The following is a 56688-nucleotide window of genomic DNA, read 5'->3' on the forward strand; positions in this document are numbered from 1 at the left end:
ATGCCCGTCGCCACAGTGAACCCGACCACCGGCAAGACAGAGATGATCATCGAGTCGCACTCCGCGGCCGAGGTCGAGTCGCGAATCGCAGACGCTGCCGAGGCCGCGCTCGCCCTCCGCGCGACGACCTTCGCCCAGCGCGCAGAGTGGATGCTGGCCGCCGCTGAGATTCTCGACGATCAGGCCCTCGGCCTCGGCGAGCTGATCACGGTGGAGATGGGCAAGCCGATCGCCCAGTCGGTCGCCGAGGTCGAGAAGTCCGCCAAGGCGATGCGCTACTACGCTTCGCACTCCGAGGAGTTCCTGGCGGATGCCCCTCTCGATGATCCGTCGACGGTCGGCGCGTCGCAGGCCTGGACGCGCTACGAGCCACTGGGTGTGGTTCTCGCTGTGATGCCGTGGAACTACCCGCTGTGGCAGGTCATCCGCTTCGCGGCCCCGGCGCTCATGGCGGGCAACGCAGGGCTGCTCAAGCACGCATCGAACGTGCCGCAGGCCGCGCTCTTCCTCGACACGCTCTTCGAGCGTGCCGGGTTCCCGAAGGGGTCGTTCCGCACGCTGCTGATCGGCGGAGGCGACGTCGCCGGTGTGATCGCCGACGATCGAGTCAAGGCCGTGACGCTCACTGGGTCGGAGCCGGCGGGTCGGTCGGTCGCTCAGATCGCCGCCGATCATGTGAAGAAGGCCGTGCTCGAGCTCGGAGGATCCGATCCGTTCATCGTGCTGCCGTCGGCAGATGTGAAGGCTGCCGCGGCGACGGCGGTGCGCGCGCGGATCAACAACAACGGGCAGTCCTGCATCGCAGGCAAGCGGTTCATCGTGCATGACGCCGTCTACGACGAGTTCGCTGCGGAGTTCGCGGCGCAGATGGCAGCGCTCGTGGTCGGCGATCCGCTGCTGCCCGAGACCCAGGTCGGCCCGCTGGCGACGGAGTCGGGGCGTCAGGAGCTGCTCGAACTCGTCGAGGATGCTCGTGCAGCGGGCGCCACGATCCTCACCGGGGGCACCGTGCCCGATCTGCCCGGATGGTTCTACGCGCCGACCGTGATCGCCGACCTGCCCGATGACGCGCGGCTCGTGCAAGAAGAGGCTTTCGGGCCGGTCGCCTCGCTCTATCGCGCCCGCGACGCGGCCGATGCGCTGCGCATCGCGAATCAGACGACCTTCGGGCTCTCCAGTGCGGTCTGGACGAACGACCCCGACGAAGAGCGGTATTTCATCGCCGGCCTCGACGCCGGCGCCGTCTTCGTGAACGGCATGACCGTCTCGTATCAGGAGCTCCCGTTCGGCGGTATCAAGCGATCGGGGTTCGGCCGCGAACTCGCGGCGGTCGGGCAGCGCGAGTTCTGTAATCTGAAGACGGTCTGGAAGGCGTAGTCGCCGTCCGACCGACAGCGGTCGGACTCGGGCGAAGGGCTCATGATGGCGATCGACTACAACCTGCTTCGACCACTGCGTGCGCTGCTCGAAGAGCGCGCCGTCACACGTGCTGCCGAGCGGATGCACATGTCGCAGCCGGCGATGTCGACGGCCCTGTCGCGGCTGCGGGCGCACTATGAGGATGAACTTCTGCTGAGGCAGGGCAACAGTCACGTGCTGACGCCGCTCGGCGAGCGGCTGCTTGCGGCGCTGCCGCAAGTGCTGGCCGAGACGGAGAATCTGTTCCGGCTGCAGTCCCGCTTCGATCCGACGACGAGCACCCGAACGTTCTCCATCGCGGCCGTGGATTACATGGCGGCACGGATCGCCCCTGAGCTGTCGCGCATCCTCGAGCGCGAGGCGCCGAACGTGAGGATCGAGCTGCCTGCGGCGGACGGGCGACTGGTCGACGGCATGCCTGACACGCTGCGCACGATCGACGGGGCGATCCTGCCGCACGGGTATGTGACCGAGCAGCCGCACATCGACTTCGCGCCCGAGCAGTGGGTGTGCCTCGTCGACGCGGGCGCCGGGGTCTCTGAGCATCCGACCAGCGACGAGCTGCTCACCCGTCCGTGGGTGCAGACGCTGCCCGCCAGAGAGGGGATGAGTCCGGCCAGGCAGCAGCTGCGCTTTCGAGGGATCGACCCGGCGGTCGTCGCGGCCACGCCGCACTTCTTCGTCGTGCCATCGCTGATTCTCGGCACGGACCGTGTCGGGATCGTGCCTGAGCCGTTCGCGCGGATGGCGGCTCGCATGTACCCCCGACTGCGCGTGGTCATCCCGCCGCTCGATCTCGACCCGGTGCGTGATGCGTTCTGGTGGCATCACGACCGTGAGCACGATGCCGAGCACCTCTGGTTGCGTGATGTGATGCGTCGAGTCCGCGACGCGGTCATCCGGAATCCGGATGGTGGGGATATCTGAGTCCGCCTTCCCCGGATAGCGGAGCGCGGGCAGGATCGATCTCGACGCGGCGCTGCATCAGCCCGTTTCGATACGCAACGTCTTGTACACGAAGGAGTGGCTGTGAGCATCGATGCTGATGTCATCGTCATCGGGGGAGGCCCCGTAGGAAGCACTGCCCTGGCCATGCTGGGACGGGCAGGGCTCAGCGCGATCGGTCTGGAACGCGACCGCGAGATGTGGCCCACCGCGCGCGCCGTGCACTTCGACGGCGAGACAATGCGCACGCTGCAGTCGCTGGGAGTCGCCGACGACTTCGTGCGCGTCACCGTACCGATGCGGCACGTGGACGTCGTCAACGAAGCCGACGAGGTGCTGGTGCACGCGCCCACGGATCGGCTCGGAGACCAGGGGTGGAACGACCACATTAGCTTCCACCAGCCCGACATCGAACGGTTGCTGCGACAGGTGATCGCCGACACCCCCGGTGTCGAGCTGCGCTGCGGTGTCACCGTGACGGACATCGCGAACACGGCGGACGGCGTGCAGGTGACGACCCTCGACGTCGACGGCCGTCCGCAGGTGCTCCGGTCGCGCTGGGTCATCGCCGCCGATGGCGCACGTTCCGACATCCGCAGGATGCTCGGGATCGAAGGAGACAAGTACGGCGAGGACGCCCAGTGGCTCGTCGTCGACGGTCAGCTGGTCGGCGCTCCGGGGTACGAGACCGACATGGTGCAGCTCGCCCGGTACAGCCGCCCGGCGCTGTGGCTGCGCCTGCCCGGCGACCGCGTCCGCATGGAGTTCATGCTCGTTCCCGGCGACGATCCTGAGGAGATCGTCACGCCGGCGGCCGTCGAACGGCTCAGCCGCGGCATCCTGCCTGCGGCCCGATTCACCCCCGACCGTCAGGCCATCTACACGTTCCGCGGGCGCATCGCTCAGCAGTGGCGCGTGGGCGGCATCTTCCTCGCCGGGGACGCCGCCCACCAGGCGCCTCCGCTGTTCGGGCAGGGCCTGTGCGCCGGCATCCGCGACGTCGCGAACCTGGTGTGGAAGCTCGACCTCGTGGCCCGCGGGGTCGCCGACCCGGAGCTGCTCGACACGTACGAAAGCGAGCGCAAGCCGCACGCCACGTTCTGGGTCGAAGCCGCGGCGAACCAGGCGGTGATCGTCCAGACGCTGGACCCGCAGGTCGCCGAGGGGCGCGACCAGTACATCCGCGACAATCCCGGCGCCTCTGCCGTGCCCACCTCTCCCGCACTCGGGCCGGGGTTCCACGAGGGCGCTGACGACGAGCGGGCCGGAAAGCTCGGCGTTCAGCCGATCCTCGCCGACGGCATCCGACTCGACGACATGGTCGGCGCGCACTTCCTCGTGGCAGCCGACCGTGCGGTGCACTCGGCCCTGCCCACCGCCGTCAAGGCGGCACTGGATGCGGACGCGGAGACGATCACGCTGACCGACCCGCTCAAGATCGATCAGATCCTCGGCGCTGCCGGTGCGACCTCGGTCGTGATGCGTCCGGATCACTACGTGCTCGGTGTCGGTGACACCGCAGAAGACCTCGAACGGCTGGTGCTTCGGATCCCGTCCATCGCCCGCACCATGACCCTCGCCGCCGACAACCGCTAGGAGCCCGCCATGACCTTCAGCCCGATCACCCACATCCGTCACTTCGACATCGCGGTTCCCGACTTCGAGAAGCAGATCGAGTTCTACAAGAACCACTGGGGCCTGACCGTGCAGCACGACGACGGCGATGTCGTCTACTTCGCAGCCGAGGGCTCGCCCGAGCAGTACGTCACCCGTGTCCGTCGCTCTGACGACAAGCGCCTCGATCTCGTCGCGTTCGGCGCCGCCGACCGCGCCTCGGTCGACAAGCTCGCGCAGGATCTCGGCACCGCCGGCGTGCAGCTCGTCAGCGAGCCCGACGTACTGCAGACCCTGGGAGGGGGCTACGGCTTCCGCTTCTTCGATCTGGAGGGACGCACGGTCGAGGTGTCGACCAACGTCGACGTGCGCACGCACCGCAAGATCGAGAAGCGAGAGGCCATCCCGGTGCGCCTGTCGCACGTCGTGCTCAACTCCAACCAGCCCGAGGCGATGCGCGCCTGGTACGAGAAGCACCTCGGCTTCCGTCTCTCCGACACCCTCAACCACCCGCACGTCGGCGACCTGTTCTACTTCATGCGCTGCAGCACCCAGCACCACTCGATGGCGATCGCGCGAGGCCCGCACGCGTCTCTGCAGCATGCCTCCTTCGAGATGCGGGGCATCGACGAGTACATGTACGGCAGCGGGCGCGTCATCCGCGCCGGGTACCGCAAGATCTGGGGTCCGGGGCGGCACCGGGCGGGTGACAACACGTTCACCTACTTCGTCGACCCGAACGGCAACACGATGGAGCTGACGACCGAGCTCGAGGAGCTCGACGAAGACACCTGGCACCCGCACATCTACGACGTGCAGGAGCCGGAGACCTCCGACCAGTGGGGCACCGGCGGTGACATGGACGAGTTCATCACCAAGGAGATGTTCAACGACTCCGACAACCGCCACCTGTTCATCGCGCCCCCGGTGTGAGCCGGCGATGCTGATCCTCTCGAGTTTCATCACTCCGGCAGTACTGACCGCCGCCCGAGGAAGCGGCCTTCTCACCGGCATCCACCTGGAGGAGGTGCGCGCGACCGGCAGCCCGGCGCAGCGCGACGGGCTGCGCAGCGGCGACCTCGACCTGGCCGTGACCGCCATCGACAACCTGTTCGAGTGGACCCGAGCGGGCGTCGACGTCTGTCTTGTCGGACAGGTCGAGCGCACCACTCCGCTGAGCGTGCATGCGGCGCCGGAGATCACCACCCTCGCCGACCTCGCGGGCGCGCGCTTCGCGGTCGACGCGCCCGACAGCGGATTCGCCGTGGTCGCGCGGCATATGCTGCGCACGGCCGGGACCGACGTCGAATGGGTCGAGGTCGGCGGTGTCGTCGAGAGATTCGAGGCGCTCGTCGCCGGGACCGTGGATGCCACGCTTCTCGGCCCGCCGCTCGACGACCGGGCGCTCGCCGCAGGCCTTCCCCGGGTCGCCAGCGTGCAGGAAGCGTTCCCGGCCTTCCCGGGTCAGGGTCTCATCGTCCGCGGCGACCTGATCGGCACGCCCGAGCTCGACGACCTGCTCGCCGCCCTGCGAGCCGCAGGCATGAGCCCGGTCGATCCGGCCGGACTCGACCTGCTCACGGCGATGCGCGAGGACCTCGGCGTCCTGCCGCGAGGCTCCGACCTGCACGCGCTCGTGCATCCCTTTCCTGCCACCGCCACTCGATGAGGAGTCCCATGTCTGCCGCCACGACTGCCGAGGTCCTCGGCGCCCCGCTCACGATCAACAAGCTGACGCTGAAGAACCGCATCATCCTCGGTCCGATGGCCGTGCTGCAGCCGACCGAAGACGGCAGGCCAAGTGAGCAGTCGATCGCGTTCCTGCGGCGCAGGGCCGAAGGAGGCGCCGGCGCGATCTTCGTCGGCGGGTCGGTCGCCACGGCCCGCGCGTTCCGCGAGTCGCCGTTCTCGCCCAACCTCCGCTACGACGATGACGAGTTCATCCCCGACCTCAAGCGCCTGGTGGATGCCGTGCACGCGACCGGCACCGGAGTCGCCGTGTTCGCGCAACTGTTCCCGGCCTTCGGGCGGATGGGCGTGCCGCGGGATGGGCACTGGATCACCTCCGCCTCGCCGCGTCACGTCGACATGGGCGCGCACGGCCTGCCCGACAACGTGTACATCCCGGGCGGGCGGGTGCTTCCCGAACCGCATGAGGCCACGGTCTCGGAGATCAAGGAACTCGAGCAGGCCGTCGTCGATTCTGCTCGACGCGCCAAGGCCGCGGGCTTCGACGGCATCGAGATCGCCGCCCACATGTGCTATTTCTACTCGTCGTTCCTCTCGCCGCTGTCGAACTTCCGCAGCGACGAGTACGGCGGCTCGGTCGAGAACCGCGCCCGCGCGCTGAAGGACGTCGTCGCCGCGGTTCGGCAGGAGGTCGGACCAGACATCGCCCTCGGCCTGCGGCTGAGCGCAAACGACCACGTCCCCGGTGGGCAGGGGCCCGAGGGGTTCGCGGCGGTCACCGCCGAGATCGCGAAGGCAGGCCTCGACTTCGTCGTGCTCACCGACGGCAATTACGAGTCCATGGGCGACAACGTCACGAGCGAGTCGGGCAAGATGCTCCGCGAGGGCGAGCCGCAGATCTTCCGTGAGGCGCTCGGACCGGACGTCGTCCTCATGCTGAGCAGCACGCCCGCACCCGCGCAGGCCGCAGCGGCGATCGCCGACGGCACGGTCGACGCCACGATGCTCGCGCGACAGCTACTGGCGGATCCCGACTACCCGAACAAGGTGCTCGAGGGCCGCGAGTCCGAGATCGTGTGGTGCGACCACGCCAACTCCTGCATGCGGCGCCTCATCCTGCAGGTGCCGGTGGCGTGCCACAAGAACCCCGAGATGGGCAAGGAGCACGAGAGCAGCCGCCGTTCGAACATCCTGCAGGATGCGTTCATCTGGGCCGCCGGCAATCGCACCCTGATGACGATCGCTGACAAGGCGGCGCGCGCCCGCCCGGCGAAGGCGCACTGATGGCCTCGGCATACAAGCTCACGCTGCTGTTCACGCGGCGCGCCGATCTCGAGCCCGACGACTTCGCCACGGCGTGGCTCGCCCTCGAGCGCGCCCGGCCGCTGGCTGCGGACGGTCTGTCGCGCAGTGCGATCCACATCGCGCTGCCTGGGGTCGCGGCTGTGCGGGGCGCGGCGTCGGCACCATACGACGCCGTGTTAGAAACCTGGTGGGAACGCAAGAACGACGCGGCGAACTGGGTGGTCTCGCGGCAGTTCGACGACGAGTGGATGCCGCCGCGCCTCGAGTTGCTCGCCGGGCGACCGGCGGCGGTGGGCGGTGCTCCGGTGCTGGCCTGGGAGCGCGACGGCGAGTCCGCGGGAGCCGATGACAGGGCCGCCGCGGCGATCACTGTGATCACGCTTCCGGTGGCGCGACGGGGCCTGCGCTTCGATGAGTTCGCGAAGCACTGGAACGATGTCCACACCGAGCTCGCTCTCTCGGGCGCGGGCGCGAAGGATCGTCTGCTGCGCCTCGAGAACACCCCGGCACCGGTCCCAGCGCCCACCCGGTTCGCTCGCACGAACTTCAACGGGGTGGGATCGATCACCTTCCGATCGATCGCGGCGCTCGAGGAGGAGTTCTCCAGTGAGCACTACCTCGATCGGCTCGCCGCCGACGAAGAGCGGTTCACCAACACCGAGGCATCCGCCGTGTTCGTCGGGCGTCCGGTCACCTGAACCCGTCGCTGCACACCAGAACGGCGGGTCGACCAGCGATGGTCGACCCGCCGTTCTCGTGTGGGTTCAGAACCGGTCGCGCACGTGCCGGTCGCGCCCGTACAGGGCGACGACCCCGAGGATGATCAGGCCGTACACGATCCGGGTCTGCGCCTCGGTGAGGCCCTGGCTCACGATGATGGTCGACAGCACGGTGAGGATCATCGCGCCGATCGCGGTGCGGGTGAAACCGCCGCGCACCGATCCGAAGGTGGTGCCGCCGACGAGCACGGCGGCGAGACCCGAGAACAGGTACGGGTCGCCGATGGACTGCGACCAGCCGGCCCCGAAGGCGGCGATGAACATGCCCGCGGTTCCCGCCAGGGCCCCGGATGCCGCGAACACGGCCGACCACACGAGGGTGGTGTTGATGCGGGTGAGGCGCGCGGCGCGAGGATTCACGCCCGTGGCGTACAGCCGTCGTCCGGCCGGCGTCTTCGCCAGGGACACCCACAGCAGCACCCCCAGGATCAGCACGATCAGGATGACCGGCGGCACCGGAAGCCCGAAGGTGGTGCCGTTGAGCTGTGCGAACGAGCGCAGCTCCTGCGGCGGCTGTCCGTTGTAGTCGCCGTTCGCGATGAACATCGATCCACCGGTGAGCATGGTGCCGACGCCCAGCGTGATGACGAGGGGCTCGATGCGGAACCGATGGCACAGCCACCCGACCCCGGCCCCGACACTCGCGCAGACCACCAGCACGACGAGCAGCGCGACGGGCACCGGCCAGCCCAGACGGCTCGTCGCGTTGGACGCGATCATCGCCCCGAACGTCACGTAGCCGGCGATCGCGAGGTCGAGGCCGCCTAGGATCACGACGAGCGTCTGGCCCATCGCGGCGAGGGCCAGCAGAGCCGCGAGCGTGAGCACCGCCAGGCCCGCCTGCGGCCGCGCGATGAAAGCCGGGATGAGGGTGACGAGCACCGCGACGAGCGCGATGAGGATCACCAGCTGGATGAGAGGCGTCTCGACAGCCCAGCGGCGGAACCGCATCGCGCCCGACGGTGGAGGCGGCGGCTGCGTGAGCGAGCGGGTGACGTCGGTGAGCGTGTCGGTCATGCCAGACTCCCTGTGCGGCGCGGGCTGAGGATGGTGGCGCCGAGCACGACGCCGAGGACGAGGACGAATCCGAAGGTGAACTGCACCAGGCTGGGCTGCACGCCCGTCGCGGTCAGCAGCTGCTGCATCAGGAAGAGCACCAGGGCGCCGAAGAAGGTGCCGAGCAGCCCGCCCTTGCCACCGCCCAGTGCCGTGCCGCCCAAGACGGCAGCGGCGAGTCCGAGAAGCGCGTAGGTGCTGGCGAGCGATGACTGCGATGACTGCAGCAGCGCCGACAGGGCGACACCGCCGACGCCTGCGAACAGCCCGCCGAGCGTGTATGCGAGGGTGCGCACGAGGGTGATGTTCACGCCAGAGCCGTACGCGGAGACGTCGCTCTCGCCGGTGGCGAGAAGATTGCTGACGTACGACGTGCGTCGCAGCAGGAACCATGCGACGGCGACGATGCCGATCGTGATGGCGGCGCCAGGCACCCATCCGACGGATCGGGCGAGCGACGTCGACCAGTTCGCGCTCGCCGACACCGGGTTCTTCGAGACCGTGATCGACAGGCCGATCAGGATGAACAGCATGCCGGTCGATGCGACCACCGGATGCAGCCGCACCACCGTCACCAGCAGTCCGGTCGCCGTGCCGATCAGAGCAGAGCTGATCAGCAGCAGAGGTATGGCGGTGTACCAGTCGCCGAGGCCCGCAGGAAGCAGCACCGCGACGAACAGGCAGTTCACGAAGGTGGCGAGTGGGCCGACGGAGATATCGATCCCGCCGGACAGGATCGCCGGAGTCGAGGCGAAGCCGACCAGCACGAAAGGGGCGAGCGTCGCGAGCGTCGCCGGCAGCCGATCCGGTGCAAGGAAGGCGGGGCTCACGGCGAGATTCGCCGCGAGCAGGACGATCGCGAGCACACCGGCGAACGCCCAGGAGTGCCGCTGCAGCATCCGCAGCATCCCGCTCATGCCGCCATCCCCATCCGCTGGCCGAAGTACGCGGCGACGACGGTCTCGGTGGTGAGGTCCGCACGGGGGATCTCGGCGAACAGATCCTGGTCGCGGAACACGATGACGCGGTCGACGAGCTCGACGAGCTCGTCGACCTCGCTCGAGAGCATGACGACGCTCATGCCGTCGGCGCAGAGTCGTTCCAGAGTCGCGTAGATCTCGCGTTTGGTCATGATGTCGACTCCGCGGGTGGGATCGTTCAGCACAAGCACCTTTGGGTCGGTGGCGAGCCAGCGTGCCAGCATCACCTTCTGCTGGCTGCCGCCGGACAGGCTCGAGATCGGATCTCTCGCCGAACCCAGCCGGATGCTCATGGATCGCACGAACTCCGCGAAGCGCGCCGACATCCGTCCGGTGCTCAGCAGCGCACCGCGGCGGTCCTGAGCGAACGTCGGGAGAGCGAAGTTCTCGACGATCGACATCGGTTCGAACAGCGATTCCCCGCGCCGCTCACGCGGCAGGTAGGCGACACCCAGTTTGCCGCCGTTGCCTGACCTCACGTCGATGTCAGGGCTGAGTACGCGGGTCACGGTGCCATCCCCCGCGGTGACGCCCGCGAGGCGCTTGAGGAACGCGTCCTGACCGTGGCCTTCGAGCCCGGCCACGCCGACGAGCTCGCCGGCGCGCAGGGCGAAGTCGATGGGGGCGGAGTGCGCCGACAGCCGAACACCCTCTGTGCGCAGCGTGACGTCGCCGAGCTCGCGGTGCCGATCCGTGCGCTCGAACTGTCCCGACGCACCGGTCATGTCGGCGACGAGGCGCTCGACGCTGACTTCGTCGCGGTTCACCGTCGACACGGTGCGACCCGAACGCAGCACGCTCACGCGGTCGGACACCTCGAGGACTTCATCCATCCGGTGCGAGATGAACAGGATGCTGACGCTCTCGTCGGCCAGGCGGCGCATCTCGGCGAACAATCGGTCGCGGGTGAGCACATCCAGAGCCGCAGTGGACTCGTCGAGAACCAGCGCCCGAGGGTCGCGCACGAGTGCGCGCGCGATGCAGACCGCCTGGCGCTCGGAGAGGGAGAGCAGGCCGGCGGGCATGTCGAGGTCGATGCCGTCGACGAGCCTGCCGAGGGTCTCGGCGGCGATCCGGCGCTGCGCGGCGGCGCTGCGACGTCGGCGGAAGACCCCGTCGGAGCCGAGCCAGATGTTCTGCAGAACGGACTGGCTGGCGGCGGTCAGCACTTCCTGGAACACCACGGCGATCCCATGGCGGGCGGCGTGGCGCGGGCTCGCCAGCGCGAGCTCGGTGCCGTCCAGCGTGAACACGCCGCCGTCGGGACGGTGCGCCCCGCCGATGATCTTGACCAGGGTGGATTTGCCGGAGCCGTTCTCGCCGAGAAGCGTATGGATTTCGCCGGGCGCGACGTCCAGCCTGGCCTCGACAAGGGCGCGGGTGGCCCCGAATCTCTTGCTCACGTCGGCCAGATGAAGGCCGTCGCGGGTATGGGGCATCTCGGATCTCCTCGGTGAGCGTGGGAACGCAGCATCGCGTGCCACATTCAAAACTAGACGAACCGTATCGAATGTGTCTAGTCTGGCCCTGCGCAACGATGCGCTTACCCGATGAGGAGCTTGAAAAATGGTGAAGCCCACTCGCTTCCGCCGCTACGGGGCCACAGCTGTGGCCTTCGTCGCTCTCGGAGTGCTGACCCTCGCAGGATGCTCGGCCCCGGCCGACGGTGACCAGAACGCCGGGAACGGCACGAGTCCTGCCGCCGGCAGCTGCGGTGCTGTGCCGCAGGTCGGTGCAAACGACCCCGACGGCCTGCTCGACGACTTCTCCGCCGAGATCAAGGACGGGTACAACGGTTACCCGTTCGAACTCCAGAAGTCGGCGTGGGCCGACTGGAAGTCCGAGAAGACCGGCGGCTTCACGGCCGCTATCGTGGGGCAGGCTCCTGCAGCCCCGTTCATCGCCGTGTACCAGGAGACCCTCGCGAAGGCACTGGAGGACGCCGGCGTCGACGTGATCCTGAACGTCGCGCCCAATGACCCGACCGACGTGCCCGGGCAGCTCCAGCAGTTCGGCCAGGCGATCTCACTCAAGCCAGACATCATCTTCTTCAATCCGGGCGCGCCGGAGCCCGCGATCGATCTCGTCGACGAGGCCCACGACGCCGGCATCCCGGTCGTCTCGGTTGTCGTGCCGATCGACAGCCCCAACGCGATCTCGGTGACATATAACGCCGTGCTGCAGTCGATGACCACGGCATCGGGCGTGTTCGAGTCGATCGGCGGCTCTGGATCAGTACTCGAGGTGACCGGAGTGCCCGGCATCCCGGTCCAGGCCTTCTGGGACGCCGGTAGGGACTACGCGCTCGCCGAATGCCCGGACATCGACGTCGTCGGCTCGGTGCAGGGGCTCTTCCAGCCGCCGCTCGCGCAACAGGCGGTCGTGCAGTACCTCGCCTCGAACCCGGCGGGGGTGGATGCCGTCATCCAGGCGGGCACCATGGGCTGGGCGATCCGCGATGCGTTCGCCCAGGCCGGGCAGCCGGTACCGCCGATCCAGGACGTCGGTGCGTCGCAGGGCATGGCCGCGTATGCCGCTGCCAACCCCGATTACCCGTACTTCGGCACGGCGACCCCGCCCATCGCGATGGCGAAGATGGCCGCGCAGGTCGGTGTGAAGGTGCTCGCGGGGGCGGGGCCCAAGCTCAACCACGTCGTGTGGGCGCCGTACGTCGTGAATGACGACAACCTTGCGGACGTCGTCGATGGCTCGTGGGCCGAGGGTGACGGCACGGACCTCGCTCCGGACGGGGTGTACTTCACCGACGAGCAGACCGCCGAATTCTTCACGAACCCGGCGAACGGGCCGCAGAGCGCGAACTGACGCGCGGGGGTGGGTCGCCGTGCGGCCCGCCCCCGACGCTCGTGCTTGGCGAGTGGCAGTCGAAGGGACTCGACGATGTCGATGATGCTCGACACCAGAGCGGTGTCGCCGACGGAGCGGACCGATTACTGGGCGGCCGGCATCGCGGAGCACTATTTCCCGATGCGCGTCGAGTCATTCGGCTCGGCGACTTTCGATGCCCGACTGGCGGGTGGGGCAATCGGGCCCCTTTTCGTGCGTTCGATCAGCGGCCCGCCGCATCGTGTCGCGCGTACGCGCGGCATGATCGCTTCGGCCGACCCCGAGAACATCCTGCTCTACCTGCTGCGCCGCGGATGCTGCATCGTCGAGCAGGATGGACGGTCGTGCGAATTGCGTGCCGGTGATCTCGCGGTGCAGGACACCTCGCGACCATCGTCGTTCGAGGCGCCGGTGGACTTCGACGTGATGGTCGTGAGCTTCCCCCGCTGGATGCTGGGCGGCCGCGCCGACGCCATCGCCGCGCGTGCCGCGGAGCGTGTGCACGGCGGTCGCGATCCTGTGCTCAGGCTCGCGGCTTCGCTGTTCTCTGGCGCAGGCATATTGGCCGAGGGTCCGGGGCTGAACGACGGCGACGGCGACGTCGTCGCCGACATGCTGCTCCCGGCGATGCTGAACTTGTTTCGGCGTAGTGACGACGCGGCCTCAGCATCCGATGCTCTTGCGGCCCGGATGCGGCGTTACGCACTCGAGCACCTGAGGGACGCCGATCTCGGTCCGGCGCGCATCGCCGGCGCGCACCATGTGTCGACCCGACTCGTGCACAAGCAGTTCGCAACCGCCGGCGGCGTGTCTGCGTGGATCCGGCAGCAGCGGTTGGAAGCGGCTGCGGAGGAACTGCGCAGCACCGACCACCCGGTCTCCGAGGTCGCATCGCGATGGGGTTACCGCGATCCGGCGAGCTTCGCACGCGCCTTCCGTCGAGCATGGGGGCAGTCGCCCGGCCAGGTGCGCGCAGCCGGTTGAGTCCACTTCGGCGGGATGAGTACGTGTCGCCCGTGAATGTGCCCGGGGCGCAGCCCCGGGCACATTCACGTCATCGCGAAGATTCAGCGCTGCGGGTAGCCCTCCGCACGCAGCCGGGAACCCCAGATGCCCGACTTGCCGGGGGCGATGATGCCGTTGGGGTCGAGGGTGTCCTTCAGCGTCTCGTTCAGGCGCAGCTGCGCGTGGTCGTTGAACCCGAACTGATCCATCGCGACGTCGGCGAAGTACGGGTGCGCACGGTACTCGCCGTAGCCCATCTTGCCGGCCACCTCGACCATGTGCTTGGCGTGCTCGTACGCGCGGCGTACCTGGTCGGGGTTCTTGGTGTCGAACGGGATGACGTTGATGAAGGTCGTCGATCGCGCGTTGATCGGCAGCATCCCGCCGAGGTAGTCCAGGCCCGCCTCGTGACACAGCGACCGGAACAGCTCCTGCGCCTTGCGCGCGTGCGCGGCCGTCAGCGGAATCACGGGCGAGAAGTCGACGTGACCTCCCTCATCGCCTCCTGACCAGCCGGCCATCTTGTACAGATCCAGGCTGGGCACGCCGATCTGCACTCGTTCGTGCGGGTTCGGCAGCGTCTCCCACGCATCCGCGCCGTGCTTCTCTCCGAACACCGAGACCGAGGGGATCGACTCGAACCGCTTCTTGAGCTTCGCGAAGTTGTGATCCACGACCGCCTCATCGCCGTACAGGGCGAATCGCATCATCCATCGGCCGAGACCGAGGTCCTTCGCGATGCGATCGATGACCTCCTCGGGAATCGGCCCGTCGCCGTCGTACCAGTCCGAGCGTGCGCTGAGCATCGACGCCATGCACAGGGTGTTCGACAGCTGTGGGCGCATGTCGATCGTGCCGTCGAGCATCAGGGAGCGCAGGGCGTCGACCACCGCCGGCATCTGAGCGTCATCCCATAGCTGCAGCCATAGTGGCATGTAGACCTCGGGCTTCGGCATCAGCCAGTAGCCCATCTTCGTGACGATGCCGAAGTTGGACTGCATGAACAACTCGGTGGTGGTCGGACCGAGGCCGCGCTTGTACAGCGGCCAGGTCGGATTGTCGTCCATACCGCCGGAACCCGTGCGATACAGCTCGCCGTTCGGCAGTACGACCTCGAAGCCGCAGTGCGCAGCCTGATCGATCGAGTTCGGCATGTACGTCAGGCCGTGCTCGAGTGTGTTCGAGACGACGCCACCCCAGCCGATGTCGACGATGGATGCCGCGAGGTCGTGCCCTCCTGCCTCGATCGCGTCGTGCAGGTCGAACCAGCTGACGCCGGGTTCGACCATCGCATAGCCGAGCTCGGGGTCGATATCGACCTTCGTCATCTCCTTGAACGACACCATGACCGCCCCCGGCACCCAGGGGGCAGCGCCGCCGTAGCCGTTGTTCTTGCCGCGGGCGATCGGCCAGAGCGGAACGCGATACCGGTTCGCGATGCGGACGACGGCCTGAACATCTTCGGTGCTTCGCGGGCTGACGACCGCCGAGGGGAGGGACGTCGCGGTGCCGGGCACCTGGAAAGGGTCTTGGAAGTCCTGCAGCACCGCCTCCTCGGTGCTCACCTTCTCGTCGCCGATCGCGGTCGCGAACGCGGCGATGGCTTGATCCAGTTCTGTGCGGGTCACGCCGGGAGGCGTCGGCCGCTGGGGGGACGTTTCGATGGACATGGTTCCTCGTCTCTTCCTTGAGCAGGGATCGGGTGTGCTCCGTTCTAGCCCTGACCGCTTCGCGGGCGGCCGGAATGTGCCGTGCCTGCACGAGGGCGTGCATTCACGGCACACTCCGGCCGCGAACGCGGACGGCCGTGGTGTGCTGACGTCACGGATCAGCGAAAGGAGACGACGATGACCGAAGGTCGCCTGGCAGGCAAGGTGGTGCTGTTGACCGGCGTCGGCAGTGGGATGGGACGCGTGACCGCGCAGCTCTTCGCGCGCGAGGGGGCGACGGTCGTCGGCTGCACGCTCGATGCCGCGGATGCCACGGAGACGGCGCGACTGGTAAAGGAGCAGGGCGGCGAGATCGACGTTGCGGCTTTCGACCTGGCCGATCGCGCAGAAGTCCAGCGCTGGATCGACGCGGCGGCACAGCGATACGGCCGCATCGATGTGCTCTACAACAACGCCAGCGCCCCGCGTTTCGCACCCTTCGCCACCCAGTCTCCCGAAGACTATGCGTTCACCATCCGCAACGAGCTCGACATCGTGTGGCACGCCACGCAGATCGCCTGGCCGCACCTGGCCCGCACTGGCGGGGCCGTCGTCAACATCGGCTCCGGGGCGGCTCATCAGGGAGTGCGATCGCTGCCTCAGGCCGCGCACGCGGCGGCAAAGGGTGCGGTGGTCGCCATGACTCGTCAGCTGGCCGCGGAGGGGATAGCCGTCGGCATCCGCATCAACTCGGTGAGCCCTGGCGTCATCGGAACTCCCCCGATACAGGCGATGTACCGCGAGCTCGGTGCGGATGCTCCGGTGGCGTCGATCGTTTCACGTACGATCGACGGCCGACCGGGCGAGCCGATCGCCGTCGCGTATGCCGGGCTGTACCTGGCCTCCGACGAGTCCGCCTGGGTGACCGGGATCGACATCTCCGTGGACGGTGGGGCGAGCGCGACCATGTGACGCGACCCGTTCGTGTGACGCGTCGGCATCTTCCTTCCGAGTTGACATTCGATACTGTTCGTATCGTATTCTTAAGTGAAGCAGTGAACCGAAGGAGGTCCACCATGAAACTCGGACGCATCGTCGTCGACGGCCCGGACGGCCGTGAGATCCGTGTCGTCGCCGCACAGCCCGAAGCCGGACGCGTCATCGATCTGCGCAAGGCGCACGCGCTGCGCCTGCAGCGCTGCGGCGCAACCGTCGATGCCGCGCGGCGCCTCGCGGGTGCCGCGTTCAGCGACCTGACCGAGGGCATCTCGCTCGGCGACTTCTTCCTCGACGCCGCGCACCACGCCCTCGACGCCGCCGACGACGCCTCCCTCGCGATAGACGAGGTCACCTGGACGGCCGCGCTGAAGCCCCCGGTGATCCGCGACTCGCTGACGTTCAACGGGCACATCAAGAACTTCTTCGGCAACGTGATGAAGACGCTGCCTGCCCGTGCGGTCTACGAACGGCCCGGGTATTTCAAGGGCACGACGTCGACGATCTTCGGCCACGACGAGACCATCCCGTTCCCCAGCTTCACGGAGCAGCTCGACTACGAGTTGGAGATCGGATACGTCATCGGCAGGTCGGGCCGAAACGTGTCGCCCGAGGACGCCTGGCAGCACGTCTTCGGCATCACGATCTTCAACGACTGGAGCCTGCGCGACGTGCAGAAGCTGGAGTCTCCGATCGGCATGGGCGCGCAGCACTCGAAGGACTTCGCATACGGCATCGGGCCGTGGATCACGACGCTGGACGAGATCCCCTCGATCATCGGACTCACAGGTCAGGTGCGCGTGAACGGCGAGGTGTGGTCGGACACGCGAGTGGAGGACTTCATCTGGACGCCGGAAGAGACCGTCGCCTACGCCTCGCAGCTCAACGGCATCCAGCCGGGCGACCTGATCGGCTCGGGGACCATGGCGTTCGGGGCGGGGGTCGAGCTCGGTCGGTTCCTGCAGCCGGGCGACGTGCTCGAGCTCGAGCTCGAGGGTGTCGGCACTCTGCGCAACCGCATCGCGGCCGAGAAGGAGTCCCCCTCCTGGTGGCCCACCCCCCGGCCCTACCCGTTCGAGGAGGCCTGACTATGGCGCGCAAGCCCGTCCGCCGTGTCGTCACCGGCCACGATGATCAGGGACGTGCTGTAATTCTGTTCGACGATGCCGATGCGCCGAACAGTTTCAGCTCCGACAGCATTCCGGGATTCGGGGCGACCGTCGCCTGGTTCACCCCGGCGGGTGCTGTCGATCACGTGACGGACGTCGACCCGGCGCCTGCCGGCGCCCAGATCGACTTTCCGGCGGTGGGGGAGACGGTCGTGCGCATCGCGGACTTCCCGCCGGATGCGGTGTACCCGACGAACGCCGGCGACGCCGTGTTCGACGAGATCGGCGCGCACGAGGAGCGCGAGGCCGGTGAGGAGCACAGCGCCGGCAAGCACTTCTGGTTCCACCGGACGGAGTCGATCGACTACGCCGTCGTGCTCGAAGGCGAGATCACATTGCTCGTCGACGAGGGCGAGGTCACCATGCGTGCCGGAGATGTCGCCGTGCAGCGTGCGACTGCGCACGCCTGGTCGAACCGCACCGACCGTACGGCACGGATGCTGTTCGTACTGGTCGGCACCGACCCGATCGCTCCGAGCGAGATCGCTTTGGCGCGCACTGAGGCGAAAGCGGTGGAACCGGCGTGATCGTCGACCCGTCTGCCGCGGAGGGCGAGATCATCTGGCGCCCTGATCCGTCTGAGACAGAGCGCAGCGGTACCGAGCGGTTCGCCGCGTTTCTGCGCGGCCGTGGCATCGCCGTCGGGGAGGGGTACCCGGCCCTGTGGGCCTGGAGCGTCTCGCAGCCGGAGTCGTTCTGGTCGGCGTTCGCCGAGTTCGCCGGGGTGCGGATGGGCGGATCCCCGGGGGCGGTGTGCGATGGGCGACCGATGCCAGACACGCGCTGGTTCCCCGGGCGCACCCTGAACTTCGCCCGGCATCTGCTCGACGGACGAGACGGGCAGGCGCTGATCACCGTCGCAGAAGACGGCTCGACCGAGGAGATCTCGTTCGACGAGCTCCGCGGGCGCGTCGGCGCGCTCGCCGCGCACCTGCGCTCGCTCGGCGTCGGCCATGGCGATCGAGTGGTGGCTGTGCTGCCGAACATCCCCGCGGCGGTGATCGGCCTGCTCGCGACCGCGTCGATCGGCGCGGTCTGGGCCGTCTGTGCGCCGGAGTTCGGTTCGGGCGCGATCGTGTCACGGTTCGCGCAACTCGAGCCGAAGGTGCTGATCGCTGCGCCGGGATACCGTCTCGGCGGGGTCGACCGTGATCGCGGCGGCGAGATCGCCGAAGTCGTGGCGGGACTTCCGACGCTCGAGCAGGTGGTGTGGGTCGGCGACAGCGCACCGGCCGTCCCGATCCCCGATGTGGGCGTGCCGGGTGCGATCTGGACTGACGTGGTGCGTGACGGCGTCGAGCCGGTGTACCTCGAGGTCGAGTTCAGCGACCCGCTCTGGGTGCTGTTCTCGTCGGGCACCACCGGCATCCCGAAAGGCATCGTGCATGGTCACGGCGGCGCGCTGCTCGAGGAACTCAAGCTCCTGATCCTGGGCGGCGACGTGCGTGAGGGCGATCGCTACTTCGGAGTGGCTTCCACCAGCTGGGTCGTCTGGAACACGCTCGCGAGTGCCATCGGGGCGGGAGCGGTCGCCGTCCTCGTCGACGGCAATCCCACCTTCCCGACGATCGATCGGGTGTGGCAGGTCGCGGCGCAGACGCGTGCCGCGGTCATCGGCGTCGGCGCGGGATTCGTGCATGCGTGCGCGAAGGAGGAACTGTCGCCCGGTGGCGATCACGACCTGTCGGCACTGCGCGAGATTCAGGTGACAGGCTCGCCGCTGTCGTCGGACGGCTTCCGCTGGGTGTACCGCGCGGTTGGCGATGTGTGGCTCGTCTCGATGAGCGGCGGTACTGACATCGTCGGATGCTTCGTCGGCGGCGCGCCCACCGAGCCGGTGCGAGTGGGATACATCCAGGCGCCCGCGCTGGCGGTGAAGGTCGAGTCGTGGGATGCCGCGGGCCGGCCGGCGACCGGAACGGGCGAGCTGGTCGTCACCGAGTCGATGCCGTCCATGCCGCTGCGACTGTGGGGCGATGACGACGGTGCGCGGTATCGCGCCAGCTACTTCGACCACTACCCGGGCGTCTGGCGCCACGGCGACTTCATCGAGTTCTCCGAACGCGGCATCCGCATTCTCGGGCGCTCCGACTCCACGCTCAACCGCAACGGCATCCGGCTTGGGTCTGCCGACATCTATGCGGTCGTCGAGGCACTGCCCGAGGTCGCCGAGGCGATGGTCATCGGAGCCGAGATCGGTGACGAGGGCTATTACATGCCGTTGTTCCTCACGCTACGGGCGGGCGCTGATGAGCAGGTGGTCAAGGATGCCGTCGTCGCGGCGATCCGCAAGCAGCTCTCGCCCCGGTATCTGCCCGACGAGATCATCGTCGTGCGCGGCATCCCGCACACGCGTACGGGCAAGAAGCTCGAGGTGCCCGTGAAACGTCTGCTGCAGGGCGCCGCCCTAGCGGACGTCGCAGACCTGGGAAGTGTCGACGATGCGGTCCTGCTCGCGGAGTATGCCGCGCTCGCGCGAGAGAAGGCTGCCCAACCCGCCCGTCGCTGACGGAGAACGACTCAAGTGGACGTATCGTATCGGATGAGTCTTCTCTGAAAGGGGCCGGTCCATGGCGATCCGGAGTGAGCAGAGCCGGCAGGCGATCCTGCATTCCATCATGAAGCTGCTCGATGAGCGCGAACCGGATTCGATGTCGATCCAGCAACTGTCCATCGAGCGGATCGCGCGAGAGGCCGGGGTGAGCAAGACGACGATCTACCGGTGGTGGCCGAACAAGGCCGCGGTGATCATCGACACCTTCCTCGAGAACCATATTCTCGCGACTCCGGTGCGCGACGACCTTCCCGCGATCGATGCGCTGCGCGAGCACCTCACGTCGCTCGCCGCCGTGTACGCAGGGTATGAGGGCCGGCTCATGGCGCAGCTGATCGCGGAATGCCAGTACGATCCCGCCACGCTCGAGGAGTTCAAGAAGCACTTCTGGCGGCCGCGACGCGAGGCGGTCAAGGTGCTGATCGAGCGTGCGATCGAGGAAGGCGCGATGCGTGGGGACCGGACGGCGGATGAACTGGCCGAGCGGATCTATGCGCCGATCTACTTCCGACTCCTGTTTCAGGAGGGGTCGTTCGATGCGGCATCGATGCGTGCGTCGTTCGATCTGGCGCTCGAGGGGCTCGCAGCCGCCTGATGGTCAGGTGACGCAGGCCCGTCGCCGATCGGATCATCGCGAAATCCGATGATCGTCATGATCGAATGCGCCTTCCTCTGAGGAGTGCTCCCCGTCGATGGTGGAGTGTGTGGGCACCGTCGCCCACCTCAGAAGGAAGGACTTCGCATGACGACTGCGCCCACTGACCAGGTGAGCGATGGCTTCGCGTTCGGTACATTCGAGGCCGACGGAGGTGTGTTCCCGGGGTTCGTCGTTGCGGATCGCGTCTACGACGTCAGAGCGGTGATGCCCGGCATCCGCCAGACTGGTGACCTGTTCGCGGAGTGGGATGCTGCGATCGACGCGATCGCCGCGGTGGCGGAGGATGCGGCGGCGCTCGCCGGCCTCGAGGGTCGTCCGCTCGACGCAGTGCGCACGCTTCCGCCTGTGCAACCCGTGGGGCCGATTCTCGCAGCCGGGGCGAACTATCGCGAGCACATCCTGCAGATGAGCGTCGCGCATCGGCTGGGGCGCTCCGATGCCACGGACGACGAGCTCTGGGCCGAGGCGGCGGTCGAGAACGACGAGCGCAGGCGGTCGGGCGATCCATATGTATGGACCGGCATCCCGTCGGCGGTGTCGGGGGCGTATGACGACGTGCGGCTTCCGGATGTGGGTGAGCAGATCGATTGGGAGCTCGAGCTCGGCGTGGTGATCGGTCGCACCGCGCACCGGGTGGCTCCGGAGGACGCCTTCGATTACGTGGCCGGGTACACGATCGTGAACGACATCACGTCGCGTACGCTGGTGCCGCGCGACGACATGGCGCTGATCGGCACGGATTGGTTCCGTGCGAAGAATCAGCCGACGTTCTTCCCGACCGGTCCCTATCTCGTTCCCGCCCGTTTCGTGGCGGACCCGACGGCGTTGGGGATTCGCCTGACGTTGAACGGAGAGGTGATGCAGAACGCTACGACGGATGATCTGCTCTTCGACATCCCGAGTCTCATCTCGTACGCGTCGTCGGTGGCGATTCTGCGACCGGGTGACCTGCTGATCACGGGATCGCCGGCAGGCAACGGCTCGCATTGGAAGCGGTTCCTGCGCGATGGTGACGTGATGGAGGCGAGCATCACCGGACTCGGCGCACAGCGTACGGTCGTGCGGGGGCCGAGCGGGGTGCTGCCGCCCTGGCAACTCTCCCGGGAGCGCTGACGCGAGCGCTGATGCGCAGCTGACGCCCGTGCTGTGGAGCCCGGAAGAGGTCCGGCGCCTGCGGCCCGTGCTCGATCACCTGCGCGATGCGGCGTGTGGGCGCCGGAGGCCGAGGGGACTGGCCCTGTCGCAGCGCCCCGCCCCGGAGTAGCATCCGGCGTGTGTGAGGTGTGCTCTGGGGCTCCTCACGACATCTCGATCGTCAGCGTGCGCCCCGCGGGACGCGGATCGGAGACAGCCATGTCTGTCCGTTTTGCAGACCTCGTCCGCGAGTCGAGTCGCGAACTCAGCCTTCGCAAGCTGCTCGAGCAGCCGATCACCGAATTGATAGGTGTGAGCGCCGCCGCGGCATCCGCCCTCTCGTCGCTGACGATCGGATCGATCTTCGACCTCGGCACCTCGTCGGTGTTCGCGCGTGCGTCTGCCGCGCTCGCCGCGGCCGACTCCGACGTGCAGCTCGTGCCGCAGGACATCCTCGGGCCGTCGGGGGCGGGAGTCGCCCCCGAGGATGTGCCTGCTCTGCCGATCGTGCGGCTGCAAGGGGTGTCGCAGGCCGTCGCGACGGCGATCACGGCAGCCCTGTCGGTGACCACCATCCGTGAACTCGCGCTGTGGCCGTCACGCCGTGTCGCGCACGAGATGGTCGTCGTTCGCGGGCCCGAGCCACGACCAGGTGCGCAGGTGCACGCCGAACGGGTCGGCGAGCGCGAAGAACAGCGCGAGCGCCAAGGCCGAGGCCACGCCCATGTAGCCGACCACGAGCGCCCACGCTCGCAGCGGCGCGATCCCAGCGCGCCCCCGCATGGGTGTGATGGTACGCCGGTGAGCGGCGGCCGTGGTGTGGTCTTGCGTTCGTCAGTCCCGTCGATTCGCGCGGGCGTGTGGCACCCTCAAGACCATGGATGCTGACCGCACCACCCCGGCCGACGTCGACACCGCACCGGAGCGGGAGTCCCGGGTGAGGAGGCCGTGGTTGTCGCTGCTGGTCGGTGTCGCAGCATCCGCTCTGATGCTCTTCCCCTCGTGGGTGGGCGGCTCGCGCCTGCCGCTGCAGAACCTGTGGCACGAGCAGACGATGCCCGATGACATGCCGTTCGCGCTGCTGCCGCTGAGCCAGTACTACGCGATCAGCATCTTCGGCATGGTCGTGCTCGGCGGGGTGCTCGCGGGGCTCGTGGTGCGGATGCTGCGCCTCACGCCGCGTGCGCCGGCGGCGCTCGGCGTGTTGGCCGTGCACGTGGTGGTGTCGGTGCAGAGCTTCGCGGTGCTCGCGGCGGGGCTCGGCATGACCGACGGCAGCGCGGGTGGCCTGGAGGTGCTGTACTTCGGCGGGATGCTCGGCGGAGTGGTCGTGGCGGTGCTGTTCGCGCAGCTGGGGTTCGCGCTGTGCGCGGGGCGCAGCGTCGCGCTCGCCGCACTCGGGCTGGCGCTGTCGGCGGTGCTGGTGTCGGGCTGGATCGGCACGGCGGTCGTCGCGTTCACGACGTACAACGAGCATCCGAGTCGCGACGGTGCTGCGCTGGGTGCCGGCGGTCGTCGTCGGGCTCGCGCCGGTGTGGTGCGGGGTGCTCCCGTGGGGCGGATCGTCGTGTGGGTGGTCGCGCTGCTGAGTCTGTGGGTGATGCCCGGAGTGATCACGGCGCTGTCGTACCTGCTCGGCTCGCGGGCGCTGCAGGGCGATCTGCGCGACATGGCGGATGCTGCCGCGCAGGTGTTTCCGCAGGCGCTCGGGATCGAATGGATGCCGGTGATCGTCGCTCTGGCGATCGGTGTCGTCGGGACGGGCGTGCGGATGCTCGTGGGGCGGGGAGCGGCGCGCGAGGACGCGCCGGTCGCATAGTCGGTGCGCCCTCGCCGCTCGGCCGTCGGCTCAGGCGAGGCCGTGCTGCTCGTGAGCCGGCGCGGGTTCGGGTTCTGCGGCGACGAGGGTCTCGCCGTTCGGGCCTTCGAAGCCCTGGAACTCGAACTGCCAGAATCCGTCGATCTGCGTCTCGCTCGTGCAGACGTAGACGGCGTAGAGGCTGTAGATGTGCGGCTCGCTCATCGGAGTCTTGAAGACCATGCCGGTGAGCTTCTTGCCCGACATGGGCGCCGGCAGATCGCCGCTCTTCAGGCCATCGCGCGGCCCGCCGAAGAAGGCGCAGTACAGGCTCGGGTCTTGATTCTTGGCGGATTCGACAGTGCTCATGATGTTCCCCGTTCTCGCCACCCCAGTGGTGTCTTTCCAGCCCGTGTGGCGAGGTTTCGGGCTTGTGGTGACGGTACGAGTGGGGTCTGACATTCCCGCGGCGAGCAGGGCACCTACGCTGGAGGTATGAACAAGAGCACTCTCTGGACGATCGTCGGCGTCGTCGTCGCCGTGATCATCGCGTGGGCCGTCGTGAACGTGCTCTTCAGCCTGCTCTGGTTCGTCGTGAAGCTCGCCGTTGTCGCGGTGGTCGCTGTCGGGGTGTTTCTCGTGCTGCGCGGGGTGTTCAGCGGGCGGGAGTGAGCTCAGCCCAGCGATTGCAGGATCAGCTGGCTCACGCCGAAGAGCGTTGCCGGCACCGCGACGAGCAGTGCCGTGCCCCACGCGAGCCGCACGCGTCGTGCGCGCTCGACGGTGCGGCGGAGTGCCGCGAACGCAGCCAGGTCTGGCGTGGGCCTAGAACCGCCCCAAGTCTGCGGATCACTCGCAACCCTGACGAGCTCGGCGAGTCGCTCGGGCGAAAGCGTCGCGGGCCGCTTGCGCAGCCACCGAACCAGCTCGGCGTCGCGGAGCACGGTCACGTCCTCCGGTCGGCTTTTGACGGTGAGCTGCTTGACCCCGACGAGGACGACGATGCCGGATGCTGATGCGACAGCATCCGGCTCGCGCGTGAGGATCTTGCTGACGCGACTCGCCTCGAAGCGCGCGTTGCGGAGGTGGTCGGTCTTCTGCCCGTTCACGAGCAAGCGCCGCGAGGCGACCCAGACGCGCGCGCCCTCGTGGAACTTGGTGTTGAGCGTGAAGATGCCGCCCGGTCCGATGACGAGGTGGTCGATGTCGCTGCCGCGGGTGCCGATCGGTACGGAGTGCTGCACCGTCCACTCCGGACCCAAACCGGCGAGACGCTCGGCCACCGTGAGCTCGCCCAGCGCGCCGAGATACCAGGGGCGGGAGTCGGCAGACAGCGGGCTCTTGCCAAACACGCGCGCCAGAGCCGAGCGTGGGGCGACGTCTGCCTGAACGCGCAAGAACTCCGAGATCACGGATGCGGCGGCGACGCCGCCTGCACGCCGTGGGGACGCCGGTGTCATGCCTTGCTCTGCAGCGGGCACAGATGGATCTATCACGGGAATGTGCCGGACGCGGCGCGTAGGGCTGCGTCGTCAAGCTCAAGGCGCAACGGGGTGCTCTTCAGCTTGAACAACGGAACCTCGCCGAGAATCAGCACGACCCCTGAAGAGGCGCGCTTCGCGTAGTTCTGATTGATCTCGTCGCGGGTGATCATCCCGTGCTGAAGAATGTGACCGATGGCCAATCGGAAGATCTCGTAGTCGATTCGTGAGCGACGTCCGTTCGAAGTCTCGCGTTCGATTCCTGACCAGTCGACGCGTATTACGCGATTCATTCGATCGCCGCGACCGTGAAGGGTCCGTCCAGCGAGGGGCATGACGTAGTCGGTCCAGATCCGCTCAACCGTCATCGGGCTTATCGGTTGGCTCGGGGCCGCTGGAATCGACCCGTCATCGTGGCGTCTCGCGGACTGCTCCGGCGGGCTAACTCCAGGTGTCAGTTGAAGGATCTCGATGTTGAGTTTCTGCGCAACCTCCTGAGCATCGCTACGCACGATCCCGTCCGTAGCAAGCACCGCCCGATCGCAGTCGAAATACGCACTCACACCGTGGAGCTCCATCATCGTCTGCCGGTTCACCTGGCGGGATGTGTGGCCATACAGCTTGGCTTGGATGGCGACGCGCTCGCGATCATTCTCGGCGAGTACATCGAGGCCGTAGTCGTTGCTGTAGGTGGTCACCGTCGTCGCGTACCCGAGTGTCTCGAAGTACCTCGCTACCTGGCGCTCGTACTCGGAAGGAGTTGTCACGTCGATTCCACCTTCTGTACTCAAGACCGATTGAGGACGTCGCCCAGCTCTGGCGTGTGCCCATCGCAAAGCAGCTGCATCGCGCGTTCGACGATTGCCGCTCGCTCGCTGAGGAATCGCTCAAAGTCTGGTCGAACCAGGGCCTCCAGATCCCCTCCGACGACCTCGGTGGGGTACGGGCCCGCATCTTGCAGCGCACCTGCGGGGATGAGGTGACTGTGCAAGCGCTGTTCCACGGTCTGATCCGTCGGGGCCGCATCGGTCCGAGCCTTCAAGTACTTGATCGGATCGAGACGTCCGATGGCGCGGTTCGTGCGCCACGTGATCAGCCCGCAGTTCAATGCCAGGTTTGCTTCGATTCCAGCATCTCGAAGGAGCTTCGCCGGGAACAGGTGGTGGTATTCACGGCGCGTGACATTGGCGTCCGTGAGGGGTGCATCATCTGCGAAGTCTCGTGCGCCAAAGTAGTTCGCGGTCGCAAGCACAGCGCGGGCCAAGCTGTTCTTTCCAGCAGGCCAGGCAGCAGCCTGAAGCGCTCGAAGGTTCGGCAGCGGGTAGACATTGCGATCGAATACGGGAACTTCCGTTTCCAACCGCGCCGCGCCCTCCTTGGTCGGAGCCGCCGCGAACAACAACAGGGGACGCGCATCGGCATACGCGCGCGTCGCGGCTGCACCGTCGTATCGACCGGTGAAGAACGTCGTCCACAGGTACTTTCGAACGACATGCTCGATCAACCCGCGACCGTCGCCGTCCTTCGGCGCGCGGACGAGGACAGCAGCGACCACGGGTATCGCGACCGCAGTGGGGAGTCTCGCGGCATCCCAGATTCGGAGGCGAGACAGCAAATCGATTGCGTCCTCGAGGCCCCTGCATGTCTCCGGCCATTCGCTGACCAGACGGTGCGCGTCGATGCCAAAGAATCCGGACTTGTTGGGCTCGCGGTCCTGGTGCAGTGCGACGGTCTGCAGGATCAGGTCGCCGATGTTCCCGAACTCCGCGAGGCGTGGGAACTGCCCGACGAACTTATCGATCATCTCCTGCAGCCGCGCTCCGGTGGCACTTTCAACCTCTGCGACGACGATGTCGTACGCGCGGAGCGGTTTTGCATTGGTGTTCATGTTGATAAACACGTCGAGAGCAACGGACTTTGGCGTGGTGGCAGGGAGATTGAGATACGGGAGAAGGTAGTGCTTCACCGTCTCGCGCAGCGGAGACAGCACTTCTTCCTTGAGGAACTTCTGTCGTGCTTGGTGTCGCTCCATGGCCGCATAGAGCTCGTTGACATCTGTGTGCTCGTCGGGCTTCGGCTTCAGATGAGCGGTGGCTTCTTCAACCCACCGATTCACATCGTCGTCGATCTGCGGATCGAGCAACCGTACCGGCACGAGCCCTCGACGAGATGTTTGCTCGGGATCCTCGGTCCACCGCGGCATGATCTGTCTTGCCTTGTTGCGCCAACGCGAGTACGACCAGATGTCGACTTCGTCCCCGTCGTTCTGAGGATCTTCATCGAGCAACGGATGATGAACGAAGAATGTGCGATCTTCGTAGTTGTCCTTCAGTGCGCGCCACAGCGCTGTAAGCCGCTGCTGTCCATCCAGCAGGTGTTCAGTGACTTTCGTATTCGTTTCGGGTGCAGTCGCCAGCGGCCGCGAGTGGAACTGTTCTTGGTCACCGACCTCCAGCACGAGAGTGATGCCAAGCGGCAGGTCTCGCACGATGGTGCGGAGCATTGATTCGATGCGTCTGCGGTCCCATGCCTCACCACGCTGAAAGCTTGGGAGGCGCAACTTGCCGGCTGCGATGTCGGACAGCCATTGATGGATGGGACGATCGAGAGCTTTGCTTCCGGTACTCACGGCGTCAGTCTATGTATGGCGCCGACACTGGGCGCGTCACCTCGCTGGCTGTGCCCGAACCGGGGCTCGTTCGCTCGCTCCCCTCGACGTCAGTAGTACTCCTGCACGTATCCCAGGGCCTTCTCGAAGACGTCGTTGTCGCGGATCTTGAATTGGACGTACAGCGTCTGTCGTAGCGCCTTCCGTACCTCGCGGTCGCCCTCGAGAGTTGACTGCCAACCATCGAAGCGAACGGCCTTCACGACCTCGTCAACGCGATCGACAACGTTCGAGACGATGATCGGCGTCTCGTCGCCCTTCAGCGCCTCGAACAGCTCGGTGAGCGCAGCTTTCCCTCGCTCCTCACGCGGGGTCTCCTTCTCGGCCTTCTCGGCAGCGACCGTGTCCTTGGCCAGCTCGAGGAGATCGCGGAGGAAGTCGAGGCTCGACTGCTGAATGTCGGCGTACTTCTCACGGAGAGCGTTGAGTCGTTGACCGAGCTCAATGAAGACCGGGTTGTTGAGGTGCCGGGCGATACGCGCCGTGATCTGCTTCTCGATCTCCTCCGTCGAGACATCCTTGCGCTTGCCGGTCATCAGGTCTTCGATCGTCTGTGCGTCGAGGACGATCGTCTCGTCGCCCTGCGGGATCTCGACGTGGACCCTCTCGTTGATCAGTTCGATGGTCTTCGCGCCGAGCGCGTGCCACACGAGGCGGCCGGTGATGTCGGCCGGCCGCACCGACTCGTAGACGTCCGTCAGCCACTTGTAGTCGTCGCGGAAGTTCTTGAGCATCGGGTCGGGGCTGAGAGCCTCCCACAGCTGGGCGACGACGCTATACGCGAGGCCGAACGCATCCTTGACCCCGTCAGCCGCGATCGCAGTCTGCGCTTGAATGAGTCCCTCGTAGCCACCGACCGACCGATCCACTCCGGGGAAGAACGAGAGCGCCGCAGCCATCGCAGGCGCGAGCTCAGCCTTCAGTTCCTCGATGTTCGAGATCACCCGCTGGACCCAGGCCTCGTCGAACGCAAGCGACTTCGCGACGTCGTCAAAGATGCCGAGGTAGTCGACGATCAGTCCGTGTGTCTTGCTCGGCGGGTACACCCGGTTGGTGCGGGTGATCGCCTGGAGGAGCGTGTGCTCCTTGAGTGGCTTGTCGAGGTATTGCGTCTGGAGGATCGGCGCATCGAACCCGGTGAGCAGCTTCGCCGTGACGATGATGATCTTCAGTGGATCCGCCGGGTCGTTGAACCGCGCGACGACCTGCTCCAGTTCGTCGGCACCCGGTGTCCACTGCGCCCACGACGCCGGGTCGGTGCGCGCCTTTGACATGACGATGGTGGATGCCTCGGGCGGGAGCATCGTGTCGAGCGCTTCCTTGTACGCGACGCAGGATGCCTTGTCGTAGGCCACCAGCTGCGCTTTGAAGCCCTCCGGCTCGACCTTCTCCGTGAAGTGGGTGACCACGTCATCCGCGATCTGGCGGATGCGCTCGGGCGCCTTGATGAGGACCTCGATGGATGCTGCCTTCTTCGACAGCGTGATCTTCTCGGCCTCGGTCAGGTTGCGCTCCACCGCAAGTTCCTCGAACGCGGCATCGATCTTCTCCTGGTCGAGGTGGATCTCTGACAGCCGCGGTTCAAAGTGCAACGGCAGGGTCGCGCCGTCGCGGATCGAATCTTGGAACGAGTACCGCGACAGGTAACCGCCTTCGTCCTCGGGCGACCCGAACCACATGAAAGTGTTGTGGTCGCGCTTGTTGATCGGCGTGCCCGTGAGGCCGAACAGGAACGCGTTCGGGAGCGCCTCGCGCATCCTCTGCCCGTAATCGCCCTCCTGCGAACGGTGGGCCTCGTCGACCATCGCGATGATGTTGTGCCGGTCATCGAGCACACCGTCGATCTCGCCGAACTTGTGGATCGTCGTGATGATGATCTTCCGAGCACCCTGGGTCAGCAGTGTCTGCAGCTCCTTGCGCGAGTCTGTCGAGACCAGACCAGGAACATCTGAGGCGTTGAATGTGCCGGTGATCTGCGTGTCGAGATCGATCCGATCGACCACGATCAGAATCGTCGGGTTCGTCAGCTCGGCCATCGCGCGCAGCTTCAGCGCCGAGAACACCATCAGCAGCGACTTGCCCGACCCCTGGAAGTGCCAGATGAGCCCCTGCTTGATCCGACCGTGCAACACACGCTCGACGATGAGGTTCGTCGCCTGGAACTGCTGGTACCGCGCAATCACCTTGATCTTGCGGTGCTTCGCGTCGGTCGCGAACACCGCGAAGAATCGCAGGAAGTCAAGAACGGATGCCGGGGACAGTACGCCGTTCACCGCGTCCTTCACGACCTCGAGGCCGACCTTAGCCGGGGCGGCCGGGTCGGCTTCCTCCTCGCGCCATGGACCCCAGAGCTCGACCGGCATCCCAACGGAGCCGTACCGGAATTCTTTGCCCTCGGTCGCGAACGACAGCACGTTCGGCACGAAGAATTGCGGAACACTCGCCTCGTAGTCGTCGTGGATCTGCGCGGCCGCGTCGATCCAAGAGTAGGCCGCGCGGATCGGCGTCTTCGCCTCGCCCACCACAAGCGGGAAGCCGTTACACCAAAGCACCACGTCGAACCGCTTACCCAGGCGACCCGACTGGAAAGTCACCTCGGTCGACACGATCCACTGATTCGACGAGTTGTCCTCCGGGTGATCGAAGTCGATCAGGCGCACCGTCGTGTGCTCGCCATTCGGACCGAACGGCATCGACTTCTGACCCGTCAGCCACGCCATGAACTCCTCGTTCGCGACCACCGGATGCGGGCTGCTGCGTGCTGAGATCAGGATCGCACGCAGCACGTGGATGACCTCATCGGCCTTACGCGGATCAGCCTCGATCTCGGGGTTCAACCGGATCAGCGCAGCAGCGACGAGCCCTTCGAGCAACACTTCGTCGGGGCGGCGCGGAAGCTGGCTTCCCGGCAGGAATTGCACGTCCGGGGACGTGATCAGATCACGGACGAAGTCGCGGACCGAGTTCGCCTCGTTGAACTGCGCCATTAATTGCCTCCGAAAACATCGACGAGCACCGCAGTTGTGAGTTGCGTCAGCCGCACCAACTCCTGTTGCGCCCCGTCTAGTGAGCGCTGAATCGTTGCGCGTCGAGCAAGGTATGCGTCTTGCGAATCCAAGTCCGGTTGTGAGAGAGAGGCCTCGGCCAGCCCGATCGCGGACACGGCGGGCTGCGCGGTCTGCGACGCAAACGCGTTCAGTCGCGCGAACCGAAGGGCGGCCGCGAGGAATGCGCTCCGGAATCCATCGGCACGCTTCACAACTAACGCATTATCGGTGACCCACGACGGGCCCACTGATTCGTGTACGACACCGCAATAGGCGCCTACACGTCCAATCATCACGACGCTCTGCGGGTTATTCGCATGGGAGTGGTATCCCGTGATGCCATTTCCGCCATACACGGGTACCGTTCCGGGAGACATCTCCTTGGCGGGCAGAAATGCCCCGCTGGACACTTGGACCGAGTCGGCGAAACGAGTCGTCTCCCACAGTTTCGCTCGCGAGCCGAAAAGTAGCCTGCCGAGACCGTCGATGGACTCGTCCGTTGTGAGCAGGGACCGAATAGACAGTAGATTCCGTCGGTGCATCTCCATGCCCCACAGCAACTTCGCTATGCGACTTTGTTCGTCGAGCGGAGGGAGTTCGAACTCAAAGTTGGCCAAGTCGCGCCAGTTGGTGCGCGGCGACAACGACCCGGCCGAGGTGTCGAGCGCGTGGTCGAAGAAGGGGTCGGACTGCACGAGGAACGGCAAGAACTCGCCGAGCATCCGAGTCTGGTCAGCTTCGAACGTGTAGATGTCGCCAGAACAGATCGCATCGAACTCGGCGTAAGCGACCTTGCGCTGGTAGGCGCGTCGTTTGCCAAACAAAGTCTGGCCTGGTCGTACGCGTCGAGTGAACGTGGTTCCGTCGGCGGTATTCCCCCAACGGTTGATCTTGAGTTCGCCCGGATCCATGTGCTCCAGCGCGATGATCCGATCAATGGCAGCGGCCGCGGCATCCTTCACCGTCTCATTGACGTTCCGCACGACATCGCCGAACGTGACCCGTTCCCAGGTGGACTTGTCGATGCCGAGACTCACGCGTTCACCTCCGCGTGAAGCAGCGCGAGCACATCTGAGATCGCGTGCTCGGAGGCTTCTGCCGTCTGCCGCCAACTCGCGAGCGCGTCGGCCACCTCAATCTGACCTCCGCCGTCTGCGGCTTTCGCGCCGGCAACATACAGCGGGATCGCAAGGCTGAAGCCCTTGTCGGCGATCTCGCCGAGGGGGGCGACGGTTGCGAACTGCGGAACGTCGGCATAACTTCGGTACGCGTCGAGGATCCTCGTCTGATGCGAGTCGCGAAGGAACGACTGCGCCTGCTCGCGCGCGACTTCATTGACAGCGTTGATGAACAGCACCTTGCCGCGGTGCGCCGCGGGCTTGGTGGCGCGGAGCGTGACGACGACGGCCTCCATCGGTGAGTTGTAGAAGAGTCCCGCACCGAGACCGAGCACGCATTCGACGAGGTCGGACTTCACGAGTGCTTCCCGCATCGCTGCCTCTTCACGGCGGAACAGGACGCCGTGCGGGAAGAGGACCGCGGCGCGCCCGGTCTTCGGGTCAAGGCTCTTGGCGATGTGCTGGAAGAACGCGTAGTCAGCGCGGCCCTGCGGTGGCACGCCCCACAGGTTGCGTCCGTACGGGTCTTTCGAGAAGGCTTCCCGATTCCAGGCCTTGATCGAGTACGGAGGGTTCGCCAGCACGACGTCGAACGTTCGCAAGCCGCCCTTGGTGTTCAGGAAGGCGGGCCGGGCGAGTGTGTCACCGTGCGCGATCTGGCCGTCGGCGATGCCGTGCAGAAACAGATTCATGCGCGCGATGGCCGAGGTCCCGTAGTTGAGCTCTTGGCCGTACAGCTTGAGGTTGCGCCACTCCTTGCCCTGGCGTTTCACCTCGGCCGCCGTCGAGATGAGCATTCCGCCGGTGCCGCACGTGGGGTCGTAGACCGACTCCCCGGGCTGAGGCTCGAGCATGAGGGTCATGAGATGCACGAGCGTACGGTTCGTATAGAACTCCTGAGCGGTGTGGCCCGAGTCGTCGGCGAACTTCTTGATGAGGTACTCGTACCCGTTGCCAAGCTCGTCCTCGGGCAGGTTCGCGATTGACAGCGTCTGCGTCGAGAAATGCTCGATCAGGTCGGCGAGAGTCGAGTCCGGCAACAGGTTCTTGTTGCCCCAGTCCCCATCGCCGAACACACCTGGCAGGGTGTCGGGGTTGGCGGACTCGATCGCCCGCATGGCACGAAGCACGGTCGAGCCGATGTTCCCGGTCACCGCGCGAACATCGCGCCAGTGACATCCGTTCGGAATTGCGAAGCGGTGATTCTCGGGCAGGTCGGCGAACTCCTCATCGCCGTAGGTGTCGAGAGCCGCCGCGCGCTCTTCGTCGTAGACATCCGAGATGCGCTTGAGGAACACCAGCGGAAAAATGTACTGCTTGTAGTCGCCGGCGTCGATGAGCCCGCGCAGAATGACGGCAGCGCCCCAGAGGTAGTTCTCCAGCTCGCGCTGGCTGATTCGGCCGGTCACGCGCTCAACCCCCATTTCGCGAGCTCCGCTTCGAGTGCTGCTCTCGTCTCTTTCGCGCGTTCGTGCGCGCCTTCTAGGTTCGCCAGCGCATCAGCCAGTGTGATCTCCTCGCCCGTTTCGGCGGGTGCGATGTATAGCGGGATGTTCAGGTTGAAGTCGTTGCCCTCGATCTCGGCGAGATCGGCAACGTGTGCGCGGCCTTCGACGTCCGTGAATCCGCGGTACGCGTCGAACAGTGCCTTCGCATGTTCGGGTTCGAGGGTGTTCTGGTTGCGGCCCTTCTTCATCAGGTCCTCGCCGTTGATGAACAGCACCTTGTCCTGGTGGCCGACGGATCGCTGATGACGCAGGATCAGCACACACGCTGCGAGGCCCGTGCCGTAAAAGAGGTTCGGTGCGAGACCGATGACGGCTTCGACCTTCTTCGCCTTCAGGATGTGTGTGCGGATGCGCGCCTCTGCCCCTTGGCGGAACAGCGCACCCTGGGGCAGCACGACCGCGACTCGGCCCGTGTTTGGGTCAGCCGAGGTGAGCATGTGCTGCACCCATGCCCAGTCGGCGTATCCCTTCGGCGGGACTCCGCCGAGCTGGTTCCGTCCCCATCGGTCGGATGCCCACTCGAGCTCGCCCCACGCTTTGAGGGAGAACGGCGGGTTCGCTACGACATTGTCGAATCGCGCAAGCCTATTGCCCGTGTAGAACGCGGGATTGCGCAGCGTGTCCTCTCGTACGACCTTGAAGTCCTCAACGCCGTGAAGGAGAAGGTTCATGCGCGCGATCGCCGACGTCGCAAGCACCTTCTCCTGACCGTAGAGCTTGCCCCACAGCGTCTTCGGGCTGCCGCCGGCATCCGTCACATGCTCGATGACCTCGATGAGCATGCCACCCGTCCCGCATGCGGGATCGTAGACGCTCTCGCCCTCTTGGGGATCAAGGATGTTCACCAGCAGGCCGACGACTGAGCGCGGGGTGTAGTACTCGCCGGCCTTCTTGTTCGACTGGTCGGCGAACCGCTTGATGAGGTACTCGTACGCGTTGCCGAAGACATCTGGTGCGACGTTCTCGTTGCTCAACGTCTTTGTCGAGAAGTGCTCGATGAGATCGGCAAGCTTGCGGTCGGGCAGCTTGTCTTTATTGGTCCAGTTCGCGTTGCCGAAGATGCCGAAGAGGGTCTCGGGGTTTGCCTTCTCGATCTCGCGGAACGCGGTCTGCAGGGCGGTGCCGATGTTCTCGGTCTTCTCGCGCACGTCCGACCAGAGGTTGCCGTCAGGGATCGCGAACCGGTGGTTCTCGGCGAACGAGGCGAACTCGTGGTCGCCGCCGGACTCCTCGAGAGCCTGCTCGAACTCTTCGAGATAGACGTCGCTGATCCGTTTGAAGAACATCAGCGGGAAGATGTATGCCTTGAAGTCGGCCTGGTCGATGCTGCCGCGTAGGAGGTCGGCGGCGCGTGCGAGGTATTGATTGAGCTCGGAGAGAGAGAGCCGTGCCGTCATCGGGTGGATCCTTCGGGGGTCTTGCTGGTCACAGTGACGCCATGGCGGACGGCGTTGAGGAGCGCAATTGCCAGGTTATCGGCAGCCTCGGACGCTTGCTTCGCGAGACGCTGGGCTTCGTGCATCCGGTGGATGACGTCGTGAATGGCGCGCTGTTCCTCAAGGGGGGGAACCGGAATCTCGATCTCTCGTATCGGGATGCGCTTGATGCCGGCTCCGGCTGCGAATCGGCGGTTCCATTCGCCCGCGAGGACGTCTGCGAGGTAGTGAGGGTCTAGCTTCGAATGATCGACGACCCGGATACGGGAGACGCTCCCAACCGGAAAGCGGCCGCCATCTTCGTCGACGATTGCTCGGACCTTGTCGATGGTGGTCAGCAAAACATCTCCGGGCAGCGTGAGCGCGCCATGCTCGTCGTGCGCCACGGGCGCGACGGGCGCAAGCTCGCCAGTGCCGACGGCGGCCGCGTCAACTCGGCGATTCTCGAACGCGGGGGCTCCTTGCCGCGGGGGCCGCGCCGCGGCTACCTCCATTACCCCCGCTCCGAGTAGTTCGGAGACAGTCATCACTGGCGTCTTCCCGGAGAGGCGGGGCGGATCCACGTGCCCGACCGCGGTGGGCAGAGCGGTGAGGGTCGATGTCAACCGGGCAGCCGCTCGATCATATTCGCCCGCCAACCGTGCGCCGTCGATTTCGTCGGCCAGCGTCCATCGAGCGGGGTTGAGATCAGCCTTTCCAGCCGCCAGCTCGTCGATGGATACTCGCGCGTGAGGCACGTTGACGAGCAAGCTCTCGTCGGTGAGCCATCCGGAGACTTCATCTTCCGGCGTGTCGACCTTGGACGCATCGATAAGCAGCACGCTCGAACGAGCCGACGATTCGGACTTGCTGAGGACCCAGAGAACCGGAGCGATCGAGGTCTGCGGCAGCATCTTGCCCGGGAGCGCCACGACCGCTCGTACCCAACCACCCAGCAGGAGGTTCCTCCGGATCTCGGCCTCCGCTCCGGCGCGGGTGGCCGCCACGGGCGATGTGAGCACATAGCCGACACCTCCGGGGGCGAGATGCGCAACAACGTGCTGAAGCCAGAAGGAGTCACCACTCGAGCGCGGAGGGATCCCAAAGCGGAGCCGTGGGTCGACCATGGTGGTATCACGATCAACCCGCAGCCCGAAGGGCGGCTCCGCGATGATCACGTCGGCGTGCAGGTCGGGATCAGGGTCCTCGCGTAGGACATCGCCAACGCGTACCTCGAGGTCGACGCCTCGCAGCGTGGCGCGATCGCGGGCGATCTCTCCTGCGGTCGCGTGGATTTCGTGACCTACCATGCGATCTGGGAGTGCTCCGAGATCGCAAGCGTGGAGCAAGGCCACACCAATTCCGCATGCTGGGTCGTACAGCGTCCCGTGGTCGAGCGACGCCGCGAGGGAGGCGAGGAGAGCGCTGGTGCGTGAACCAACGAACCCGGTCTCGCCGGCAGCCTTGCCGAGCGCACGTGACGTCCGCTCAAGCAGCCTGTCTACCGTGTGGGGGAGCTCGTTCCGAGGAACGCTTCGGAGTGCGTCACGTAACTGAGTTACAGCCTCATGGTCTGTGTTGGTGGGTATCTGCGGCTGTCGTTCTTCGACGACTGCAACGGCGGTGCGTAGAACGAGCTCGCCGAGTTCGTCCACCCGAAGGTGACCACGGAAGAGATTGGCGATCGCCCAGAGACGTGACTCCGGCACCGTCGCGTCCGAGGTTACGGAAGCGTCCGGCCGTCTCTTCTCAGGATGAGCACCAAGCCATGCTTCGATGGCGGCAGCCGCGAACAGCGGCTTGCCTGCACTCCCTTCTACCGGTTGTGGGAAGTCGCTCATACGCTTGCGCCAGTTACTTACAGCGGCACGCGAGACGCCGGCGAGATCTGCGATATCGCTCGGAGCGAGGAGCCCCGGGTGTGTTGGCGTGGTCATGCTACCTCCATGGTTGCATTCGGGTCGTAGTCGAGATGCAGAGTGCGTTTGGCGGCCATCCGAAGGCGCCGCGAGCACGCGCCCGGCCGAGAAACAACCGTCACGACGGTGTCGTTCCTAAGCGCCAAGCGCGAGATCGCGTCCGCGAAGATCCCGTCGCCCGATACGAGAACAACTTCAGTGAACCGCTCTCCGACATGCTCGGACTCAAGGATGTCGAGGAGTTCAAGGTCGGCGCCGTCGATTCCGCTGCGAAAGCGGAGTCGACGTGGGCCGGCCCATTCGAAGCCTACGGTGCGGACACTCGACCGTCCGCATGCGAGGACAACGTGGTCGTTGGGTCGAGGACTGACGACCACTTCGATCGCGGCTTGTGCTGCATGGACCTGGCCGGCCATCGTAACGGCACCTCCAACGACGTTCTCGATGTCTACGAGGACGAGGCGACGATCAAACGCGCCTTCGCGTGTGTACATTGTATCGTCCATTCTGTCTGTGAATCCGATTTGGACTCGATAGGAGTCACGATACGCTCCTGATCGTTCCCTGTCAAGTGAATCGAGTTCACAATACGTTTCCCGAATGGAAGATTCACAAACGCGAGCGATTCGATCGCCTGACCCCTGGCATTGTGCGCTCCCGCTAGCATCCGAATCATCACCCGCATGATTCCGCCGCGCCCACGCAAGGGGGCGAACGTCTCTGAGACGCGCATCTTCGACGCATTCGCCGGTGCGCACGACGCCGATGACTGGATTGTTCTGCACAGTCTCGAGGTGCGGCGGCATGCGGCGCAGTTCCAGGGGGAGGCGGATTTCATCATCCTCGTTCCGCGTCAGGGCATCGTCGTGGTCGAGGCGAAGAGCCCGGAGTACGTCGAGTACAAAGACGGCGAGTGGCGGCTCGATCGCATCCCGAACCCCGACAAGAGCCCGTTCGGTCAGCTCGACGGCAGCATCCGGAGCTTGCGCGGTTACCTCAAGAAGCGTGAGGTGCTCACCGGGTCCGAGCCGATCGCTCGGCTCGTGTGGTTCACCTCGCTTGACCGCTACCAGTTCAAGAACGCGACACCGGGTGACATGCAGTTCTTCGAGTGGGAGCTCGCGTGGCGGGGCGACCTGCAGCATCCGGTCAAAGCGATTCAGAAGGTCTTCGACGAGCACGACGCCTGGTACTCGCAGGTCGACGGTGTCGACCACGATCCGACGGCCATGACACGCGAGCACGTCGAGGACATCGCGGGCGCGCTGCTCGGTGACTTCGCGGGCGGGCGCTCACTCGCTGATCGCAAGCTCGAGCGACTCGACGAGGAGCGTCATCTCCTTCGTGAGCAGAAGGCCGTGCTCGACATGATCGAACGCAACGATCACATCTACTTCGAGGGGCCGGCCGGAACGGGCAAGAGCTATCTGCTGGCGCAGCTGGCCAAGCGGTGGCATGCCGATCATCGAACGCTCGTCGTCTGCTGGAACGTGCTCATGGCCGAGGAGCTGCGTGACAGCTTGCGGGCCAGCCGCGGCATCGTCGCGACTGATATCAACTCGCTCATGCTGCGGCTCGTCGGCCTCGAGGAGAACCCGGCGGATGCCGGGCCAGACTGGTACACGCAGGAGCTTCCTGCTCGAGCGCTCGCCGCGGTGCGGGACGACCCTGCGCTGGGGGAGTACGACGCGGTGTGCGTCGACGAGTTCCAGGACATCGCGAGCCACCCTGCCGTTCTTGATGTGATCTTCGCGCTCACCCGCGGTGGTACGGGATCGGGGGTCAAACTCGCGTTCGCCGGCGACGCGCGGCAGCAGATCCTTCGGCCGACGGCGGATCACGTGGATCCGTTCACCACCGCGAAGGAACGCGTCTCCGACCTCACTCACGTCTCACTCACGCGCGGACTCCGCCAGGTCGCCGGACTCACCAGCGCAGCCGAGAGCCTGCTGTCGCGGAGGTTCGGCTATCGCGGTCACCGGCTGACCTCAACGATCGACGGTGCTCTGAGCGTCAAACAGGTGCCGTCCGACTCCGACGTGACGCACACGCTCGCCGCGGCCCTGCGGGAACTGCTCGAGCATCACCAGCCTCACGACATCGTCGTTCTCAGCCCGTTTGGTGCGCGCAACTCTCTGGCCGGCAAGCTGCTCGCCGCGACCAGCTTCTCGAAAGAGGAGCGGTGGTTGCGCGACCGGTTGCGGGTGGAGCCGGAGCTCGGGGCTGTGGATATCACGAGCACCGGTGTGGCCGTTGAGGCGAGCGTGGCGACGCCCGCGCCGGCTTCGGGTGCGCCGCGTACGCCAGCGGGACGGGTGCGGTGGGGATCGATCTTCAAGTACAAGGGTCTGGATGCTGAAGCGGTCATCCTGACCGACATCGGCGACGAGGGGTCCACCTTCGTGCGTGGTGAAGGGCTCGACTGGTTCGATCTGCTCTACGTCGGGCTGACGCGAGCGCGCTATCGGTGCGTGGTCATACCGAATTAGGGGCGCCGAGCGGATTTCGGCGCCCCTCAGCGCTCACTGGGTGCGGATGATCTGTTCGATAGCCTGCAGGGGGCTGAGCCCTTCATCGAGCAGGCCAGGGAACCGAGCCCAGAATTCGATCGCTGCGAACGCCGGAATCTCGCGCGGTCTCGCGACCCTCAGGTTCGCTTGACGCGCGGTCCACGCGAGGTGCGCGGTTCCCAGCATCCGGTACCCGCTCGGCGAGAACCCGACTGCCGCGGCCCTGCGCGCGAACTCGATCCACCCGGTGGGCGTCGCGTCGATGCCACCCATGCGGCTGATACTGCCGCGATGGCTCGGCGCGAACTCGCTCATCGCCGCGTGCCAATCGTCCTTCACCGACTCGAGATCCGCCCACCCCATCGCCTCGGGCGAGGGGAAGGGCGTGGGAACCGTACCCCAACTGCCGACCGGGCGACGCTGGAGCCGCGCGCCATGGCTGGTGCGCACTCGCTCGAGGGCTTCTGCGATCGGAATCGGGCCTGAACGACGCGAGTCACCTCGCGGCTGCGGCTCATCCACCGCGTACTCCCACTGGTCGGCGTTCGTCGGCTTCTCGGCGAGGATGTCGCGCCACTCCCGCGCGAACTCGTCGGCGCCGACGTCAGCCCGCACGATCGCGCCAGGTGTGAGGCGTCGCAGCTGGCCGAGTCCATCCACGATGGGGGAAGACCCGCGGATGCTACCGAACCCGGCATCGATGAAGATCGGATGCTCGTCGGCCGGCCAACCCTCCGAGTCCGGTGCGACACGGGGCGTCCCTGCGATGATCGATTCGGGAGTTCCGGGAAGCTCGACGACCATGCCTGTGGAGAGATCGTGGACACCGGTCTCGATTCCCGCGGAGGGCGTGGAACGGGTGGTGCCGACCGGCTCGGGTCCCTCGGTGATGGAGCCGTCCTTCCACTCCACGCGCCACGAACGCTCGCTGTCGAACTGCACCCGCACCACGTCTTCGTGGCAGACGCTCGGCGCGCCCGGCCGCGCAACACGGACTTGTGCTGCATTGAGCACTCGGATCAGTTCGTTCCACGTCCAGCCCGGGTAGTTCTCCGCCACGAACTTGGTGGTGATCCCACGACTGATCGGAATGACGAAGTCGTGGTGGAGCAGCCGCTCGAGTTCGAGGCTTGTTCGGTCTTCACGGTAGTGCTGAGCATCCATCGCTCTATCCCTTCAGCGGAAGGGCGATGCCGTCGCATCCCGAACGGACCGGCATCAACCCATCGACTTGCCCGCACGCGGTCGCGCCGGACCGGTTCTTCCCCTGGGGCACCCCGCTCGATGGAGGAGGGTTGCCGTGCAGCCGGCCAGGTACCGATGGCTGCAACTCTTGAACCTGAAAGCGACTGTAGCAGGAGGCGGGGACATCCGGGTCGCACCGGATGCCTGGGTGCCACTGTTCGGCCGGAACGGCAGGTGGCCCTCCGCGCTAGTTGTCGGACCCTCCGCGGGCGGCGAGGGTCGCGAGCCGCGCGAGATCGTTCAGGCGGTAGTCGGACCAGCCGTGCACGGCGAGTTGCCACTCCAGGGGCACCGCCGAACCGCCGAACACGGCGCCGGCGAGCGATCCCGCGATCGCCGCCACGGTGTCGGTATCGCCTCCGCCGCGGATCGCGCGCTCGACGGCATCCGTCAGCGATGTCGCTCCGGCGACGGCCGCGAGCGCCGCCTGGAACGCACGCACCACCCATCCGTTCTGGGCCTGGAAATCACGCGGGTGAGCGCCCGGTTCGAGCGCCTCATCGACGAGCCCCGCCCACCGGGCCCGCCGCTCGGTCGGAATGTGCTGCAGCTGCGCCCGCACGTTGAGTTCGCCGGTCAGGATCGCGTGCCGGATAGCCAGACACCACAACGCGCAGGCGTCGGCGTTGTCATCCTCCGTGCGTGAGGCGGGCGATCGCGCTCGCCGCATCCACGAGCTCAGCAGGCGAGCGCTGCAGATATCCGAGCGCGACAGGGCCGGTGCGCATGAGTGATCCATTGCCGGCGCTGCGGCCGAAGCGTTCGTGATGCTCGCGGGAGGACGCCAGCGCAGCATCCGCGGTGATCGAGCCTCGGATGCCCGCGAAGACCGCTCGAGTCTGCGCCCCGACATCCTTCGAGGTGCGCGCCCATTCGATCCAGGCGCGCACGATGTCAGTGCGGACGTCGGCGTCGACGAGGTCGCGCCCCGCAACCAGCGCCTCGAGCACGGGGATGGCCATGCTCGTATCGTCAGTCCACTCGCCGGGGGCGTGGCCGAAGACCCCGGTGCCGAAGCTCGGGGTTATCGTGTCGGGCAGAGCCGGGCCGAATTCGTACTGCGATCCGAGGGCGTCACCGGCCGCGGATGCGGTCACCGCGCCGATCGCGCGGTCGAGCTGGATGCTGTTGATCGTCATGGTGAACCTTTCGATTTTCAGGCGAACGACGCCTGCGTGCCCACGGGGAGTTCGGGGAAGACGGTGCGGACGTAACTGAACTGCCACACGTCATCGGGTGCGCCTGGATGCTCGCACACGTGCAGCGCACGGACGCTGGCCTCGGCGGGCTGCGAGAGCGGGATGCTCAATCGAGCCGATGCGGGCTGATCGCCCGGATTCGGGAGGTCGCGGTAGCAGGCGCCGTCGAGCGGCCCACCGGTGAGGGTGCACCGGATGCTCCCGCGAATCTTCTTCTCGGCCATGACGTCTCCTAATTTGATCACATCTGCGTTAATTCATTGAGATGAGTATGCCCCGACCTCCGACATTGCGCAAGAGTGCGTAAAATGTGCGCATGCGCCCCCTCGATGCATTCCCTCGGCCCTCGGTCGCGGTGGATACGGCCGTGCTGACACTGAGCGCCGAAGGAGGGCTGGGTGCGCTGTTGTTGCCCGCCGAGGATCGGATGCCGGAGCGACTGCCGGGCACCTTTCTGCACGAGGGTGAGCTGCTCGCCGAGGCGGTGCTGCGCTCGCTTCGCCAGAAGGCGGGCGTGGAGGGGCTCGCGCCCAGGCAGCTTCACGTCTTCGATGCCCTCGACCGCGACGATCGCGGGCGCGTGCTGAGTGTGGCGTTCTTCGATGTCGTGCGTGTCGATGCTCTGCCCGATGACGCGCTGGTCGCCGACGTGCGCCGCCTGCCGCCGCTCGCGTTCGACCACGACCGCATCATCGCCTTCGCGGTCGACGCCGTTCGTGCACGGTACGCCGACACACCCGACCCCTCCGAGTTGATCGACGGACCATTCACGCTGAGCCGGCTGCGCACCGTGCATGAGGCGGTACTGGACATCGAGCTGCAGCCCGACACCTTCCGGCGCGCCATGATGCCGCACCTGGTGGCGACGGGAGAGCTCGAGCGTGGTGGACGGGGGAGGCCCGCGGAGCTGTACCGGCGGAGGTGGGCGCCCGTCGATCATTCCGTCGGCATGGTGCGACAACGCAGCGGGGGACCCACCCAGTAATCTCGGCAGAGAAGGTGGGCTCGAGGGGTGTCCGAGCCCGGAAGGTGAGCAGGTGACCATGAGTAGCGAACTCGAGCTGGTGGCTGACGAAGAGGGTCTGGCTGTCGTCGGCAATGCGACCGATGTGGAACGGTTCTTCCTTTCCGCAGGCTTGGATCGCCTCCCCTCGCGTGATCTCGACGTCCAGCGCCTTCGATCCCTCACCAACACCGCGGGTGCCGCGGTCGGCGTCGCAGGAGATGTCGCGGCGAACTCGGGACGCTGGGTCAAGCTCACTGCGGACTCCGCCAAAGCGATGCACGACTTCGGGCTGATGGCTGTCAAGGATGGCCCTCCCGGCGTTCGCCACGCGATGATCGGCCAGCCGGGCGAGGTGGGCAGATGGTTGCAGATCGATCAGGCCTCGACGATGCTCCTCAGCGGGCCGTTCGCACTCACGGCCTTGTCGACGATGATGCAGCAGCGCGCGATGCAGGAGCAGATGGATGCCATCGTCGAGTACCTGCAGGAGGTGAGCGAGAAGCTCGACGACGTTCTGCGCGCGCAGAAGGATGCCGTGCTGGCCGACATGATCGGCGTCGACCTCGTCATCGAAGAGGCACTCACCGTACGCGACCGCGTCGGACGCGTTTCGGACGTGACGTGGTCGAAGGTGCAGGGCACGAGCATGACACTCGCCCGAACCCAGGCGTATGCACTCCGCCAGCTCGATGCGATCGCCGAGAAGCTTGCGTCCAAGGCGGATCTCGGTGAGGTCGCGAAGGCGACGCGCGATGCAGAGCCGCGGGTGCGCGAGTGGCTCGCGGTGCTGGCTCGCACCTTCCAGCTGCAGGAGGGCACCTCGATACTCGAACTGGACCGAGTGCTCGATGGGGCGCCCGAAGATCTCGAGAGTCACCGCGCAGGATTGCGGGCCGCGCGGGAAAAGCGGTTGGAGCTGATCGCGCGTACGACGGGAACGCTTCTGGCTCAGATGGAAGCGACAGTTCAACGTGCGAACGGGAAGGTTCTTCTGAACCCGTTCGATGCGCCGGCTGCCGTCAAGTCGAGCAACAGCGTCGCAGTCCGTGTGATCGAGTTGCGTGGTCGTCTCGGGATCGAGGGCGATCACGATGCCAGAGACGCGAAGCGCTGGCGTCAGGCAGCCGCCGAGGCCGGTGAACGAGTGCTGGCCACCGCAACCGAAGGTGCAAACGCGGCGTCGCGCTTCGGGAGCACGACGATCGACCGGGCGACCGAAGCATTCCGTGCGGTCGACATCGACGGCGACGGAGTGCCCGACAAGCCTCGTGCCGCCGCGGCCGCAGAGGAGGCGGGTGCGGCGATCAAGGGCGCGGCAGGTGGTGTTGCGAGCGCGTTCGGCACGTTGTTCGGGCGCAAACAGGCCGGCGCACCGGAAGCCGCCGAGGAGCCGGATCAAAGTTGAATGCTGTCGCGCCCAGCGTTCAAGCTAGCCATTTCGTCGCCTGAGGCGGGTCAGTTGCTCTGCGTCCAGCCCTAGCAGCGACCGTCACAGCGATGAGAGCGTCGAGGGGTCTTCGGCGGGAACAGCATTCTGGAACTCCGCACGTACATCTCGAAGCCGCCGTCCGTCGGCCACGGCCCAGAAGTACCAACCGTTGGTCGAACGCTGGCGGAGTGCCCGTCCTGCGGCGGATGGTGACTCGTATTGTTTGCCAGCGAGATCGATAGCCCCGCTGGACGTGATCGTTCCTTCGCGGCCACGGTAATCGCGATGTGTGGCGATGACCTTGTCGCCCGGTGCGAGCAGGCCAGCCTCGATGAGATGCTTCAGCTCGACCCAATCGCCAGCCTTCGTCTGAGGGTCGACGACCTTTCCATGGTGTCCGTGCGGCACGGGCCAGACTCGGAGCAGTGCATCGATCAGACTCGTCGTTCGTTCCTTGATCAACTCTTCGTCCCACGCGTGAGACTCGGTGCGCTTGATCACGCGACCGGTGAGGGTGATCGTGTTGTGGTTCTGCAGGGCAGATCGTTTCGACTCCCAGGGGCCGTTCGAAACCTTCGAGTTGAGCGACGTGGTCAGAAGCGTGAGATTTCCAAGCAGATGTACGTGTGCTTGTCTAGCTTCGGCTTCCTCAGACGTTCCGACCGGCCAGGTGTCCTTCCAATTCCGAGGAAGCAGATGCTCGATCGGGTAGCCCTTGCGCTCGATCTGCGGTTGTCCGGTCTCTGAGCGGAAGTTGTCCTCGGCGGCTTCCAAAAGCATCCGGAGCCGGCCTCGGGGAAACCGGGTGTACGCCGCTTCCGTCGTCAGTGTCTGGCGGATCTCCTCGTCACCCGGCCAGTACGTGCTGGTGACGTTGAGTCGGGCAAGTTGACCTGTCACCCTCTCCGCTAGTTCCTCCGCCGGCGCGTCGGTGTTCGCTGCGATGAGGTCAGCCACGATGCGGCCGAGGTCGCCGCTCGTCAGACGCAGGAGCTGGCGGCGCACCATCCAGCTCTCGGCCGCGCGAATGATCGCCGAAATCGTTGTGGATGAATACGCTCTGCCAGGCTCGTGCAGCCAGATCAGCAGAGGTTTGAGGAGCTCGACGCCGCCGGCCTGCATCCGATAGACCGCCATCTCCGTTCGATCGAGACTTCCACCGGGCCGGCTTGCGGCCTCAGTCCATGCCTCGTACTGCTGCGCTTGCTGCTTCAACACTGGAAGCATCTCGGCCATCCGCTGGTTCGACTCGAGCTCGACGTATGACTTGAACCGGGTGAACGTCGATTGAGGGCTGATCTCCTCGCCGGTTCGGGCGACAAGCCACTGGTTGAGGAACAGCGAGCTGCGGCTGATGAGGTTGCGGCCGACGCTCACGTCTTTCATCCAGAACTTCGTCTCGAATGGCCAGTCTTCACGGTACGCCTTCTCGGTGTCACCACCCTCCGCGGCGAGACGCTGGAAGACGAAGTTGCGAACGAGGTCCGCGGCCGTGAGTGGAGTGCCGCGAGCGTTGAGCGTCTCGAAGATCTCCTGCGAGTTCTCCGAGGCCGCGAGCTCGATTGACACCAGCTGGAGGCCATCGAGAAGAACGCTCGTGAGCTCCTTGGCTTTCGATTCGTAGGCGTCCGAGCCAGTCTTGCCGAGCCACTGCTCAACGACCCGCGAGAAATAGGCGTGTGCTCGCACGATCTGCGAATCTGCGTGCTTCAGATCACCGTGATCTACGGGCGGCTCCGCAGTCATGACCTCATCGAAGGCGTCTCTGTCCTTGTTCAGGTGGCGTACCTTCAGACGACCCTCGCCGTCCTCGACGTAGACGTCGTCATTATGTGTGAGCCGTTCGAGCTGCCCCGCGAGCCGCATCTCGCCTGCTTCGGCGAACAGGGCGCAGGTGGCATCTGCAAGAAGCTGCAACGTCGTCAACCGCTGCTGGCCGTCGATCACGTTCCAAATCGTGTATCGCTTGCTTTGAGCTTCGTGAGACTGAATGACCACCGCACCCAAGAAGTGGGTCGCGTTCATGTGGGGCTCTGCGATGCGGATCTCGGCTACTCGACGAACATCGTTCCACAGCGGCTCCCACTGCTCGCTCTCCTTCCACACATACGGCCGCTGGAACAGCGGAATCATGAAGTTCTGCGGAAGATTGAAGAGCTGCAGAGGGGTTCGCTTGAATGTCTCCACGATTTCATCCTGCCCCAAATATGCCGTCGGGTGTTGAGCGCGGGTCACTGCAGAGCGTGCAGACTGACATCGGCGTTTACTCGGCGGGTTTGCCGCTACGGTGACGTTCAAGTCGGCCGCGATCGGCGGCCGCGGGAGGGGAAGTCATGAGCGACGCACAGGCCGGTTGGTACGACGACGGATCCGGCGCGATGCGGTGGTGGGACGGGCAGCAGTGGACCGACCAAGTGCAGCCGCCCGCAGCGCAGGAGCCCGGGATCGAGGGGATGATCAACCGCGTCAAGGCGGATGCCGAAGCGGGCGCCCAGCCGCGGCCGGCGCCGCAGGGCATGAGCTACGTGGTGCTGCAGGTCGTGCTCAAAGAGAAGTTCTGGGGTTCGGGCTCGGGCAACCTCACCGAGCTCGAGAAGGTCATCAACAAGCAGGCGGCACTCGGCTACCGGCTGCACACGATCACCACCGCGTCTTCCGGCACGACCGGGTTCGGCGGTGGCGATCGCATCCAGGCGACGATGGTGTTCGAGAAGCTGACCTGATCGCTCAGGGAACCGGCGGATAGTCCTCGTTGCGGCCCTGCTCCTCGGCGGCGATCAGAGATCCTCTGTCTGCTCGTCGAGCGTCGGGGCGCGATCGTCAGGGTGCTCCTCGTCAGCATCCTGACTCAGATCGGGGTCGGTGCCGTCGGGCTCGAGCGGGTCGGTGGGGAACGGGGTGGGATCGGTCATGGGGTGCCTCCTGTCGGTGGGTCACCAGAGTCGCATCCGGAGGCGCAATCGGGGAAGAGGTTGACAACGGCAGCCGAATCAGTCGAAGCGGCCCGACAATCGTCCGTGGAAGGTCCCGCTCGCGTCGTTCATCCCGACGATCTCCACGGTCTTGCCGTGCGCGGCGTACTTCGTCTCGATGGCATCCAACGCGGCGACGGTCGACGCATCCCACACGTGCGACCCGGTGAGGTCGATCACGACGCGAGCAGGGTCGTCAACGTAAGAGAACAACGTCGTCAGGTCGTTGCTCGACGCGAAGAACAACTCGCCCTCCACGACGTACCGCGCCACCCCGTCCGTCACCGTCCTTGTCACGTTGACGAAGTGCGCGACCCGGCGCACGAACAGCACCGAGGCGACCAGCACCCCTCCGACCACGCCGATCGCCAGGTTGTGCGTCAGCAGCACGAGCACGACGGTCGACACCATGACGAACGTCTCGCTCTTCGGCATCCGCTTCAGCGTCGACGGCCGCACGCTGTGCCAGTCGAACGCGCCGATCGCGACCATGATCATCACGGCGACCAGCGCGGCCATCGGGATGGTCGCGACGAAGTCGCCGAACACGACGACCAGCAGAAACAGGAAGACACCGGCGCAGAACGTCGAGATGCGGGTGCGGGCGCCCGACTCCTTCACGTTGATCATGGTCTGGCCGATCACGGCGCATCCGCCCATGCCGCCGAACGCACCCGACAGGATGTTCGCGACTCCCTGCGCCCACGCCTCGCGCCCCTTGCGCGAGTGCGTGTCGGTGATCTCGTCGACGAGCTTCGCGGTGAGCAGCGACTCCATCAGTCCCACCAGCGCCACCCCGAGCGCGAACGGCGCGATGATCGAGAACGTCTCCCACGTGAGCGGCACGTCGGGCACGAACAGCGACGGCAGGCTCTCGGGCAGCTCGCCCTGATCGCCCACCGTCGGCACCGTGATCGCGAACGCCAGCACCACGCCGGTGACGATCACCACCGACACGAGCGGCGCCGGGATCACCTTCGTGATCCTGGGCATCACGATCATCACCGCGATGCCCAGCGCCACCAGCGGATACACCAGCCACGGCACATCGATCAGCTGCGGGAACTGCGAGCTGAACACGAAGATCGCCAGCGCGTTCACGAACCCGACCATCACGCTGCGCGGAATGAACCGCATCAGCTTCGCGACCCCGAGCACCCCGAGGATCACCTGGAACACCCCCGCCAGGATCACCGTCGCGATGAAGTAGTCGAGGCCGTACGTGGGCGCCACCGGCGCGATCACCAGCGCCACCGCCCCGGTCGCCGCGGTCACCATCGCCGGCCGCCCGCCGAGGAAGGCGATCGACACCGCCATGATGAACGACGAGAACAGTCCGACCTTCGGGTCGACGCCCGCGATCACCGAGAACGCGATCGCCTCGGGGATCAGCGCGAGACCCACGACGAGCCCGGCGAGCACCTCGCGGGTCAGCATCCGCGGGCTCTTCAGCGCCGTCAGCACAGAAGGGTTCGCGCGGTAGCGGGCGCGGTCGTCGACGGTCGTTGCAGACATGGGGATGGCTCCAGGGGGGAAGATTCCTCGAGAAAGAGGCAGAGCATCCAGAGTAGAGCGGATGCCGCAGCTGTACACTTTTCTGTACAGGAGGTGCGTCATGGATGTGATGCCGGTCGCCGAGGCCCGTGCAGGCCTGTCGAGGCTGCTCGCCGACTTCCGTGCGCAGGACGATCTCGAGGTCGTCGTGATCGGATCTCACCGCCGGCCCGAGGCGGCGCTCGTGCCGTACCGCCAGTACCTCGCGCTCAGCGAACATCCGGAACGGCCGCAGGCGGACCTCGCCCGACTGCGCGAACTGAAACCGGTCATCGAACGGCTGGCGGCGGCATCTCGGCTTGCCGACGTGCGGGTGTACGGCTCCGTCGCGCTGGGCGAGCAGACCGCCGGCAGCGACGTCGACCTGCTCGTCACGCCCGCCGACGACGCGACGCTGTTCGACATCGCGCAGTTCGAACTCGACCTCGAACTCATCCTCGGCGTTCCCGTCTCCGCGGTGTCCGCACGCGGTCTGGATGCAGAGCGCGACGAGGCGATCCTGCGCGACGCGGTTGCCCTGTGAACGATCCTGACCGCATCGCATGCTGGCTCGCCGATCTTGAGTCGACGCTTCAGCAGGCCGCCCGGCTTGCCGAGCGAGGGCCTGAGGATTTTGAGCATGACGCGGCGCTGCCGCTGGCATTCGAAGCGCTCGTGAACCGCGTCGGGGATCTCGCGAAGCGCCTGGTCGCGGCCGACCGCGATCGCTTCGCCGATCCCCTCTGGCGTGCGGCCGCGAGAACGCGCGACTTCGTCGTGCATCACGACGACCGCATCGACACCGATCTGCTCTGGCAGACCGTGTCGGTGAGTTTCCCTCAGCTGGCCGAGCTGGTGCGCGCTCAGCGCGACAGCTGACCCTGCTCAGTCCTCTTCGAGAGAGGAGCGCAGCCGATCCCGCTGTGCGACCAGCTCGGCACGCTCGGCGGCAATCAGCAGGGTCGCGTCCCCCAGCGGATAGCCGGCATCCAGCCAGTCGCGGTACTTGATGCCCAGCGCCCGCAGCAGCCCCGTCGCCCGATCGTTGGGCGGGTTCTTCACGCCCAGGAATGCGACCATGTCCTTGATCGTGAACGTGGGCCGCGTGCGCGCGTGCGTGCTGAACTGGTCGTTGGCATGCCCGACGATGAAGCAGATCGCCGCCGCGGTGTTGACCGCCTTGCCGCGCACGATCGTGTGAGGGTCTGTCACGGCGATCTGAGCGAGCATCCGCCGGGCAGCCGTGCGCAGCTCCACATTCTGGAAGAACTCCATGCACACGCGGTCGAGAAGCTCGTCGATCTGCGCGGCGGCTTCGCGCGCGGCGGCGGGAATCGCCGCCAGCGCGAGGGGCTCGTCGGGCAGTGGTGTGTCGTCGAGTTCGTCCAGCACCCTGAACCCGCCGACCCGTGCGGCCGTGTCACGAAGAAGGAAGTCATCGAAACCGTCAACGTCCGACGAGTCGCTCAGGGTGCGGATCGCCTCGTCCGCCAACGCACGGATCGCGTCATCGGATGCGGCGCCGAGAACTGGACGCCGCGTCGCACCGCCGGTGATCTGCTGCCGGAACTGCGGCGCGTACTCGTCGACCGCCCCCAGCGCCTCGTCGGTGTAGACCGACGGGATGCTGCGCTCGGCATGGGCGAACCGCACCACCCGCCGGATGGCGTCGGGCATCCCGCGCAGATACTTCTGGCTGGCGAGCATCTTGCGGGGCAGCAGATCGACGAGCATGATCTCGACGACGACGGCGCTCCAGTGCAGCGGGTCGGCGCGGCCGTAGTTCGACGCGAACGAGAAGAGCGTGGCCACGCGGTCGAGGGTGTCCGAGTCGGCGCCCTCCGCGAACGGTGAACCGGCGAAATCGTCCAGGATGCCGCGCAGCGCGGCATCCGTCCATTCCGTTCTCTCGTAACCCTCGCCGCCTTCGGGCATCAGCCGGATCATCCACTGCAGCAGCGGCCTGGCGCCCGGCCAGCCGTCGTTCTCGAACGGATCCAGCAGCCGGCTCTCGTTCAGCAGCACCTCTTCGAGCCGTGCGCGGGCGTCTTCGAGCAGCAGCTCGGTCATCGTGGTGTCGGGCACGCTCTGACGCTCGCTGAAGCCGATCAGCTCGCCGATCGGCTGATCGACGGTGTAGCCGTCCTTCGGAATCGTGCCCATGTTGTGGTCGATGTACAGCACGATCGTGAACGAGCGGCCGGGCGTCTCGACGCCGATGAACAGGTTGTCACCGTCGTCGAGCACGTGCGAGATCTGCACGGCGCGCGTCGGCCGCACCTCGTCGAGATGGTGCAGCCACCGTGGCAGCGGATGCCGGCGACTCCGCACCTCGCGCCGGATGCGGTCGCCGGCGGCCTCGTCGCCGAGCATGTGCGCCCACACCAGCAGCAGCGCGTCGGTCTCGCGTTCGCCGACGTCCAACAGCATCTCGATGAATCCGTCACGGGCGACCGGCTTCTCGCGCACCGGGCGACCCGTCACCTGCGCGCGCAGGTCGGCGATCGGGTCGGTCTCCGTCGCCACCGCGAGCATGCTCGCGGCATCCAGCAGCGCGAGCGGATGCGGGTCGCGAATCGCTCCTCGCAGTCCGTTCATCAGGGCGTCCGGGCTCGGAGCAGGAGAGTGCATTGGTCCAGGCTATTGGGTTGAGGATGCCGGATGCGACGGTGGGTGCAGGTCGAACCTGGACCTGGTTCGAAAACGTCTGGAAATCGATTAGCCAAGCGACACAGTGATTATGACGCCATTTCATCTAATGGATGAATGTGTAAGCTGCGCGATCTGCTCTGCGATTTGGTGGGGTGGATGCCGCGGGCGGATACTCATCGCGGAATGAGCACCTCGCCCGCACCCCTCGCAACGTCTATCGCCATCGTCGGCGCCGGTCGTCTCGGCGGCGTGCTCGCCGCCGCCCTGCGGCACGCCGGGCTCGAGGTGCGCGGCCCGTTCGGCAGAGGTGACAACCTCCCGGCATCCGACGTGGTGCTGCTCTGCGTCCCGGATGCCGAGATCGCCACCGCCGCGAAGACGGCCCGTCCGCAGACGCGACTGCTCGGCCATGTCTCCGGGGTCACGCCGCTCGACGACGTCGACTTCAGCATCCACCCGCTGCAGACCTTCACCGGCACCGAGACTGCCGACGCGTTCCACGGGATCGGCGCGGCCATCGCGGGTCGCACGGCCGAAGCCCGGGCGACCGCCGAGAGCATCGCACGCGTGCTGGGCGCGCGGCCCTTCGCAGTGGACGACGCCCACCGCGCCGGCTATCACGCGGCCGCATCGATCGCCTCCAACCTCGTGCTCGCCGTGCTCGACGCCGCCGAGCAGGTCGCCCGCGCCGCCGGCATCCGCCCCGATGAGTCGCGCGAGCTGCTCGCCCCGCTCGTGGGCCGCACCGTCGACAACTGGGTGCGCACCGGCGCGCGACAGGCGCTGACCGGACCGATCGCCCGCGGCGACGAGGCGACCGTGCACCGCCAGCGCAACGCCGTCGCGGCCGCCGACCCCGCACTCCTTCCGCTCTTCGACGAGCTCTGCGCGAGCACCCGAGTCCTCGCCCGGCGCGAGCCGGCGACCGTCGCCGCCCCGACCAGCACGGAGGCCCGCGCATGAGGATCATCCGCACCATCGACGGCATCCGCACCGCCGTCACCGAGGCGCGCGCCGCCCGCCGCAGCGTCGGCCTGGTCCCCACCATGGGCGCGTTCCACGACGGGCACCTCTCCCTCATGCGCGCGGCCCGCGCGGACAACGACCTCGTCGTCGTCTCGCTGTTCGTCAACCCCACCCAGTTCGGCCCGAGCGAGGACCTCGCCGCCTACCCGCGCGACGAGGCCCGCGATGCGGCGCTCGCCGAGCAGCAGGGCGTCGACATCCTGTTCGCCCCGGAACCTGCCGAGATCTACCCCGACGGCTTCGCCACCAGCATCCACGTCTCCGGCATCACCGAGGTGCTCGACGGTGCAAGTCGCGGCGCGTTCCACTTCGACGGGGTCGCGACGGTCGTCGCGAAGCTGTTCGGCATCGTCGCGCCCGACATCGCCTACTTCGGGCAGAAGGATGCCCAGCAGGTGATGGTCGTGCGGCAGGTCGTGCGCGACCTGAACCTGCCCGTCCGCATCGAGGCGTGCCCGATCGTGCGCGAGCCCGACGGCCTCGCGATGAGCTCGCGCAACGTCTACCTCGACGCGGATGCCCGGCAGCAGGCCACGGCCCTGAACCGCGCCCTGGATGCGGCATCCGACCTGCACGTTGCAGGGGAGCGGGATGCGGCGACGATCCTCGAGGCCGCACGCCGCGTGCTGCTGCACGCCGGCATCCGCCCCGACTACCTCGAACTGCGCTCGAACGACGACCTGACCCCGCTCGAGCACGTCGACCGCGACGCACTGCTGGCCGTGGCGGCACGGGTGGGCGCTGCGCGCCTGATCGACAACCACATCCTGACCACTCGCGATGAGAGAGGCACCCGCTGATGCGACGCACCATGCTGAAGTCGAAGATCCACCGGGCCACCATCACCGGCAGCGACCTGAACTACGTCGGCTCGATCACGATCGACGCCGACCTGCTCGATGCCGCCGACATCCTCGAACACGAGCAGGTGCACGTCGTCGACGTCGACAACGGCTCGCGCTTCGAGACCTACACGATCGCCGGCGAACGCGGCTCGGGCGTCATCCAGGTCAACGGCGCCGCCGCGCGCCTGGTGCACTCCGGCGACACGATCATCGTCATCTCCTATGGCGAGTACTCCCGTAAAGACCTCGAGAGCTACCAGCCGACCGTCGTGCACGTCGACCGCGCCAACGCGATCATCCAGGTCGACGACGCCGTCGATCAGCTGCTCACCGAGGGTGCGCGGTGAGTGTCGCAGGCACCGTGCGGCCCCTCGCGCTGGGAGATCTCGCGGCGAAGAAGGATGCCGGTGAGCCGATCGTCATGATCACCGCCTACGACCACCCGAGCGCCCGGATCGTCGAGGAGGCCGGGGTCGACATGGTGCTGGTCGGCGACTCCGCGGCCATGACCGTGCTCGGCTACTCGTCGACGGTGCCGGTCACGATCGACGAGATGCTGATGCTCACGCGCGCCGTCCGCCGCGGGTTGACGCGCCCGCTGCTGGTCGGTGACCTGCCGTTCGGCTCGTACGAGGCATCCGATGAGCTCGCCGTCGCGACCGCGCAGCGCTTCGTCAAAGAGGCCGGCTGCGACCTGGTCAAGATCGAACGGGGCGGCACAACGGTCGACCGGGCGCGCGCGATCGTCGCCGCCGGCATCCCGGTCGTCGGCCACGTCGGCCTCACCCCGCAGACCGCCACGGCGCTCGGCGGATATCGCGCCCAGGGGCGCACCGCCGAGGCGGCGCTCGCGATGATCGACGACGCGCTCGCCCTGCAGGATGCCGGCTGCGCCCTGCTGGTCGTCGAGGCCGTGCCGGCCGAGGTCACGGCTCTGCTGGTGGAGCGCCTGACCATCCCGGTGATCGGGATCGGGGCGGGAGCGGATGCCGACGGCCAGGTGCTCGTGCTGCACGACCTGCTCGGCATCTACGACGGGCCGGCCGCGAAGTTCGTCAAGCGCTACGCCGACCTGCGCGGTGCCGCGCTCGCCGGGGTGGAGGAGTACGCGCGGGAGGTGCGGTCGGGTGCGTATCCCGCGGCCGAGCACGGGTACGGGATGCCGTCGGCTGAGGTGGCGCGGCTTCAGGAGCTGCTCGCCGGGCGGTGAGGTGCGTTCTGTGTCGTTAGCGCTCGTGCGCTTCGCGCCTGCGCTTCCGGGCCCGTGCGCTTCGCGCGGAGATATGCGCTTGCCGCGGACGAATTCCGGGATTCCGTCCGCGCGAAGCGCAGAAGTCCGCGGCAGGTGCTCGGGCCGTCGAGGCGCAGTCGTACTCAGAGCACGACGACGTCGATCGATCCGTGTTCCTGCGCTGCTTTCGCGAGTCTCTTGTCGTAGGTGAGCAGCGGGCACCCGAAGGCCTCGGCAAGGGCGACGTAACTCGCGTCGTATGCCGAGAAGTTGTGACGGAGCGTCATCACCCTCGGTATGAGCGTGAGCGACGGATGCAGGTCGATGCGGAGCTTGAGGAGCAAGTGAGTGGCTCTGTCGAGGTGACCGTCTGCGAGCTTGCCGCCCAGGTTCAGCCCGCGGAGGCCGGATGCCGCCTCGATCGGCAGGAAATCAGGTGCGAGCAATCGCTCGCCGATCAGGCGGGACTGCAGGCTGGTCACCCGTCCCGTGTCGGCGACGAAGTCGATGATGACGGATGCATCGACGACGATCATCGTCCTTCGCGTCCCTCGTGGATCGCGCTGATGATGTCGTCCGGGCTGATCCTCGGCTGGGCAGGCTGCTGCTGGATCTCCTCGATCAGCTCTGTGAGCGTCGGCTTCCCCGCCATCTCGGTCAGCTCCGCTGTGAGGTACTGCTGCAGCGACTGTCCACGCGCCTCGGCCCGGGCGGTGAGCACGGAGTGCACCGCCGGGTCGAGGTTCCTGATCAGCACGTTCGGCATGCTTACAGTATGCATGCAACTGCTCCTCCCGTCATCGGCATCCGGGTTCCCACTCTGACCGGAGGTCCCGACGTCGGGGCGCTGCTGCGACCGAAACGGTGGAGAAGTCGTCCGCGACTGCGTCTGTGTAGACAGAACGGCATCCGTGTTCCCATCCGTCCAAGTCGCAATCCGTCCCGGTATCCGGCGGTCGAAGCGGGACGGATCGTGATCTGGACGACGAACGACGGCGCTTTCCGGGACGGATCGCGACCCAGAGCCCGACAAGCCAATCCGCAAGCAAACCGTGAACCCGCGAACGTCTCTTGCCCAACGACACTCAACGACATATCGTTAACCACCATTCGTCGTTCAGTCTGAGGTCTGAGGAGGCATCATGAACGGATCATTCCCGTCCGGTGGTTTCGGTTTCGGTTCGAGCGGCGGCACGGGCAATCCGCTCGCCGGCGTCTGGGAGGCGATGGATCAGCTGCGCACCGCCTTCGACCCGCGCCCCAACGCCACCCGCGTCTCGCGCGGCGACGTGCGCGCCGCCGTGCTCGCGCTGCTCGCCGAGGAGCCCATGCACGGCTACCAGATCATCCGCGAGATCGAAGAGCGCAGCGGCGGATCGTGGAAGCCCAGCGCCGGATCGGTCTACCCGACCCTGCAGCTGCTGGCCGACGAGGGCCTGATCGACGCCGAGGAGCAGAACGGCCGCAAGACCTACTCGCTCACCGAGGCCGGTCGCGAGGCCACCGCGGATGCCGACGGAAAGCCCGCTCCGTGGGAGGCATCCGCCTCCCGCAGCGGCTCGCACACGGCGTTGCCCAAGGCCGGCGCCGAGCTCGCCGGCGTCGCCGCGCAGGTCGCGCGGTCGGGCTCGCCCGAGCAGGTGCAGGCCGCCGTCGAGGTGCTGGCCGACGCCCGACGTAGGCTGTACTCGATCCTCGCCGAGAAGTAACACGGATGCCGGCGATCCGGGCCTCCCGTCCCATGCGGGAGGTCCGGCGGATCAGTCCGCTCCGAGACCAGGGGGAACGGTGAGAACAGGCCCGCATCGCGCCCGTTATCGCCGCATCCTGCTCTTCGCCGGGCGCGCGCTGACGCAGATCTGGTGGTTCGATCTGCTGCTGCCGCGTCTCGGCCTCGCGGGAGTCGCGGATCGCACCCGGGATGCCCGGATGCTGGCGCTCGCCCGCCGGTTCCGTGAGCTCGCGGTGGAGCTGGGCGGCCTGATGATCAAGGTCGGGCAGTTCCTCTCCTCCCGGCTCGACGTGCTGCCGCCCGAGATCACGGCCGAGCTGGCCGGCCTGCAGGACGAGGTGCCCGCGGTGCCGTTCGACAGCATCCGGATCGTCGCCGAGGCGGAACTCGGGATGCCGCTCGAGCGCGCCTACGCCTCATTCGACCCGGTGCCCGTAGCTGCGGCATCCCTCGGTCAGGCGCATCGCGCCGTGCTCTCCGAGACGGACGCCGCCGAGACCGGGCTTGATCGTGTCGTCGTCAAGGTGCAGCGTCCCGGCATCGACGAGATCGTCGCGG

General features: G+C 66.6%; 55 protein-coding genes and 1 riboswitch (1 of these 56 only partly in view). Of the genes, 29 read left to right on the forward strand and 26 right to left on the reverse strand.

Annotation, left to right across the window (positions count from 1 at the left end; translation table 11 throughout):
• The 7 genes from H7694_RS00005 (at position 1) to H7694_RS00035 (ending at position 7670) form a co-directional block, all read left to right on the forward strand.
• Positions 1–1377, forward strand: a complete 1377-nt coding sequence (locus tag H7694_RS00005; protein WP_193597562.1) for an aldehyde dehydrogenase family protein — start codon at positions 1–3, stop codon at positions 1375–1377.
• Positions 1378–1419: 42 nt separating this feature from the next.
• The gene (locus tag H7694_RS00010; RefSeq protein ID WP_193597563.1) at positions 1420–2346 is read left to right on the forward strand and encodes a LysR family transcriptional regulator; all 927 of its coding nucleotides are present in this window, start codon (positions 1420–1422) and stop codon (positions 2344–2346) included.
• Positions 2347–2448: 102 nt separating this feature from the next.
• Positions 2449–3960 carry a bifunctional 3-(3-hydroxy-phenyl)propionate/3-hydroxycinnamic acid hydroxylase gene (locus H7694_RS00015; protein ID WP_193597564.1) on the forward strand — a complete coding sequence of 504 codons (1512 nt, stop codon included), beginning with the start codon at positions 2449–2451 and terminating at the stop codon, positions 3958–3960.
• Positions 3961–3969: 9 nt separating this feature from the next.
• Complete coding sequence (locus H7694_RS00020; protein ID WP_193597565.1) at positions 3970–4911, forward strand: VOC family protein; 942 nt, start codon at positions 3970–3972, stop codon at positions 4909–4911.
• Between the two features lie 7 nt (positions 4912–4918).
• On the forward strand, positions 4919–5647 hold the full coding sequence (locus H7694_RS00025; protein ID WP_193597566.1) for an ABC transporter substrate-binding protein: 729 nt from the start codon (positions 4919–4921) through the stop codon (positions 5645–5647).
• 8 nt (positions 5648–5655) lie between these two features.
• A complete protein-coding gene (locus H7694_RS00030) occupies positions 5656–6951 on the forward strand; it encodes an NADH:flavin oxidoreductase (protein ID WP_193597567.1) in 1296 nt (431 codons plus the stop codon).
• Positions 6951–7670, forward strand: a complete 720-nt coding sequence (locus tag H7694_RS00035; protein WP_193597568.1) for an EthD domain-containing protein — start codon at positions 6951–6953, stop codon at positions 7668–7670. The genes H7694_RS00030 and H7694_RS00035 overlap by 1 nt, the downstream gene beginning before the upstream one ends.
• A 66-nt stretch (positions 7671–7736) precedes the next feature.
• Here the strand turns inward: H7694_RS00035 and H7694_RS00040 are convergent, their stop codons facing one another.
• Genes H7694_RS00040 through H7694_RS00050 form a run of 3 tightly spaced genes read right to left on the reverse strand, consistent with a single transcriptional unit; the run spans position 7737 to position 11367 of the window.
• The gene (locus tag H7694_RS00040) at positions 7737–8768 is read right to left on the reverse strand and encodes an ABC transporter permease (protein WP_193597569.1); all 1032 of its coding nucleotides are present in this window, start codon (positions 8766–8768) and stop codon (positions 7737–7739) included.
• On the reverse strand, positions 8765–9724 hold the full coding sequence (locus H7694_RS00045; protein WP_193597570.1) for an ABC transporter permease: 960 nt from the start codon (positions 9722–9724) through the stop codon (positions 8765–8767). The genes H7694_RS00040 and H7694_RS00045 overlap by 4 nt, the downstream gene beginning before the upstream one ends.
• Positions 9721–11367 (reverse strand): sugar ABC transporter ATP-binding protein, encoded by a 1647-nt coding sequence (locus H7694_RS00050; protein WP_193597571.1) that lies wholly within the window; start codon positions 11365–11367, stop codon positions 9721–9723. Before H7694_RS00050 ends, H7694_RS00045 begins: the two co-directional genes overlap by 4 nt.
• On the opposite strand from H7694_RS00050, the gene H7694_RS00055 reads away from it, so the two are divergent.
• Both H7694_RS00055 and H7694_RS00060 read left to right on the forward strand, forming a co-directional pair.
• A complete protein-coding gene (locus tag H7694_RS00055; RefSeq protein WP_193597572.1) occupies positions 11354–12610 on the forward strand; it encodes a substrate-binding domain-containing protein in 1257 nt (418 codons plus the stop codon). The two genes, H7694_RS00050 and H7694_RS00055, sit on opposite strands and share 14 nt — an antisense overlap.
• 75 nt (positions 12611–12685) lie before the next feature.
• Positions 12686–13615: an AraC family transcriptional regulator gene (locus H7694_RS00060; RefSeq protein ID WP_227468196.1), complete on the forward strand. Its 930-nt coding sequence runs from the start codon at positions 12686–12688 to the stop codon at positions 13613–13615.
• An 83-nt stretch (positions 13616–13698) separates the two neighbouring features.
• On the opposite strand, the gene H7694_RS00065 is transcribed toward H7694_RS00060, so the two are convergent.
• On the reverse strand, positions 13699–15264 hold the full coding sequence (locus H7694_RS00065; protein WP_193597574.1) for an FAD-binding oxidoreductase: 1566 nt from the start codon (positions 15262–15264) through the stop codon (positions 13699–13701).
• Positions 15265–15483: 219 nt separating this feature from the next.
• Here H7694_RS00065 and H7694_RS00070 point away from each other — a divergent pair, with 219 nt between their 5' ends.
• The 6 genes from H7694_RS00070 (at position 15484) to H7694_RS00095 (ending at position 21775) form a co-directional block, all read left to right on the forward strand.
• On the forward strand, positions 15484–16257 hold the full coding sequence (locus tag H7694_RS00070; RefSeq protein WP_193597575.1) for an SDR family NAD(P)-dependent oxidoreductase: 774 nt from the start codon (positions 15484–15486) through the stop codon (positions 16255–16257).
• 104 nt (positions 16258–16361) lie between these two features.
• Positions 16362–17369 carry a fumarylacetoacetate hydrolase family protein gene (locus H7694_RS00075; RefSeq protein ID WP_193597576.1) on the forward strand — a complete coding sequence of 336 codons (1008 nt, stop codon included), beginning with the start codon at positions 16362–16364 and terminating at the stop codon, positions 17367–17369.
• Between the two features lie 2 nt (positions 17370–17371).
• A complete protein-coding gene (locus H7694_RS00080) occupies positions 17372–17977 on the forward strand; it encodes a cupin domain-containing protein (protein ID WP_193597577.1) in 606 nt (201 codons plus the stop codon).
• On the forward strand, positions 17974–19959 hold the full coding sequence (locus tag H7694_RS00085; RefSeq protein ID WP_227468197.1) for an acetoacetate--CoA ligase: 1986 nt from the start codon (positions 17974–17976) through the stop codon (positions 19957–19959). Before H7694_RS00080 ends, H7694_RS00085 begins: the two co-directional genes overlap by 4 nt.
• A gap of 61 nt (positions 19960–20020) precedes the next feature.
• Positions 20021–20599, forward strand: a complete 579-nt coding sequence (locus H7694_RS00090) for a TetR/AcrR family transcriptional regulator (RefSeq protein WP_193597578.1) — start codon at positions 20021–20023, stop codon at positions 20597–20599.
• A gap of 147 nt (positions 20600–20746) precedes the next feature.
• On the forward strand, positions 20747–21775 hold the full coding sequence (locus H7694_RS00095; protein ID WP_193597579.1) for a fumarylacetoacetate hydrolase family protein: 1029 nt from the start codon (positions 20747–20749) through the stop codon (positions 21773–21775).
• 185 nt (positions 21776–21960) lie between these two features.
• On the opposite strand, the gene H7694_RS00100 is transcribed toward H7694_RS00095, so the two are convergent.
• Positions 21961–22371: a hypothetical protein gene (locus H7694_RS00100; RefSeq protein WP_193597580.1), complete on the reverse strand. Its 411-nt coding sequence runs from the start codon at positions 22369–22371 to the stop codon at positions 21961–21963.
• Between the two features lie 22 nt (positions 22372–22393).
• Positions 22394–22579, reverse strand: coding sequence for a hypothetical protein (locus H7694_RS00105; RefSeq protein WP_193597581.1), 186 nt, complete (start codon positions 22577–22579; stop codon positions 22394–22396).
• A gap of 94 nt (positions 22580–22673) precedes the next feature.
• On the opposite strand from H7694_RS00105, the gene H7694_RS00110 reads away from it, so the two are divergent.
• Positions 22674–23615, forward strand: coding sequence for a hypothetical protein (locus H7694_RS00110; protein WP_193597582.1), 942 nt, complete (start codon positions 22674–22676; stop codon positions 23613–23615).
• 30 nt (positions 23616–23645) lie between these two features.
• On the opposite strand, the gene H7694_RS00115 is transcribed toward H7694_RS00110, so the two are convergent.
• Positions 23646–23963 carry a hypothetical protein gene (locus H7694_RS00115; RefSeq protein WP_193597583.1) on the reverse strand — a complete coding sequence of 106 codons (318 nt, stop codon included), beginning with the start codon at positions 23961–23963 and terminating at the stop codon, positions 23646–23648.
• A gap of 126 nt (positions 23964–24089) precedes the next feature.
• On the opposite strand from H7694_RS00115, the gene H7694_RS00120 reads away from it, so the two are divergent.
• Positions 24090–24266 carry a hypothetical protein gene (locus tag H7694_RS00120; RefSeq protein WP_193597584.1) on the forward strand — a complete coding sequence of 59 codons (177 nt, stop codon included), beginning with the start codon at positions 24090–24092 and terminating at the stop codon, positions 24264–24266.
• Positions 24267–24268: 2 nt separating this feature from the next.
• Here H7694_RS00120 and H7694_RS00125 read toward each other — a convergent pair whose 3' ends face one another.
• The 9 genes from H7694_RS00125 to H7694_RS00165 all read right to left on the reverse strand — a co-directional run bounded on the left by H7694_RS00125 (position 24269) and on the right by H7694_RS00165 (position 37244).
• The gene (locus tag H7694_RS00125) at positions 24269–25006 is read right to left on the reverse strand and encodes a nuclease-related domain-containing protein (protein ID WP_193597585.1); all 738 of its coding nucleotides are present in this window, start codon (positions 25004–25006) and stop codon (positions 24269–24271) included.
• A gap of 80 nt (positions 25007–25086) precedes the next feature.
• Entirely contained in the window at positions 25087–25842 is a 756-nt protein-coding gene (locus H7694_RS00130) for a restriction endonuclease (RefSeq protein WP_193597586.1), read from the reverse strand.
• 20 nt (positions 25843–25862) lie between these two features.
• Positions 25863–27704 (reverse strand): DUF262 domain-containing protein, encoded by a 1842-nt coding sequence (locus H7694_RS00135; protein ID WP_193597587.1) that lies wholly within the window; start codon positions 27702–27704, stop codon positions 25863–25865.
• An 89-nt stretch (positions 27705–27793) separates the two neighbouring features.
• The gene (locus tag H7694_RS00140; RefSeq protein WP_193597588.1) at positions 27794–30730 is read right to left on the reverse strand and encodes a type I restriction endonuclease subunit R; all 2937 of its coding nucleotides are present in this window, start codon (positions 30728–30730) and stop codon (positions 27794–27796) included.
• Positions 30730–31827: a restriction endonuclease subunit S gene (locus tag H7694_RS00145; RefSeq protein ID WP_227468198.1), complete on the reverse strand. Its 1098-nt coding sequence runs from the start codon at positions 31825–31827 to the stop codon at positions 30730–30732. The genes H7694_RS00140 and H7694_RS00145 overlap by 1 nt, the downstream gene beginning before the upstream one ends.
• A complete protein-coding gene (locus H7694_RS00150) occupies positions 31824–33317 on the reverse strand; it encodes a type I restriction-modification system subunit M (RefSeq protein WP_193597589.1) in 1494 nt (497 codons plus the stop codon). The genes H7694_RS00145 and H7694_RS00150 overlap by 4 nt, the downstream gene beginning before the upstream one ends.
• Positions 33314–34813, reverse strand: coding sequence for a type I restriction-modification system subunit M (locus H7694_RS00155; protein WP_193597590.1), 1500 nt, complete (start codon positions 34811–34813; stop codon positions 33314–33316). The genes H7694_RS00150 and H7694_RS00155 overlap by 4 nt, the downstream gene beginning before the upstream one ends.
• Positions 34810–36768: an N-6 DNA methylase gene (locus H7694_RS00160; protein ID WP_193597591.1), complete on the reverse strand. Its 1959-nt coding sequence runs from the start codon at positions 36766–36768 to the stop codon at positions 34810–34812. Before H7694_RS00160 ends, H7694_RS00155 begins: the two co-directional genes overlap by 4 nt.
• Entirely contained in the window at positions 36765–37244 is a 480-nt protein-coding gene (locus H7694_RS00165; protein ID WP_193597592.1) for an NYN domain-containing protein, read from the reverse strand. Before H7694_RS00165 ends, H7694_RS00160 begins: the two co-directional genes overlap by 4 nt.
• A 189-nt stretch (positions 37245–37433) precedes the next feature.
• Here H7694_RS00165 and H7694_RS00170 point away from each other — a divergent pair, with 189 nt between their 5' ends.
• A complete protein-coding gene (locus tag H7694_RS00170; protein ID WP_193597593.1) occupies positions 37434–39239 on the forward strand; it encodes a nuclease-related domain-containing DEAD/DEAH box helicase in 1806 nt (601 codons plus the stop codon).
• 33 nt (positions 39240–39272) lie between these two features.
• Here the strand turns inward: H7694_RS00170 and H7694_RS00175 are convergent, their stop codons facing one another.
• The 4 genes from H7694_RS00175 to H7694_RS00185 all read right to left on the reverse strand — a co-directional run bounded on the left by H7694_RS00175 (position 39273) and on the right by H7694_RS00185 (position 41928).
• Complete coding sequence (locus tag H7694_RS00175; protein ID WP_193597594.1) at positions 39273–40424, reverse strand: hypothetical protein; 1152 nt, start codon at positions 40422–40424, stop codon at positions 39273–39275.
• 58 nt (positions 40425–40482) lie between these two features.
• A riboswitch (SAM riboswitch) is annotated at positions 40483–40599 on the reverse strand.
• Between the two features lie 93 nt (positions 40600–40692).
• The gene (locus tag H7694_RS17755; protein WP_319805260.1) at positions 40693–41244 is read right to left on the reverse strand and encodes an ADP-ribosylglycohydrolase family protein; all 552 of its coding nucleotides are present in this window, start codon (positions 41242–41244) and stop codon (positions 40693–40695) included.
• Positions 41135–41644 carry an ADP-ribosylglycohydrolase family protein gene (locus H7694_RS17760; protein ID WP_264674908.1) on the reverse strand — a complete coding sequence of 170 codons (510 nt, stop codon included), beginning with the start codon at positions 41642–41644 and terminating at the stop codon, positions 41135–41137. The genes H7694_RS17755 and H7694_RS17760 overlap by 110 nt, the downstream gene beginning before the upstream one ends.
• 17 nt (positions 41645–41661) lie before the next feature.
• Positions 41662–41928, reverse strand: a complete 267-nt coding sequence (locus tag H7694_RS00185; RefSeq protein WP_193597595.1) for a hypothetical protein — start codon at positions 41926–41928, stop codon at positions 41662–41664.
• Positions 41929–42020: 92 nt separating this feature from the next.
• On the opposite strand from H7694_RS00185, the gene H7694_RS00190 reads away from it, so the two are divergent.
• Both H7694_RS00190 and H7694_RS00195 read left to right on the forward strand, forming a co-directional pair.
• Positions 42021–42689, forward strand: a complete 669-nt coding sequence (locus H7694_RS00190; protein WP_193597596.1) for an NUDIX hydrolase — start codon at positions 42021–42023, stop codon at positions 42687–42689.
• 58 nt (positions 42690–42747) lie between these two features.
• Positions 42748–44115 (forward strand): hypothetical protein, encoded by a 1368-nt coding sequence (locus H7694_RS00195; protein WP_193597597.1) that lies wholly within the window; start codon positions 42748–42750, stop codon positions 44113–44115.
• An 84-nt stretch (positions 44116–44199) separates the two neighbouring features.
• Here H7694_RS00195 and H7694_RS00200 read toward each other — a convergent pair whose 3' ends face one another.
• Complete coding sequence (locus H7694_RS00200; RefSeq protein WP_193597598.1) at positions 44200–46326, reverse strand: DUF262 domain-containing protein; 2127 nt, start codon at positions 46324–46326, stop codon at positions 44200–44202.
• Between the two features lie 146 nt (positions 46327–46472).
• On the opposite strand from H7694_RS00200, the gene H7694_RS00205 reads away from it, so the two are divergent.
• On the forward strand, positions 46473–46862 hold the full coding sequence (locus H7694_RS00205) for a DUF2510 domain-containing protein (protein WP_193597599.1): 390 nt from the start codon (positions 46473–46475) through the stop codon (positions 46860–46862).
• Positions 46863–46916: 54 nt separating this feature from the next.
• Here the strand turns inward: H7694_RS00205 and H7694_RS17765 are convergent, their stop codons facing one another.
• Together H7694_RS17765 and H7694_RS00210 are read right to left on the reverse strand one after the other, a co-directional pair.
• Positions 46917–47051, reverse strand: a complete 135-nt coding sequence (locus H7694_RS17765; RefSeq protein WP_264674909.1) for a hypothetical protein — start codon at positions 47049–47051, stop codon at positions 46917–46919.
• Positions 47052–47129: 78 nt separating this feature from the next.
• Entirely contained in the window at positions 47130–48626 is a 1497-nt protein-coding gene (locus H7694_RS00210; RefSeq protein ID WP_193597600.1) for a SulP family inorganic anion transporter, read from the reverse strand.
• Positions 48627–48687: 61 nt separating this feature from the next.
• Here H7694_RS00210 and H7694_RS00215 point away from each other — a divergent pair, with 61 nt between their 5' ends.
• Positions 48688–49188 (forward strand): nucleotidyltransferase domain-containing protein, encoded by a 501-nt coding sequence (locus H7694_RS00215; protein WP_193597601.1) that lies wholly within the window; start codon positions 48688–48690, stop codon positions 49186–49188.
• Complete coding sequence (locus tag H7694_RS00220; protein WP_193597602.1) at positions 49185–49523, forward strand: DUF86 domain-containing protein; 339 nt, start codon at positions 49185–49187, stop codon at positions 49521–49523. The genes H7694_RS00215 and H7694_RS00220 overlap by 4 nt, the downstream gene beginning before the upstream one ends.
• 6 nt (positions 49524–49529) lie before the next feature.
• On the opposite strand, the gene H7694_RS00225 is transcribed toward H7694_RS00220, so the two are convergent.
• The gene (locus H7694_RS00225; RefSeq protein WP_193597603.1) at positions 49530–51275 is read right to left on the reverse strand and encodes a DUF6398 domain-containing protein; all 1746 of its coding nucleotides are present in this window, start codon (positions 51273–51275) and stop codon (positions 49530–49532) included.
• 204 nt (positions 51276–51479) lie between these two features.
• Here H7694_RS00225 and H7694_RS00230 point away from each other — a divergent pair, with 204 nt between their 5' ends.
• From H7694_RS00230 to panB, 4 genes are read left to right on the forward strand one after another with little or no spacing between them, the layout of a single operon-like run.
• Complete coding sequence (locus H7694_RS00230) at positions 51480–52259, forward strand: Rossmann-like and DUF2520 domain-containing protein (protein WP_193597604.1); 780 nt, start codon at positions 51480–51482, stop codon at positions 52257–52259.
• A complete protein-coding gene (panC, locus tag H7694_RS00235) occupies positions 52256–53122 on the forward strand; it encodes a pantoate--beta-alanine ligase (RefSeq protein ID WP_193597605.1) in 867 nt (288 codons plus the stop codon). Before H7694_RS00230 ends, panC begins: the two co-directional genes overlap by 4 nt.
• Complete coding sequence (panD, locus tag H7694_RS00240) at positions 53122–53514, forward strand: aspartate 1-decarboxylase (protein ID WP_193597606.1); 393 nt, start codon at positions 53122–53124, stop codon at positions 53512–53514. The genes panC and panD overlap by 1 nt, the downstream gene beginning before the upstream one ends.
• A complete protein-coding gene (panB, locus tag H7694_RS00245) occupies positions 53511–54377 on the forward strand; it encodes a 3-methyl-2-oxobutanoate hydroxymethyltransferase (protein ID WP_193597607.1) in 867 nt (288 codons plus the stop codon). Before panD ends, panB begins: the two co-directional genes overlap by 4 nt.
• A 164-nt stretch (positions 54378–54541) precedes the next feature.
• On the opposite strand, the gene H7694_RS00250 is transcribed toward panB, so the two are convergent.
• Positions 54542–54934 carry a type II toxin-antitoxin system VapC family toxin gene (locus tag H7694_RS00250; RefSeq protein WP_193597608.1) on the reverse strand — a complete coding sequence of 131 codons (393 nt, stop codon included), beginning with the start codon at positions 54932–54934 and terminating at the stop codon, positions 54542–54544.
• On the reverse strand, positions 54931–55164 hold the full coding sequence (locus H7694_RS00255; RefSeq protein WP_227468199.1) for a FitA-like ribbon-helix-helix domain-containing protein: 234 nt from the start codon (positions 55162–55164) through the stop codon (positions 54931–54933). Before H7694_RS00255 ends, H7694_RS00250 begins: the two co-directional genes overlap by 4 nt.
• Positions 55165–55540: 376 nt before the next feature.
• Here H7694_RS00255 and H7694_RS00260 point away from each other — a divergent pair, with 376 nt between their 5' ends.
• Positions 55541–56107 carry a PadR family transcriptional regulator gene (locus tag H7694_RS00260; protein WP_193597610.1) on the forward strand — a complete coding sequence of 189 codons (567 nt, stop codon included), beginning with the start codon at positions 55541–55543 and terminating at the stop codon, positions 56105–56107.
• A 79-nt stretch (positions 56108–56186) separates the two neighbouring features.
• On the forward strand, positions 56187–56688 hold the beginning of the coding sequence (locus H7694_RS00265) for an ABC1 kinase family protein (protein ID WP_193597611.1). It continues 1160 nt past the right edge of the window; 502 of the gene's 1662 nt are visible here — the first part of the coding sequence; the start codon lies at positions 56187–56189; its stop codon lies beyond the right edge, outside the window.

Origin of the sequence: Microbacterium sp. YJN-G (assembly GCF_015040615.1) — a bacterium.
Taxonomy (GTDB): Bacteria; Actinomycetota; Actinomycetes; order Actinomycetales; family Microbacteriaceae; genus Microbacterium.

Excerpts from the sequence above, each read along its gene's own strand:
- H7694_RS00185 (WP_193597595.1), bottom strand. The coding sequence starts at position 41,928 with ATGGCCGAGAAGAAGATTCGCGGGAGCATCCGGTGCACCCTCACCGGT.
- H7694_RS00205 (WP_193597599.1), top strand. The coding sequence starts at position 46,473 with ATGAGCGACGCACAGGCCGGTTGGTACGACGACGGATCCGGCGCGATG.
- H7694_RS00010 (WP_193597563.1), top strand. The coding sequence starts at position 1,420 with ATGATGGCGATCGACTACAACCTGCTTCGACCACTGCGTGCGCTGCTC.
- H7694_RS00190 (WP_193597596.1), top strand. The coding sequence starts at position 42,021 with ATGCGCCCCCTCGATGCATTCCCTCGGCCCTCGGTCGCGGTGGATACG.
- H7694_RS00140 (WP_193597588.1), bottom strand. The coding sequence starts at position 30,730 with ATGGCGCAGTTCAACGAGGCGAACTCGGTCCGCGACTTCGTCCGTGAT.
- panD (WP_193597606.1), top strand. The coding sequence starts at position 53,122 with ATGCGACGCACCATGCTGAAGTCGAAGATCCACCGGGCCACCATCACC.
- H7694_RS00230 (WP_193597604.1), top strand. The coding sequence starts at position 51,480 with ATGAGCACCTCGCCCGCACCCCTCGCAACGTCTATCGCCATCGTCGGC.
- H7694_RS00215 (WP_193597601.1), top strand. The coding sequence starts at position 48,688 with ATGCCGCAGCTGTACACTTTTCTGTACAGGAGGTGCGTCATGGATGTG.
- H7694_RS00030 (WP_193597567.1), top strand. The coding sequence starts at position 5,656 with ATGTCTGCCGCCACGACTGCCGAGGTCCTCGGCGCCCCGCTCACGATC.
- panC (WP_193597605.1), top strand. The coding sequence starts at position 52,256 with ATGAGGATCATCCGCACCATCGACGGCATCCGCACCGCCGTCACCGAG.
- H7694_RS00095 (WP_193597579.1), top strand. The coding sequence starts at position 20,747 with ATGACGACTGCGCCCACTGACCAGGTGAGCGATGGCTTCGCGTTCGGT.
- H7694_RS00045 (WP_193597570.1), bottom strand. The coding sequence starts at position 9,724 with ATGAGCGGGATGCTGCGGATGCTGCAGCGGCACTCCTGGGCGTTCGCC.
- H7694_RS00080 (WP_193597577.1), top strand. The coding sequence starts at position 17,372 with ATGGCGCGCAAGCCCGTCCGCCGTGTCGTCACCGGCCACGATGATCAG.
- H7694_RS00260 (WP_193597610.1), top strand. The coding sequence starts at position 55,541 with ATGAACGGATCATTCCCGTCCGGTGGTTTCGGTTTCGGTTCGAGCGGC.
- H7694_RS00195 (WP_193597597.1), top strand. The coding sequence starts at position 42,748 with ATGAGTAGCGAACTCGAGCTGGTGGCTGACGAAGAGGGTCTGGCTGTC.
- H7694_RS00040 (WP_193597569.1), bottom strand. The coding sequence starts at position 8,768 with ATGACCGACACGCTCACCGACGTCACCCGCTCGCTCACGCAGCCGCCG.
- H7694_RS17765 (WP_264674909.1), bottom strand. The coding sequence starts at position 47,051 with ATGACCGATCCCACCCCGTTCCCCACCGACCCGCTCGAGCCCGACGGC.
- H7694_RS00225 (WP_193597603.1), bottom strand. The coding sequence starts at position 51,275 with ATGCACTCTCCTGCTCCGAGCCCGGACGCCCTGATGAACGGACTGCGA.
- H7694_RS17760 (WP_264674908.1), bottom strand. The coding sequence starts at position 41,644 with ATGACGATCAACAGCATCCAGCTCGACCGCGCGATCGGCGCGGTGACC.
- H7694_RS00155 (WP_193597590.1), bottom strand. The coding sequence starts at position 34,813 with ATGACGGCACGGCTCTCTCTCTCCGAGCTCAATCAATACCTCGCACGC.
- H7694_RS00105 (WP_193597581.1), bottom strand. The coding sequence starts at position 22,579 with ATGCGGGGGCGCGCTGGGATCGCGCCGCTGCGAGCGTGGGCGCTCGTG.
- H7694_RS00165 (WP_193597592.1), bottom strand. The coding sequence starts at position 37,244 with ATGTACACACGCGAAGGCGCGTTTGATCGTCGCCTCGTCCTCGTAGAC.
- H7694_RS00055 (WP_193597572.1), top strand. The coding sequence starts at position 11,354 with ATGGTGAAGCCCACTCGCTTCCGCCGCTACGGGGCCACAGCTGTGGCC.
- H7694_RS00175 (WP_193597594.1), bottom strand. The coding sequence starts at position 40,424 with ATGGATGCTCAGCACTACCGTGAAGACCGAACAAGCCTCGAACTCGAG.
- H7694_RS00025 (WP_193597566.1), top strand. The coding sequence starts at position 4,919 with ATGCTGATCCTCTCGAGTTTCATCACTCCGGCAGTACTGACCGCCGCC.
- H7694_RS17755 (WP_319805260.1), bottom strand. The coding sequence starts at position 41,244 with ATGGATCACTCATGCGCACCGGCCCTGTCGCGCTCGGATATCTGCAGC.
- H7694_RS00020 (WP_193597565.1), top strand. The coding sequence starts at position 3,970 with ATGACCTTCAGCCCGATCACCCACATCCGTCACTTCGACATCGCGGTT.
- H7694_RS00110 (WP_193597582.1), top strand. The coding sequence starts at position 22,674 with ATGGATGCTGACCGCACCACCCCGGCCGACGTCGACACCGCACCGGAG.
- H7694_RS00250 (WP_193597608.1), bottom strand. The coding sequence starts at position 54,934 with ATGATCGTCGTCGATGCATCCGTCATCATCGACTTCGTCGCCGACACG.
- H7694_RS00035 (WP_193597568.1), top strand. The coding sequence starts at position 6,951 with ATGGCCTCGGCATACAAGCTCACGCTGCTGTTCACGCGGCGCGCCGAT.
- H7694_RS00115 (WP_193597583.1), bottom strand. The coding sequence starts at position 23,963 with ATGAGCACTGTCGAATCCGCCAAGAATCAAGACCCGAGCCTGTACTGC.
- H7694_RS00160 (WP_193597591.1), bottom strand. The coding sequence starts at position 36,768 with ATGACCACGCCAACACACCCGGGGCTCCTCGCTCCGAGCGATATCGCA.
- H7694_RS00090 (WP_193597578.1), top strand. The coding sequence starts at position 20,021 with ATGGCGATCCGGAGTGAGCAGAGCCGGCAGGCGATCCTGCATTCCATC.
- H7694_RS00120 (WP_193597584.1), top strand. The coding sequence starts at position 24,090 with ATGAACAAGAGCACTCTCTGGACGATCGTCGGCGTCGTCGTCGCCGTG.
- H7694_RS00100 (WP_193597580.1), bottom strand. The coding sequence starts at position 22,371 with ATGGTGGTCACCGACAGGGCTGCCGTGATCGCCGTCGCGACGGCCTGC.
- H7694_RS00075 (WP_193597576.1), top strand. The coding sequence starts at position 16,362 with ATGAAACTCGGACGCATCGTCGTCGACGGCCCGGACGGCCGTGAGATC.
- H7694_RS00070 (WP_193597575.1), top strand. The coding sequence starts at position 15,484 with ATGACCGAAGGTCGCCTGGCAGGCAAGGTGGTGCTGTTGACCGGCGTC.
- H7694_RS00060 (WP_227468196.1), top strand. The coding sequence starts at position 12,686 with ATGTCGATGATGCTCGACACCAGAGCGGTGTCGCCGACGGAGCGGACC.
- H7694_RS00005 (WP_193597562.1), top strand. The coding sequence starts at position 1 with ATGCCCGTCGCCACAGTGAACCCGACCACCGGCAAGACAGAGATGATC.
- H7694_RS00170 (WP_193597593.1), top strand. The coding sequence starts at position 37,434 with ATGATTCCGCCGCGCCCACGCAAGGGGGCGAACGTCTCTGAGACGCGC.
- H7694_RS00210 (WP_193597600.1), bottom strand. The coding sequence starts at position 48,626 with ATGTCTGCAACGACCGTCGACGACCGCGCCCGCTACCGCGCGAACCCT.
- H7694_RS00255 (WP_227468199.1), bottom strand. The coding sequence starts at position 55,164 with ATGCCGAACGTGCTGATCAGGAACCTCGACCCGGCGGTGCACTCCGTG.